Origin of the sequence: Acinetobacter sp. ANC 5045, assembly GCF_004331005.1 — a bacterium.
Taxonomy (GTDB): Bacteria; Pseudomonadota; Gammaproteobacteria; order Pseudomonadales; family Moraxellaceae; genus Acinetobacter; species Acinetobacter towneri.
The window spans coordinates 115,344-173,014 of record NZ_SJNS01000004.1 but is presented as its reverse complement, the minus strand read 5'-3'; the positions used below and the strand labels follow the sequence as shown (position 1 = coordinate 173,014).

Here is a 57,671-nt window from a genome sequence, read left to right as displayed (position 1 = left end):
AAATTCAAAAGCAGACTCACTCGCAAAGTTTTGTTCAATCAGTTTTACCAATTTATCGTGTTCGACCACAATGGCTTCAATATTCATTTTACTGTTGAAACGAATGGCATCCATTGCTTCGATATTGGTCGGGTTACTGGTTGCAACATAAAGCAGATGATTGCGTTTTAAAATAGGCAATATGCAATATTTGCTGAACAGTTTTTCATCAATGCCTTCACGCACGATGAGCGCAGAGTCATACACGCTTAAATCAAAAATAGGTTCGCCAAACTCATTAGAAATTTTTTCAGCAATGATTAAAGGCGCGATATTTAGGTTTTGAATGAGATAGGGAACAATATCAACATTATCTTTTTGTGCGGCTTTAATGGCAGTTTGCATATTTTCAGCAGAAACGAGCCCATCTTCGACCAAACGTCGAATAAAACCTGTAAATCTAGGTGTAGCTTGTTGTACTGACATTCCCCAACGTCCTCAAAATCAAGATTGTTTATAATTGGTATCTTAAAATTATACTTTTGTTGCACAAAAATACCATATCTGAAAGTGCTGTCACCACCTAAGTATCGCCTAAAAGCATGAACCAGTTACATTAATCTGCTAAAAAAATTGTAAGTCCTGCCATGAAAAGATACTTCATGCAGCAGTTTGATGCAAAGCTTGTACAAAAAACTCAGCAGAAATGTGATTTGCGTGTAGAATGTGCGCGATTAAATGAATTGTTTTTGCAGGTTATTCTATGTCGGCTACGACGATTAAGCCTTGGGTGGTTGGCAATTGGAAGATGAATCCGATACATGCCGATGCTCAGCAACTTATTTCTGAATTTAAAACATTATTACAAGACAGCCCTGTAGAGGCTGAAAAGTGTCATTTGGGGATTGCACCTGTCACTTTGGCTTTAACTCAAATTCAAGCTGCATTGAGCGAAGCAGTACGTCCTGTCTATACCGTTGCACAAGACCTTTCCCGTATTGCGGGTTTGGGTGCATATACAGGCGAAGTCAGTGCAGAATTGCTAAAAGACAGTCAAATTGATTATGTATTGGTTGGGCATTCAGAACGTCGTGAACTTTTTGCAGACACACCAAGCATTTTGAATGAAAAAGTTAAAAATGCCTTGCAGGCAGGTTTGACAGTTATTTATTGTGTGGGTGAAAGTCTGCAACAACGTGAAAGCGGTCAGGCAGAGCAAGTTGTTTTGCAACAAATTTGTGATATTGCTGCTGTGGTTGACGCTGAGCAATGGCAACAGATAGTGATTGCGTATGAACCTATTTGGGCAATTGGTACAGGCAAGACCGCATCACCTGAAGATGCGCAAACCATGCATGCAAAAATCCGTGAAGGTTTAAGCCAAATCACCGCTTATGCGGTGACTCTACCGATTTTATATGGTGGTAGTGTAAAACCAGAAAATGCCGTAGAGTTAGCAGCCTGCCCAGACATTAATGGTGCTTTGGTCGGTGGTGCATCCTTAAATGCGGCATCGTTCCATCAAATTGCGCAAGCCTTTGCAAATACACAATAATGAGGAGTTCAGCATGCAAACATTTGTGCTGGTAGTACATATTATCTTAGCCATTTTAATGATTGGACTAATTTTGGTTCAGCATGGTAAAGGTGCAGATGCAGGCGCTTCTTTTGGTGGCGGTGGTGCGGCAACCGTATTTGGTGCGTCAGGCTCAGGTAACTTTTTAACCCGTTTAACGGCAATTTTAACAGCATTGTTTTTTGCAACCAGTTTAACTTTAGCGGTGTTTGCCAAGAAACAAACCACAGGTGCATATAGTTTGCAGACTGTACAAACGACTGCACCTGCACAGCCAGTATCGCCTGAAACTTCACCAACTGTGTCTAAAAGCGCTGAATAATTTTATTTAGCACTTTCTTTTTTCGCATGATGCGACTAGAATGCGTCACAGCTGCGGTGGTGGTGGAATTGGTAGACACGCTACCTTGAGGTGGTAGTGCTTTCGGGCGTGGGGGTTCAAGTCCCCCCTTCCGCACCAACTTATAATCCAGAAAACATAAGTTGGTGTTAAGCAGCAAATCTGTTGATGCGGGATGGAGCAGTCTGGTAGCTCGTCGGGCTCATAACCCGAAGGTCGTTGGTTCAAATCCAGCTCCCGCTACCAATCAATCCTAAGCTTATCGTGAATTAAGCGTAGGCAACTTAAATTATTTTAGGTTGAGATAAGTATTTACATGTTGTTGCGGGATGGAGCAGTCTGGTAGCTCGTCGGGCTCATAACCCGAAGGTCGTTGGTTCAAATCCAGCTCCCGCTACCAATATTTTAAAAGTGTGATTATGCTCTAATATGAGTTTTACGCTTTATACTGACTAAGGTGCAACTTAAGTCAGGCAAAAATGCTAAGTTTGATTGAAAACTTATTCATATTTGTATATAATTTTTGCACGTTGATGCGGGATGGAGCAGTCTGGTAGCTCGTCGGGCTCATAACCCGAAGGTCGTTGGTTCAAATCCAGCTCCCGCTACCAAGTTTCTAATGGTGTGGTACGTTAGTTTTAGTTGATTGAATTCAGCATAATAAACTAGCAAAGATGGTTAGATTTAGTCTAATCCCCGCAACCAAGTTTCTAAAGAGGCTCACAACTAGGTGGGCCTTTTTGCACAGTGGATATTGGTTTTACTGTGCAAGAATAGGGGCGATTACGCCCTTTTTTATTGGCTATCGTGTAGTGTCGATACAAGCCGTGCGCGGCCTAAAGTCAAAGTGTCATGTTTCACTACTACTATAGTTTGTATGAATGTGTAGTGGTCAAATAAGACCATTGAACCGCAGCAGAATGACGAGAGTAAATGAAGCTATCAAATAAAACTCAAGCACTTCAGGACTTAATTGCGCCAGCAGTGCAAGCATGTGATGTGGATCTTTGGGGAATCGAGTTTATTCCACAAGGTAAGCGTTCTTTGTTACGTATTTATATCGACAAAGCTGTCGATGAAAATGCAGAACCTGTCTTAAATGAAGATGGCGAATTAGAGCAAGGTCGCGGTATTGGTGTACAAGATTGTGTACGTGTAACCCAGCAAGTTGGTGCAATGCTTGATGTGCATGATCCAATTTCAGGTGAATATGCGCTTGAAGTGTCATCACCGGGTTGGGATCGTCCATTTTTCCAATTAGAGCAATTGCCTGCATATATTGGGCAAACCATTGCGTTACGTTTAATCAGTGCTGTAGAAAACCGTCGTAAATTTCAAGCGAAATTGGTTGCTGTAGATCTGGAAAATGAAACCATTCAGGTCGAAGTGGAAAAACAGCAGGTATTGGAGATTGACAGTCACAATATTGATAAAGCAAACCTGATTTACCAAGATTAATCAAATTAATAAGAATCTGAACGAATAGGTGACTTATGGCACGTGAAATTCTTACCGTCGTTGAAACGGTTAGTAACGAAAAAGGTGTAAGTCGTGAGGCAATTTTTGAGGCGCTTGAACAGGCTCTTGTTGCTGCGACGAAAAAGAAATTCTACGAAGGCACAAACTCAGAAGAAGCACGTTTACGTGTGGAAATTGATCGTAAAACAGGTGACTACAGCACTTTCCGTCAGTGGGAAGTGGTGGCAGATGAAGATCATGAAATGCCTGCATGCCAAGATGCAATTTCTGATGTAGACCCTGCAAAGTGGTCAATTGGCGATATTCGCGAACTTGAAGTTGAGTCAATTGACTTCGGTCGTATTGCTGCGCAAATTGCCAAGCAAGTGATTGTGCAAAAAATTCGTGAAGCAGAACGCGCATTGGTTGCAGATGCTTATGAAGCCAAAGTAGGCGAGCTGATTTACGGTGAAGTGAAAAAGCAAACCAAAGATGGCTTTATTATTGATTTGGGCGACAATGCAGAAGCATATTTGGCGCGTGAAGAAATGATCGCCAAAGAAATTTTGCGTCCTAAGCAGCGTGTGAATGCAATTTTGTACAGCGTGAACCGTGAAGGTCGTGGTGCACAATTGTTGTTGTCACGTGCCAAGCCTGAAATGCTGATTGCATTGATGAAAAAAGAAATTCCAGAAATTTCTGAAGAAATCATCGAAATTAAAGCAGCAGCGCGTCAGCCGGGTGTACGTGCAAAAATTGCAGTAAAAACCAACGACCATCGTATTGACCCTGTAGGTGCATGTATTGGTATGCGTGGTACACGTATCCAAGCGGTACAGCAAGAGTTAAATGGTGAGCGTATTGATGTTGTGGTGTGGTCTGATGATCCAGCACAATATATCGCCAGTGCTTTAGAGCCAGCCGATGTATCGGGTATTGTGATTGATGAAGAAGAACGTACTGCCGACATTATTTTCGCAACCAGCGATCAGTTGGCACGTGCAATTGGTTCACAAGGTCAAAACGTACGTTTAGCCTCTGAACTCACAGGTTATAAGCTGAACATGATGCTTGAAGAAGAGTATCACGCACGTCAGCAAAATGAAGCGCAACAATACTTAGACTTGTTTGTTTCACGTCTAGACATTGCTGAAGATTTGGCGATGGCATTGGTAGAAATGGGCTTCACTTCATTAGAAGAAATTGCGTATGTTCCTGCGGAAACATTTGACGAAATTGATTTAGATGAAGAAATTGTTGAAATGTTACAAGGTCGTGCCAAAGAAGTGGCATTGGCAGACGCATTGCAACAGCAAGAAAATATCCAAGATCCGAGTGCAGAACTTCTAGCAATGGAAGGCATGACACAAGAGATCGCTTATGCGCTTGCCGCTCGTGGTGTCATCACAGTTGATGATTTAGCTGACCAAGCGACTGACGATATCGAAGATATTGAAGGTCTAGGTACAGATAAAGCGGGTCAATTGATTATGAAAGCGCGCGAATCATGGTTTAACTAGGAGGTAATATATGACGGACAAGTCGATTAAAGAGTTAGCGCTCAGTGTAGGTCGTCCAGTTGAGAAACTCCTGGAACAGGTTCGTGACGCAGGTTTACCACAGCGTAAGGCTGACGATATTATTTCCACTGAACAACAAAGTACCCTAGTGAACCATTTAAAAAAGGTTCACGGTCAAGAGGGTAATGCAGGACAAATCACGTTGAAACGTAAAACCACCAGTACCGCTAAAGTGGCAAGTACTTCGGGCAAAGCGAAAACGATTAATGTAGAAGTTCGTAAGAAGCATACATTTGTAAAGCCTGATCCTGAACAGATTAAAGCGGAAGCACTGGCAAAAGCACAGGCGGAAGCAGCTGAAAAAGCGCAAGCAGAACAGCAAGCACGTGACGTGGCAGAAAAGAGCAAAGCGAAAGCAGACGCGCCTCAAGCAGGTGCTGCAAAAGCGAAACAAGCTTTAGATGCAATGCGTGCAGCAGCGAAGCAAGAAACAGCCAAGCAAGAAGTTGCGAAAGCTGCGGTTGTGGTGAAACGTAAGTCAACCAACAAGCCAATTGTGAAGCAAGCAGTGAAGGTCACTGAAACGCCTGAGCAAAAGAAAGCACGTGAAGCGCAAGCAGCTCAGTTGAAAGCGACTGAAGAAGCAGCACGTCGTAAAGCGGCTGAAGAAGCGCAGCAACGTACGCTTGAGCAAATGCGTCAGATGGCATCTAAATACTCAAATGAAGATGCAACAGCTACTATTCGCGTGGTAGATGATTCTCCATTGGCGGCTGGTCTTGTGGGTCAGGCTTATGAAGATTCATTTGCCAAAGAAGACCGTGAAATCAAGCGTGGTACCAGCACCACCAATACACGTTCACCGAAAAAAGGTGGTCGTCGTGGTCAGGAAGAACAGTCTTTCAGCCAAAACTCACATAAACGCGGTTTGAAAACGAGCCAAGCCAACAAGCACGGCTTTGAAAAACCAGTTAAAAAACAAGTTTATGATGTTGAAATTGGTGCAACGATTGTGGTTGCGGACTTGGCTGCAAAAATGGCAGTTAAAGTACGCGAAGTTATTAAATCACTCATGAAAATGGGTGAGTTAGTTACGCAAAACCAAGCGATTGAGCAAGAAGTTGCAGCACTTGTAGTTGAGGAAATGGGCCACAACCCAGTTCTAGTATCTGATACGCAAGCTGAAGATAACTTACTTGAAGCTGCTGAAGAGGCACGTGGTGTTCAAACGACACGTCCACCAGTGGTGACCATCATGGGTCACGTTGACCATGGTAAGACATCATTACTTGACCGTATTCGTCGTGCCAAAGTGGCTGCAGGCGAAGCGGGTGGTATTACCCAGCACATTGGTGCATACCACGTACAAACCGATAAAGGCATTATCACCTTCTTAGATACACCAGGACACGCAGCGTTTACTGCAATGCGTTCACGTGGTGCGAAAGCGACAGATATCGTGGTATTGGTCGTTGCGGCAGATGATGGTGTGATGCCACAAACTGCAGAAGCCATTGACCATGCGCGTGCAGCGGGTACACCAATTATTGTTGCCATTAACAAAATGGACAAAGAATCGGCTGATCCAGACCGCGTATTGAATGAATTGACCACCAAAGAAATCGTACCTGAACAATGGGGCGGTGACGTACCTGTTGCAATGGTTTCGGCGCATTCAGGTCAAGGTATTGATGAACTTCTTGACTTAATTTCAATTCAAGCAGAAATGATGGAATTGAAAGCATCTGAAGAAGGTGCAGCGCAAGGTGTGGTGATTGAAGCGCGTGTAGATAAAGGTCGCGGTGCAGTGACTTCAATTCTGGTACAAAACGGTACTTTGAATGTAGGTGACTTGGTACTTGCAGGTTCATCTTATGGTCGCGTTCGTGCCATGACTGATGAAAACGGTAAGCGTATTAAGTCTGCAGGTCCTTCAATTCCAGTTGAAATTTTAGGTTTACCTGAAGCGCCAATGGCGGGTGACGAAGTTCTTGTTGTTAATGATGAGAAGAAAGCACGTGAAGTTGCCGATGCGCGTATGGATCGTGAGCGTCAAAAACGTCTTGAGCGTCAAAGTGCGATGCGTCTTGAAAACATCATGGCATCAATGGGCAAAAAAGACGTTCCATTTGTCAATGTGGTATTGAAGACCGATGTACGTGGTACTTTGGAAGCCTTGATTGTTGCCTTGGGCGAGTTATCTACCGATGAAGTACGTGTACGTGTGATTGGTTCAGGCGTAGGTGCGATCACCGAGTCTGACGTTACGCTTGCAGAATCTTCAGAAGCTGTATTACTGGGCTTTAACGTACGTGCCGATAATACTGCGCGTCAAAAAGCCGATGCTGATGGCATCGACATTCGTTACTACAGCATCATCTATCAATTAATTGATGATGTGAAAGATGCGATGAGCGGTAAGCTTGCACCTGAACACCGTGAAACTATTTTGGGTGTTGCAGAAGTGCGTGAAGTGTTCCACTCAAGTAAATTTGGTGCAGCTGCAGGTTGTATGGTACTTGAAGGCGTACTTCACCGTAACAAACCAATTCGCGTATTACGTGATGATGTGGTGGTGTTCCAAGGTGAGCTTGAGTCACTTCGTCGTTATAAAGATGTGGTCGAAGAAGTTCGCGCAGGTATGGAATGTGGTCTTGCAGTAAAAGGCTATAAAGACATCAAACCACTTGATAAGATTGAAGTGTACGATGTTCAATTGATTAAACGGAGTCTTTAATGGCGGGTAGTCAACGTCTGAAGCGTATGGCGGATACAGTACAGCGTGAGCTGTCAGAACTGATTCGCCAAGAGCTGAAAGATCCACGCTTAGGTGGTCTTGTGACCATCTCTGCGGTGAAGGTGAGCCCAGACTTAGGATATGCCGAAGTGTACGTGACCGTCATGGGACGTGAATTAGGCGATGAGCAAAGCGAAACGGCAAATAAAGAAACCTTGGATGTGTTGAATAAAGCATCAGGCTTCTTGCGCCATGAGTTAAGCCGTCGTATTAAGACACGTATTACCCCGCGTTTGCGTTTTCACTACGATAAAACCAATGCCTATGGTAACTATATGTTTGGTTTGATTGCAGAAGCGGTAAAAGATTTACCTCCTGCAGCACCTAAGCAAGATGAAGAATAAATCAGTGATGATAAAAAATGCCACCTTCGGGTGGCATTTTTTTTGTCTATCATGTTTGAGCTTTTGCAATGTAAGCAAGGTTATATCGGATACGATGCTTTTTTTAATGCCTGACTAATATTCTAGACCAAATCATCATGGGACTTTTTTTCATAACGACGTAAATTACGACGTTGGCGTTGCCACGGTAATGGACGGTCTAAGGTTTCAGGCACATTGCCACTCATCGAACGTAAACGTAAATGCAGTGCTGCCTGTGCCATTAAATTGGCAGAAACAGGCGCGGTAATAAACGCAAATAGGGTGATTAATACTTCTGCAAAGCCAAATCGTCCTTCAAATGCCGCATAAATAATGGCTGCAATTAAGAAACTGCCTAGTCCTAAAGTGCTGGATTTTGTAGGGGCATGCAGTCGCATAAATAAGTCGGGTAGGCGAACCATGCCAATGCCGCCCACCAACATGAAAAATGCGCCAATAATTAAAAAGAATGACACTAAAATTTCCATGAGTAATTGCATGTTCATTCTCCTTAATCAATCACATGACCACTGGTGAAGTAACGCGCCAGTGCTGCAGTAGACACAAAGCCTAGCATCGCCACCAATAACGCACCTTCAAATAATGAGGTACTGGTCCAATAGATACCCAGAACCACCACCAAGCAGGTCGCATTTAAAAACAAGGTATCCAAGGCCAACAGGCGGTCTACAATTGAAGGGCCAATAATCAGGCGATATAGGCACATAAACATGGACAGCGTAATCGCAACCATGCAGATTCCAAGTGCATAAGGCAGAATCATCATTGCTTTTCTCCTGACTGTGCACCAAAAATTTCAATCAGCGGTTTTTCATAACGATTTTTGATGTCTTGAATATCTACACTTTCATCTGCAGTGTTTAAGGCATGCACCAAAATATCGCCACGGTCTTGGTCAATACCTGCTGTAACCGTGCCTGGTGTGGTGGTAATGATCATCGCCAAAATACTGTTGACCTGTTCGTGTTGTGTTTCGAGAGGGACACGGAACCATTTTGGCTGCATACGGTCTGTTGGGCCAAGTACCAGTTTTGCGACACGAATATTACAAATCATAATATCCCAGACCACCACGAAGAATAAGCGAATGGCTGCAGTCCAGTTGATGTCTGGTGTACGCGCAATAAAGGGCTGGATCAGTTTGGGAATCAAGAGCGCCAAGACCAGTGCCATCAACAGATTCCCTGCAGAAACACTATGCGCCAACATCAGCCAACTCAGTGCCACCAAGACAGATACAAACGGGTGTGGCAGCAGGTTATCCCAAAACGAAGTTTTTGGTCTCGTTTTTTGCATGTTTAGGGCTCCGCAGGTTTGAGTTGAGTATCGCTAGGTTGCTGTGCTTCCTCACGATTTTGCTGTTGAATCTGACGTTGTTTATAGTCAGAAATATGCTCGCCTTCCAAGGTGTTTGGATCAATCACATAGGGAATTAAATGTGCATTGGTGTCAATTGCTTCGCCACCGTACTTGGTTTCAGGTAAGTACAATGGATCATAAGGTTGTACGCTAATCACATTTGCAGCACGGTCTTTTTTCAGAATCAGTGCTTCATAGGCCGCATTATGTTGAATCTGCTGTGCAGTCTTCAGCATATATTGTTGAATTGGATTGGCAAATACCACGTACAGCACTAAACCCGTTAGGAGAAAATAAATGACACGGTCATTACGGGGCGGTGCAATCGCAGGTAGTGCCTGATATTCATAATAGGCTTCAGTTTGCGCATCATCTTCAGGTTTGGTCGCGCGCCAAAATAAAATAAAGCCGACACGGGTGAATGCAATAATACTCAGCAAGCTGACCAAGAGAATAATGCCAATAATCCAGCCTTGATGTGCCATATTGGCGGTGGCTTGCAAAATAAAGACCTTGCCCAAAAAGCCACTAAACGGTGGCAAACCTGCCATCATTAAGGCAATCATGAAGTATGTGATTGCCAGTACTTTGTGTTGCTTCATTTGCGGGGCAATATTGAAGTGATCTTTAAATGCGCCACGTTGTGAGGTAATCCAGCCACACAGCAAATAGAAAGCCGCTGCAATTAAGGTACTGTGTACTAAGTAATACAGTGCGGCTGACCATGCCTGTGTGTTCAGCATCGAAATGGCGATCAGGATCGTACCAATCGAAGACAGCACCATAAAACCGACAAAACGACGTAAGCGCTCTGCACCAATTGCGCCAATGACCCCATACAGTGAGGTAATTAGACCAATCGGCAGCAACCAGTCTTGTAGGATTTTATGGCTCAGTGCATCATCAAATACGGTTCCATTGACCCGCAAAATGGCATACACACCCACTTTGGTCATGATGGTGAATAAGGCTGCCACAGGGGTTGTCGCCACGGCATAGGTTTTAGGAAGCCAGAAACCGACAGGAAGCATAGCAGCTTTAATACCAAATACCACAAATAGCAGTAAGCCACCTGCCACCGCAATTTTATGTGCATCAGCATCGAGTAGCGGAATAAGACGTGCCACATCGGTCATGTTTAAACTGCCGACACTGCCGTAAATCATCCCCAAACCAATTAGGAACAGGGCAGAGGCCAACAGGTTGATGGTGACGTAATGAATCCCGAGTTGAAAACGTGCTTTGCCTTGACCGTGCAATAACAACACATACGAGGCGAGCAACAAGATTTCAAAAAATACGAACAGGTTAAATAAGTCGCCTGTGAGGAATGCACCGCAAAGTCCCATGAGTAGGAAATGCACCATGGTATGAAAATAGCGACCACGTTCATCCCATTTTTTGCTGGAAAACCACAGTAATGGCAAGGCAAGTGAATAAGTCAGTACCAACATGAGGGCAGACAGTTGATCTAGCACTAAAATAATGCCAAACGGGGCGGCCCATTCGCTCAAATTATAAATAATAATTTGCCCACTGCTGACTTGAATTAAATAGCTAATTGCAGTGACTAAACCGAGTGTGGCAGAAAGATAGCTAATGCCACGACGCCATGGCTGACGCCAGTCATGTGAGAGTGAACCAAAGCCCGGATTGCCTAATAGCACTAAAATAAATGCGGTAAAGGTTGGAATCAGGATGCTAAAAATAGGTGAATGCTGTAGCCAAAATTGGAGGAAATCAGTCATTATGGCTCATCCTCACGTGGGTCAAGCAGTGGATGTTCTTCTTTGGCATCGACGTGGTCTGTCCCTGTTTCATAACGGCTACGCAGCGCCAATTGCACAATAAATGCGGTGGTGGCAAAACCAATCACAATTGCGGTTAATACCAAGGCTTGTGGTAATGGGTCGGTGACTTTTGAAGCTTCAGTCAAAATTGCAGGTGCATTGAGCTGAATACGCCCCATGCTGAATAAGAAAATATTGACGGCATAACCAATCATCGCCAAGCCCAAAACCACAGGAAAGGTACGGGCACGTAAAATTAAATAGATTCCTGTCGCGACTAACATTCCAATGGCAGACGCAATTAAAAACTCAATACTAATCATTGCATTACTCCTTTGGAAGTGGGCCAGACATGCCTGAGTGACGTGAGTCGCCCAAGACAGAAATCATCAACATTACCGCACCAACCACCGTGACATACACGCCTACATCAAATAAGGCAGCCGAAGCGAGGTGCATTTCACCAATAATCGGAGGATTGACATAAATATGTGCGCTGGTGAGGAATGGACGTCCCCAGAACCATGCGGCAAGTCCTGTCAGACCTGCAATACTTAAACCCACGCCAATCCAGATTTCGTATAAACGTCCAGATTTAGCTTTGAGCATTTGTTCGGTGTGGTCTTGACCAAGCGCAATGTATTGGATGATCAACGCCATTGCGGTAATTAAGCCCGCAATAAAGCCACCGCCTGGTAAGTTATGACCGCGCAAGAAAATATACAGGCTGACCACAAGGGCGATAGGTAAAATCCATGAGGCGGTAATCCGCAGCATCAACGGTGAAGGATTAAAGCGATAGGTTAAACCTTGGGTCATGATAGTGCCGTGCGCACGCATACCATCCATTAAACACAGCGTACCAATCGCAGCAATGCCCAAGACGGTAATTTCACCAAAGGTATCGAAACCACGGAAGTCCACCAAAATGACGTTGACCACGTTGGTTCCGCCACCGAGTGGAATGGATTGCTGATTAAAGAACCATGAAATTGAATTGTGGTCGCGAGTCATAACCAGCCACGCAATCCAGCCGATACCAATGCCGCCACCAATCGCAATGAAGGCATCTCGCCAACGACGTGAACGGCTAGATTCATACGGGGTCAATTGTGGGAGCAGCGATAGACTCATCAGCAATAAAACAGTGGTGACGACATCAACCGTGATTTGAGTTTGTGCCAAGTCGGGAGCAGACAGTCCGACAAACATCATGGTGACGACCAAGCCAACTGCACCGCTGATTAAGACAGCTTTGATGCGCTCATGGTGGAACCACAGCATCATCCAGCAGGCAGAGAACAGCAATAACCATAAAACAATGGCAATCATAGGCGCATGTGTGAGTTCACGTGTGCCAGTTGTTAATCCCTGATTGAATAATGGTAGCGCGACCATGAATACCGTAAAAGCAATGATCCACACCAAATAGCTTTGCAGTGAACCATTTTCGGTTTTACGTTTGATTTTGCGTGAAACTTGTAGCAAATGTTTTAAGAATAATTCAAACAGCAGTTTGCCTTGGAATTGACCTAAATGTGGGTCGAGGTCAATTTCACGGATTTTTCCACCTTTGGCGAGCGAGAAATAGAAAATGATCCCGCCAAGCAGTGCAATAACACTCATCAGCAGGGGAAGATTAAAGCCATGCCAAATTGCCAGATGTGTGCCTTCAAACTGCGACAGTTGGGTACTGGCACGAGTCGTGCTATTGACAATATGCTCGACCAATAAGGCAGGCATCAAGCCGACTAAAATACATAAAACAGCCAATAAAGTTGCGGGTGCACGCATGCCAAACGGAGGTTCGTGAGCTTCTTTGTTTGGGACATCTTTACCAATTGGACCATCAAAGAAAACGCCGTGTACCAAACGTATTGAATAGGCCACTGCAAAAATACCCGCCAGTGTCGCAACAATTGCAGAAACCAACAGTACAGGGCCAGATAAGTTTGCTACCAGTTCAGTGAAGAACATTTCTTTGGACAAAAAGCCGTTGGTCAACGGTACGCCAGCCATAGAGGCCGCGGTAATCATAGTGAGGGTGGCGGTAAAGGGTAATAGTTGCCATAAGCCACTAAGTTTGCGTAAATCACGTGTGCCTGATTCGTGGTCGATAATTCCTGCAATCATAAACAGGGCCGCTTTAAAGGTGGCGTGGTTGATGATGTGGAAAATTGCAGCAGCTACTGCTAACGGTGAACCAATGCCGAGTAAGCACATGATCAGACCTAAATGACTGATGGTGGAATACGCCAATAAGCCTTTTAAATCTTCTTTGAAAATGGCAAAGAATGCTGCCATACACAGGGTAAATAGACCAATAAAGGTGACTAGGTTGTGATATAACGCTGCGCCTGCAAAAATTGGCAATAAGCGCGCCAGCAAGAAAATCCCTGCTTTGACCATCGTTGCCGAATGTAGATAGGCAGAAACAGGCGTGGGTGCAGCCATGGCATTGGGTAGCCAGAAGTGAAACGGAAATTGCGCACTTTTGGTAAATGCACCCAATAAAATCAGCAATAAAGTTGGTACAAATAAATGATGACTTTGAATTTGTTCAGTCATCATTAAGATTTGGTCAATTTGATAGGTGCCTGTGATTTGCGCCAATAACACAAAACCACCGAGCATGGCGAGTCCGCCCATGCCTGTAATGGTCAGTGCCATACGTGAGCCGCGTTGTGCTGCCTCGTAATTGCTCCAATAACCCACCAATAAGAAAGAGGAAATACTGGTCAGTTCCCAAAAAGTCAGCAACAAAATCAGGTTATTGGAGAGCGAAATTCCCAACATGGCAGCCATAAACAGCATGAGGAGAACATAGAGTTTACTGAGCGAGTTTTGTGGACTTAAATAATAATAGGCATAAATAAAAATGAGTGTGCCGATCCCCGTGATCAGCAAGGAGAATAATAAACCAAGCGCATCTAGACGAAAGCTTAAATCAATCCCCAACTGTGGCAGCCAAGACCATGTTTGAATGATCGTTTCGCCATTAAAGACTGCTTTTGCTTGAGTCAGGAGCAGAATAAGACTGCTCAGACTGACGCCAATCGCCCCTAAAGCCGTTACCCCGCGTGAAAATTGTTTCAGCCACGAGACAAGGGTTGTGCCCAGTACTAACGGTAACAATATAATAATCGGTAGCACACTCATATCCATTGTCGTGAATAGGTTGAAAACCTAAAGGATGAATCTTATCTTCCAAGGATTACAGGACAGCAACACACCATCCAAAAGATTCAATCTTGAAAGCCAATCAGTCGTGTCAGTAAACACGTAGTCTATTGTTTTGATGAGCGTATTGTCGCAACTTAAACTCAAAACAAGATCATGCAAAAATAATTTTACATGGCTAGGCGGCTCAAGCAGCAAAAAATATGCTGATCTTTCGCTGACGATGCAGCGAATAAGGTTGTGCTTGGTTTGGTTAAAGCTGTGTTAAAAATATTTAGATGCGTCAATCTACAACCTAGTTGAACTATGGATGAAGTTGATCTGCATCTGCTGCATTTTTACAGCATTCACCGTGTTTGAAAGGTCAATAGACACTATTCAAGGTATAAAAAAAGTTGTATTGCGCAACTTTAAAAACTACAGCAAAATCGGATTTTACTATAAAAGTTCAAAATTAATCTGATTTTATTACATGAATAAAACAACATCAATTTTTTTTGCATACAGCAAAGTCATTATATACCGTCTGTTATATGCGGGATAAAGTATTTCCTTGCTTTTTGGCCAAGTATGCCTTGAAAGACTTCGGCAATTAAGATTCAGGCAATTGATCAGGTGTTGGCTCACTATCCAATTGCTGTAAGCGTTGCAGCAATTCCTGTTTTTGTTCGGCAGTTAAATGGTTTTGAATCTGCTGCAAAATTTCAGCCGTGCCTAATTGTGTTGGGTTTTGTTCTTGTAGGCTGACGTCTTCTGTCGTGTGAGTGGTTTCTAGCACATCAGCATAAATTTCTGCAAACTGCGGTTGTAAACTTTGCCATGCGATGGGATGCAGCTGTTGATGTTCCAGTTTTAAACATTGAAAGCGTTCCGCTTGTTCCAAAAGTTCGCTGCGGTTGCCTGTGGCAATAATTTGTAAGCGCGGAAAAGCTTGATGTAAACGGGTCAGTATTTGTGCGGCCTGTTGTTGATCGAGCTGATGATCAATCTGGTCAATCAACAAAATACCATCTCCCTCGCGACACGGATACAAACTGTTTGGGTTTAGCAAACAGAGGCGACGTACAATATCGCCTACCAGAGCAATCCAGTTGCGCTGACTGTTCGACAATTGCTGATACAGCATATCTTTGCCCTGACAGCGCACCATGAGTTGTAATTTAGGCAGATGTTGTAGATATAGGTCTTCAATTTCAGGCAGCACGATTTGTAAGGCATCTTTCAGTGCTTGTAAACTCGGTGCATGCATTTGGGTATAGGCATGCAATAAGGACTGATTCAGGGTTTGTGCGAGTTCGCTTTGTTGTTGCTGATATAGCTTGTGTAAAAGCTGCGCACTTTGGGCATTTTCAATATCGGAAATTTCCCGCAACCATTCAAAAAAACGAGTAAATGTCGTGAATGGAATCGCAGCAATTTCGTAGGCATGTCCAGGTTGTAAAATCAGCGGATTATTTTTATTGAGTAAATTAACTTCATTCACGAAGCGTTCTGCAGGGTAGTAGGCAATCAGCGGTAGACCTTGCATCGGGTCATGTTTAATGGCGTGTTGATAGAGCTGCACCATTTTTTCAAGCTTGGCGGTTTCTGCTTTGCTTACTCCTACGCCGCTACTATTCAGGGTTTTATATAATTGCCAGTCACAATGTTGGGTGCTTTCAATTTGCGTGTTGCTTGATTCTGCCAAACTGCCTATTTCTGCTGGAATCTCCACACACACATCAATTTTTGCTTGTAAGCGCGTTTGCATAATATCTTGATCTTGCATGACCAAGCCCGCAGTGCGTAAATCTTTATAACGTGCAGCAAACCAGGTTAGTGCCTGATAACTAAAGCGTAATAGCGAAGTCTTCCCCGCACTTTGGTCTCCTAAAATAAGGGTGATGGGAAGATCGTGATAATTGAGTTCGAGTTTTAGGTCTGCAAAATGGGTGATGTGTCTGAAATGAACCGATGTAATTTTCATAGCGCACCTGCTGCAATTACCCCACCGCTTTGCGTAACGATGTCGGCATTTTTATTTTCAGTTGTTGTACCAAATCGTAAATATGATGAATATTTAAACTGACTTTAGCACGTGTGCATGCCACATACAGTAATCTTAATTCTTCATCGCTAATTTTATGCTCTTTGTCGTTCAGTTTAAATTGGTAGTCGTCTTCAATATGTACCCGATTCCATTCTAAACCTTTGGCTTTATGCGCTGTCGAAATAATATAGTCGGCTTGGTCAATTGGGGTGATTTTTGCCAACGCCCGTTTGAGTGGATTAGTACCATGATCATCCACCAGTTTGACCAAAGGTTTAATGTCGCTGCCATCGTTGGTTTCACAATATTCATGTACATCATGCCAAGAGTTAAACCATGCCAGTTCCGGAACGTCGGTCACACGTTTGCCTTGTTTGAGCATCGCGGCAGCATCCACAAAACGGTTTAAGCGCACATGGTCGGCTTGCAGACTGACTTTATCGCCATGCACTAAACCTGCCAGTAGCAGTTCCATGGCACGGGCGTTGGTACGGCATAAAATCGCATCACGCATTTTGGTATGCGGTTTGTTGACCACTTTGGAATGTAATTCTGGATTGCCCAAGAGTGGCACGGTTTCATTCAGCCCACCTAAAATGGCATTGGCGGTCAGGGCAATTTCTTCACCAAAACGGAACGATGTGGTCAGTCGTGATTCAGGCAAAGGTAATTGCTGCATGGCATTGATTGCACCACGCCAAGCATAGATTTGCTGATGCGCATCGCCCACATAAATCACTTGAGTATTACGTTGCTTGAGTAAAATGCCCAGCATGAGCGGGTCGGCATCTTGAGCTTCGTCAAACAGCACATAATCGGCAGGAATGTTGGGTTCAGACAAGGCCCAAAGTTTCAGATAAATATCGTGTCCAATGCCTGCCTGATGATTCGGGTCAATTGACTCCAACCAGCGTCGTTCTACCGCAGGATAAAGATGCTTTTGTAAGGTGTCGATGTCATCTGGATGCAACCAACTGGGTGCTTGTAAATGTCGTGGGGCAGGGTATTGCGAACTGGTCGAGCAGAAATGACTCACGGCATTGGCCACCAAACTGGCTAAACGACTTGGCATCAACACATATTTTTCATAGCGTCCGCCCATCATACGTCTAAGGGTAATCGGTTCTAAACGATACTCTTTGGCAATAAAACTTGGACTTAAACGGGGTAGGCGTAATTTGTCGGTGACTCCACGTGGAACGCTGCGATATGCAAGCGAGTGAAATGTACGACAATCGACCTGACGATGAAATTTACTTTGTGCTTCTGCGGCAATGGCTTTGTTAAATGCCAAGTACATGCCACGCCGTTCTGGCATGGCATCACTGATCATTTGTAAGGTCGTGGTTTTACCTGTACCTGCATAGGCAATCACTTTAAAAGATTTGCCCAGACGTGCATTATCTATAGCAGTGGCTTGCTCATAGGTCGGGCGAGGCTTGGTGATTACAGACACAGATCAGGGTTGGCTTTTCGCGTTAATGGCTACGGTTGGCTTTTTCAACCAAGCCTGATAAACCTTGACGACGAGCCAATTCATTCAGTACCACTTGCGGTTCAATATCGAAATAACCCAACATGACAATGCTGTGGAACCATAAATCGGCCACTTCATAAATCAGGTCATTTTTGTTGTTGGCATTGGCTTCGGTGTTGAAATCTTTGGCGGCAATAATTGCTTCCACGGTTTCTTCACCGACTTTTTCCAAAATTTTATTCAAGCCTTTATGGTATAGCTTGGCTACATAAGATGAGTCAGGATTAGCGGTTTTGCGCTCGCTCATCATTTGCCCTAAATAAGCCAAAACTTCAACCTGTTCAGCTTGTGCCTTTGATTGGCTCATGGCTAAGGTGTGAGCATTGGCGGCTTGTTCACCATAAATTTGATTCGGGTCTTTCAGCTGTGCATCTACAATTTCCCAACCATTGGCGGTGAGTTTGCGATAGAAACAAGATTCACGCCCTGTGTGGCAAGCAATTCCACCATGTTGTTCAATTTGCAGGATAATCACATCGGCATCGCAGTCCAGACGAATCTCGTGCACAGTTTGAAAGTGTCCAGATTCTTCACCCTTGTGCCACAATTTATTGCGTGAACGTGAAAAATACACCGCCTGATTTTTTTCGGCAGTCAGTGCCAAGGCTTCACGGTTCATCCACGCCACCATCAACACACGTCCTGTTTGATGATGCTGTGCAATGGCAGGCACTAATCCTTGTTCGTTAAATTTTACTTCATCGAGCCATTGCAAGTTATTCATGAGTTGTTCACCAAAATTAATTTAAATTGTATGGACGCTATTTTCTGAGCGCACGATTTTGCATCGTCCCTATAGTGTACGTGATTCAAGACAATTTACCTAAATTATCTTGCCAGATTTGTACTGTCAAAGCGTTTGCATAAATTGAGGGAAGTTTTGTTTTTCCACCATTTCCAGAAATTCATCGCCCAAACGCTGACTTTCTGCCACCGATTGTTTCCATAAGCGAATGCGCTGTGCCTGATCTAAACCTTTTAAGGTGAAGTCTTTACGATCGGGCAAACGGCCTAAAGGCAAGCTGCTTAAATATTCTGCCGAAGGTGATAGCAAGAGTGTCCGGGCCTGATTTTCAGGATTGGCTTTACGATGCTTCAACATTTTATCAAACCAGCCAGGGGTAATGCTGTCGGTAAAGTGTGGGTACAGCACAATGCCCTGACTTTGGTAAGGTAAATCTAGATGGTAGTCAATTAAGCCACCATCCCGATAACTGCCCACGGGCGCATCAGGAATGTCACGAATAGCAGACATCACCCCGGGAATAGACGCTGAGGCGAGCAGCCACGGTGCGACATTCTGCTCATTCAGGGCTTGGTAATGGGTGACAAAATCATCCTCTACCATAAACTGCTGACCTTGCGCAGGTTGGCTGATGACGCGTTGCATAAATAAGCGGTTATGTTTGCGCGCAATGGCATTGCTACCAATAATTCCAGCCACAGATGCTAGCAAAGGCAAGGCTTGGTCACTTTGGAAAATATGTTGAGCTTTGACGGAAATGACCGTGAGGTGATAGTCAGGATGCTGAATCAGTTGTTGTTGCTGTCCCTGAATCAGTTCAAACAGCATATTTTGACAAATCTCAGCGACTTCTTGGCGCGACATTTTTTTATGAAAATACAAGTTGGTATATAAATCGGACAGGCGTTCAGTGCCTTGTTTTGCGCCCCACGCCAAAATACTGGCAAAGCGCCAACTGCCAATTGAAGAACCGACCACAGTACGACGCTTTGGGGCTTGGGCAAAAAACTCGCCAAAAATAGCTTGGTCTAAGCCTTGAATGCCAATACCTTTGGGGCCGCCTGCTGCACCTGGAATAATATCGACGTGTTGGGCATGTAAGCCTTCTTGTTCAATCAGTTGGCGTGCCAGATGTCCTGCGCGAATACTGAGTGCAGGGGCACGTTTATGCAAAAGCTGAGTCATGCTTGATCTATAACGCTACAAATGTGCATTAATTGTAGGCGTGGTGATTTTTGCAACAATGGCGAGAGGCATCATTTGGTGACTGATGAGTCATGCGGTAGTTTTTAGGATGAGTTAGAGAAAATCAGCGTGATAAAAAAGCCTGCTTTAAAACAGGCTTTCTAATTTTTTTATCGTCTAATCAGTTTGTTATCAAGCAATGTGGCTTTATTTAGCTATACGCCAAATCGCCAAGAAACTTGCCAACGCGATTAAAACAATAGAGACATACCACGGTGCAATAATCGCAATGGAGAGGAAAATGGCCATAATGCTGCCAAAAATCCAGCTGCGTTTTTGCTGATGTTCCATTTGTAGACGCATGCTTTGTAATTCATGCAATTGTTTGGAATGCCAAGCCGATTGGTTTTTTAAACCATTTAAACTGTCAATCATTAAACTTGGTAAGTCTTGCGCACCCAGTAACAGGTCGGGAATTTGCTGCCCAATTTCTTTGACATTTTTGACTGGATTCATATTGGCTTTAATCCAATCCGTTAAAATTGGTTTTGCCAGTTTCCAGATATCCAGTTCTGGATATAAGTCTGTGCCCAAGCCTTCAACATGCACCAATGTTTTCAGGAGTAGCATCAATTGCGGTGGAATTTCCAAATGGAAACGACGTGCAATATCCATGACCTGAATCAGAATGCCTGCAAAGTCCAATTCGTGCATCGGTTTAGACACCATTGGCCCGACAGTACGGCGCATTTCACGGGCGAGAGCATCTTGATCTGTGCCCGGTGGAATCCAGCCAGCTTGGTGTACCACTTGAATCAGCTGCATAAAGTTGCTGTTCATCACCGCCAGCAACATACGTGCTACGGTCATTTGGTCATGCTTGGACAGCTCGCCCATAATCGCACAATCTAGCGCAATAAAACGCGGATTATTCGGATTGATGGTTTCCACAAAGACGTTGCCAGGATGCATATCGGCATGGAAAAAGTTGTCACGGAACACTTGGGTAAAGAAAATCGTGAGGCCTTTTTCTGCCAAATCGGCACGATTCATCCCCAAACGATCAAAGGTTGCCGTGTCGGAAATTGGCACACCTGTAATGCGCTCTGCCACCATCACATCTTTACTGTCCATATAGACTTCAGGCACGTACATCATGCTTGAGCCTGTAAAGTAGTGACGCATGCGGCGGGTGTTATCCGCTTCTAAGGTCAAATCCAGTTCGTTGAGAATAATTTGACGATAGTCCTGAATAATTTCAGATAAATGTAGAGCGCGTGCCGCTTCCAGACGTTTTTCCAGTGCTGCACCGAGCCATTCCAGAATTTCAAAATCTTGTAGAATTTGCTGGCGAATATCGGGACGGGTGACTTTAACGACGACTTCACGACCATCATGCAAGGCAGCGGTATGGACTTGCGCAATGGAGGCTGCTGCTAAAGGTTGCTCATCAAAACGGGCAAACAGGGTGTTGATGTCTGCCTTGAGCGATTGCTGAATTCGCATTTGTGCCACGTCAGAACCGAATGGTTTGACACGGTCTTGTAGCAACACCAATTGCTGTAAAACTTCAGGCGGAATCAGGTCACGACGCGTAGACAGCAATTGCCCAAGTTTAATTGCCAATGGTCCCATTTCTTCTAAAGCTTCTTTGAGCTTCAGCGGGTTTTTACGTTCTTTACTAGACCAAGCCGCAGGGTGCATGCGAATAAAACTGAGCGCATGACGTGCCTTTTCTGGTAGTTCTTCCGCAGGAAACAACGTGTCGAGTCTATAGTGCGCGGCAATGCGCCAAAGTTCGAGTAAACGTGAAACGTGCGGAATCATAAAGACTTATTCCCTAGGGTTGAGTGGAGTTTAAGGTGTCAGAAGCGGTATCTGGCTGTGCATCAAGCTGCGCTTGTAGCTGTTGAATTTTGGCTTCGGCGCGGTCTAAATTTTGTTGAAAAATGCGCGTGTCTTGTTGTAAGTCATCCATTTGCCAGCGTGGGGCAAATAGACCACTGTCTTCTTTTAGGGCATCTTCAGCAAAGAACAAATGGCTGTGTAGACTGCGTTTTAAATGCTTGGGTGCAAGCTGAATTTTGCCAACTTCATGAGCCAAAGCAGGACCAATCCAAGGGCTTAAATGTGCGGCCAAGTCTAGTTCAGCCTGCTGCATAATGCGCTGAATATCTTGTAAAAGATGATAGTCACCTTGTAGGGGAATATTGCCCACTTCATCGGATAGCAACAGTTTGAGCAATTGCACCACATTTTTAACATGCAAAGTGGTCGTTGCGGGGCTGATATTTTGCGCTTGATCAAACGGGCGTTGCTCAAAAATAGAAGGCTGCTCGCTGTGACCTGTTGCAGTAGGTTCTAAACGAACTTTGTTGTCATCAAAAAAGACATCTACAGAAAGCTGTGGCGAATCGAGCACCACACGCAACATTTTGCCGTGTAGTTGGTTGAGCTGGATGCGAGTAATCGCATCCAAATCAATAACATGATGAATCAGTTTCTCAACTGCACCAAGGGCGAGAATTGACCACATTGCGGTACGCCTTAGAGTTTAAAACCACGGTGAACGGCAACAATACCACCAGTCAGGTTGTGGTAATCACAGTTTTGGAAGCCTGCCTGTTCCATCATGCCTTTTAAAGTGCGTTGATCTGGGTGCATACGAATAGATTCAGCCAAGTATTTGTAGCTTTCTGAGTCGTTTGCGACAATTTTACCCATCAATGGCAATGCTGTGAATGAATATAAATCGTAGAGTTTTGAGAACGGTTCAAATACTGGTTTTGAAAATTCTAAAATCAATAAACGACCACCCGGCTTGAGTACGCGGTACATCGCTGCCAAAGCTGCATCTTTATCGGTCACGTTACGTAAACCAAATGAAATAGTCAGTAAGTCAAAGCTGTTGTCTTCAAATGGTTCTAAAGTTTCGGCATTCGCCAACACGAAATCGACATTGGTACAGCCTGCATCAATTAGACGGTCACGGCCAACATTCAGCATAGATTCGTTAATATCTGACAGTACCACATGACCTGTAGGGCCAACTTCACGGCTAAAGACTTTGGCTAAGTCACCCGTACCGCCTGCAATGTCCAGTACGCGCTGACCACGACGTACACCTGACATATTAATCGCAAAGCGTTTCCATAAGCGGTGAATACCAAATGACATTAAGTCGTTCATAATGTCGTATTTGCTTGCAACCGAGTGGAAGACTTCTGCGACTTTCTGGGCTTTATCTTCACTGCTGACGGTTTGGTAGCCGAAGTGTGTGGTTGCACCGACATTGCCTGTGTTGGCACCGCGCGGCAAATTATATTTTGGCACTGAACCCGTAACAGGTGTATTCGTTAATTTTTGTTCTAAAGATTGTTGCTGACCTTGTGGAGCGCCTTGCGGTAGAGGTTCGGTTAAGAATGGACTCACTTTGTCTGTTGGTTGTGCCGACTCGGGAGTAGCGGTAGGCGTTTGATTTTCATTCGACATTGGAGTCACTCCTCAGGATAAAAAGGCTTAAGGCTGCAGTGTATGCATGATGACAGATTCTAAGCACTTGTACAGTAATCATCATGCAATTGTTATGAATAATATACAGAAAAAACCAAAGATAGCGTAAGTGTGCTGAATAAGTGTTGGTTATTTCACACATTGGGATTATGAAAATGGATGTAAATCACCTGCATGTACTTTGGCAATAATTTCCCGTTCTGTGGTAGTAAATTGCTTCACAAATTTCTCTGCGGACTTTAATGGTTTCATGGCTAAAAAGCCATCTTGCATAAACTCATACATAATTTGAAAACTGTATTTTTGCGCCGCGCCTTTACACATTTTAAAAGCGGTATAGACCACAAAAGAGCGCATATATTTATCTAGGTTTTTACCCAGTTCATCCAACATATTTAATTGTTTTAAGCGTGCTTCGCCCTGATCGAGCTTTAAATAAGTCAGACGCATCATCTCATCATTTAAAGGCATATTTTCAGGATAGTCCTGTAGCAATTGTATCGCGACTTGTTCATCTAACTGCACTGCCAAAATCGCCAGACTTACCCCAGAAGTCCCTGTTTTTATTGCATTTTCAGGGATGATTTTTTCAGCTTTGTGTGCATATTTCAGTAGGCGAGCAATTTGACCTGCCAAAGCGTCAAAATCTGGACCGCCATATAAGCGGTTTAAAAAATATTCAGCCATCAAGACATTGTGCTTTTCGGCAAACTGTGTGGCATGGGTGCGTTGCATACGCTGTTTTTGCCATGCTTGAACATCTTGTAAGCGTTGAAAAAGCATAGGATTTTTATGATATTTAAATTGATAATACAGTTCTAACAGCTCATCTAAAGCAGCAAGTTTAGACATAGGGTGTCTCATTATTGAGTTGAATGGGCAAATCTTAATGTGAGTTTGATCTCGTCGCTATGACAAATTACACAGAATTCCAAACGGCAAAGGTCAGTGTGTGAGATTAATCTACAAAAATACGCGAAAAGTTGTTAAAAAATGGGTCGATATTCGTATACTGATCAAAGTCTGTCGCTCATTCTAATATCGTAAATATAGACGAATGATCAGCAGAGCTTAAATAACACAACAATAGGGTAGATGATGTCACAAGCACATACTGAATTTAAACTCATGGAAGAAGAACAACTTTCAGTCGAGCTAATTGAAGCCCAATATGCTTTAAAAAATACCAAAGGTGAAAAAAATGCCAAAAGTTTGCTGATTTTAGTGAGCGGCATTGAATTGGCGGGGAAAGGAGAGTCGGTCAAACAACTTAGGGAATGGGTCGATCCGCGTTATTTAAGGGTAAAAGCCGATGCGCCACACCCGTTTAATCCCAAACAGACACTTTGGCAGCCTTATGCACGTTTTATTCCTGCCGAAGGTCAAATTATGGTGATGTTTGGCAATTGGTATAGTGACTTATTAAGCACAGCCATGCATGTGTCTAAAAAAATTGATGACACCATGTTTGATAACTATGTCGAAAAAATGCGTGCCTATGAAGAAGACTTAAAAAATAACCATGTGGATGTCATTAAAATCTGGTTCGATTTATCGTGGAAATCACTACAAAAACGACTAGATGATATGGAACCGAGCGAAGTGCATTGGCATAAATTGCACGGCTTGGATTGGCGCAATAAAAAGCAATATGACAGCTTGCAAAAGCTGCGCCAACGCTTTACCGATGACTGGATTATGATTGATTGCGAAGATGAAACCATCCGCGATCAACAATTTGCACAGCATATTTTACGTGCTTTAGAGCATTGTCCTGTGCATCCGACCAGTTCGGGCATCACTTGGCAAGCTGCAGAAATTCCAGAAGTTTTGCTTAATCCTGTATCTGAATCGGTCAATGAGGATGACTATAAAGCAGAGTTAAAGAAACTCACGAAAAAAGTGGCAGATGCACTGCGTTTAGATAACCGTAATGTCAGCATTGTTTTTGAAGGAATGGACGCAGCAGGCAAAGGCGGCGCGATTAAACGGATTGTAAAAAAACTGGATCCGCGTGAATACGAAATTTACACCATTAGTGCACCTGAAGCCTTTGAAATCAGTCGTCCTTATTTGTGGCGTTTTTGGACGAAAATTCTGCCTGAAGAAAAAATCAATATTTTTGACCGTTCTTGGTATGGGCGGGTATTGGTAGAACGTGTAGAAGGTTTGATTAGCCCACTGGAATGGCAGCGTTCTTATGACGAAATCAACCGTTTTGAAAAAGACTTAAATGATCATCAAACTGTCGTCATCAAATTTTGGTTAGCCATTAGTAAAGATGAGCAGGAGCTGCGTTTTAAAGCACGTCAGGAAACCGCACATAAGCGTTTTAAAATTACAGATGAAGACTGGCGCAACCGTAGCCGTTGGGATGATTATTTGGTGGCAGCGGCAGATATGCTGCAACGTACCAGTACCGAATATGCACCGTGGCACATCATTCCGAGTAATGACAAAAATGCAGCACGTTTGGAAATTTTAAGAACCATCTTGAAACAACTCAAGGCAGAATAATCTGCCTCGAGGATGCAAAGACTGCGTGTTAAGTTAGCTGAATTTGAGCCTGTTTAGTTTAAAAATTAAGCATTCACAACTTTGGCTTGTTTAAGCTGAATGCTTTTTGCCAGTTTATAGCTTTCTTCAACATGCGTTTCGGCAATTTTTTTCATAATAAAATAACCCAAACCTGCTGCCACCATTTGTCCACCCAATGGAATAAACTTGGTGACTTGTTTGGTGATGTACTTGGCTGCGACATTATTCAGGGATTTTTTTACTGCAGTACGCGCCACGACTAAGCCTGAAAATTCCACACCGCGTTTACGCAATTCGCTCCAGTGGACTTTTCGGGTTTCAGGATCATACACGCTGACTTGCTCAGGAGATAAGCCAAAACGTGCATTAATTTCTGGAATCAGTTGCGACAAGATGCCCACATCAATGACAACGTCTAAGAACGGCACAGGAATGATGGCTGCACCTGCAGAAAAATAGGCACGTTTTTTGACCAGTTCTAGGCATTCTGCACGAATCATTTCCAAGTCTAGGCTTGGATCAATACTGTCTGGAATTGTCTCTCTTTTTATCATAAGTACAACCTTAAAATGGCGGATAATCGTATGCTGTTTGGTAAATTAAACCACTTTATTCAAAGCACTTTTTGAATAAAGTAGGCAATAAAAGTATGCTTGTAAAGTGTCATACACCGTTGTAAGTGTATAGCCAATAATCTTTATTCTTTTGTTGTGCTTGAGGCAAATGATAGATCAACGGCCTTCTAGTACATTTAATACATTCTTATTCAAAATAAATTAAAGGATACCTTATGGCGATTCATGTCATACAAAGCCAACGTATAGAAGTTTTAGTCAATGAAATGCTGAAAACCATACGTCAACCGACATCGAATCCGCTTCAGGTGCTACAAACCCAGCATTTTATTGTGCCTTCAGTGGCAGTAGAAAAGTGGCTGACGGAAAAAATAGCCGAGCAAAAAGGCATTAGTGCCAATACTGAATTTCATCATCGTATTCGTGCCTTTCAATGGGCCGCTTATCAGGCAGTTTTAGACGATAAAGATCGGGTGCGTCAGGCAAATATTCCGCGTATTGTGATGCAATGGCGTGTGTTTTATGACTTACAACCGTGGATACAACACGAACAAAACCCACTTCCTGCCGAGCATGCTTTACATCGTTTGATTCAGCGAATTTATGACAGCGCAGAGCAATTGTCACAGGGTTTAGAAAAGCAGCTCAAAAAGCAAAACATGCTGTATTGGGTGGCAGATAAAGTTTCACGTTTATTTAGCAATTACATGGTTTATCGTGGTTTTTGCCAAAAAGGCTGCGAGGGTGTCTGCCAATGTCAAAGCAATTGGTTAGCGGTTTGGGGACAGCAGAAACGCCTGAACTTAAAGCAGCAAATTTATATCCCTAAAAACTTTGAGAGCGAAGAAGAAAAACAAGCGGCATTGGAAATAGCCGCATTTACTCAAGCGCAAGCCGAAGAATTAGAGCAATGGCAAAGTTGGTTGTGGTTGCATATTTTTCATGCAGATTTTGAAAAAATGCAGGAGATTGATCTGCAATTTTGGCAAGCTTTGGGCGAGCCTGAAAATCCAAATTCGTGTATTAACAAATTACCCAAACAGTTGGTGATTTTTACCTTATTGGATTTGCCGCCAAGTCAGTTGCTGTTTATCCGCCGTTTGGCGCAGTATATGGATATTTTTATTCTGCATTACAACCCATCGCAAGAATATTGGGCAGACATGGTCGATCCTAAGTGGAAATTAAACATGGATGCGCGAATCAAAAGTCGTTTTATTCGTGAGATGGAAAGTCAAAATAAAACCGTAAGTGATGATGATATTGCTGCATATATCAAAAAATATAATGGCGAATTTAATGCCGATATGCGCGAGTCACATCATCCTTTGCTGACACGCTTTGGTAAACAGGCACGTGATCACTTTTCTTTATTGGCGGCGTTGTCAAGTGGTGATGAAGGCGAGTGGTATGATCTTTTCCCTGAAGAAGAGCCGCAGCATTTACTGGGTAAAATTCAATCGGATGTATTGAATTTGGTTGAGCCAGTCGCGCAGGCGTATGACTTAGATCCTGCCGATGAGTCATTGCAAATTCATGTGTGTCATTCAAGTTTACGTCAGCTTGAGGTACTTAAAGATCGTTTAATTGCATGGCTAGGGCAAGATGACAGCCGCCAAGCCAGTGATATTTTGGTATTGAGTCCGAAACTCAAAGAACAAGAATCTTTAATTCGCAGCGTATTTGCTGCACCGCCAAGTGAACGTGATCTCTATCAGAAAGGACAACAAAAATCACAGCAGAATCAAGCCGCTTTAGGGCATCAACTCAGTCAAGATAGTGTGTATTTGCCTATTCAAATTGCAGGCATCAGCTCTTTAGACATTCATAATGCTTGGCGTGCGGTGGTTGGGCGTATAGCGCTAGTACAAGGACGTTTTAGCTTTGAGGAGTTTGGCGACTGGTTGAGTTTGGCTGCCACACAACAGCGTTATGCCTTGAATTTAAACAATATTGAGCGCATGAATGAGTTGTTGGCCAATGCAGGTTTTAAACGTGGTTTAGATGCCGAGCATTTAAAACGCAGCCTGAGTGCAGATGATCAAGATTATCGGTTCAGCTTAAAGTTTGCTTTAGATCGTTTGGCTTTGGGCGTTGCAGTGCCAGAGCATTGCGTGGTTCAGCACACTTTAAGTTATGCCGATGTGCAAAGTAGCGATTTTGAATTGATTTTTAAACTGGTTCAAATTTATCAGGATTTTGCACAGCGCCGTGATTGGCTAATTCAGCATGAATTGGGGCAAGCCAAAACGGTGGAATATTGGCTTAAACAACTGATGCAAGACCTGAGTGAGTTTCAGGATGCAGGGGTAGATGTGTTGGCATCGGTGTTTAGTTTGGTGCAAAAACATGACCGTATGCTGACCTTAGCCAGTTATTTTGATGTGCAGTCGGGTCAAGATTTGCGTCATTTAAGCTTACCGCTGGATTATATTCTGCAAGAAATTTCAGCCCAGCTCGAAACCCAACTCGAACAAGCCAGTCCATCGGGCGCCATTACCTTTAGCCAAATTGGTGCAATTCGTCCACTGCCGTATAAGCTGATTGTGATGCTGAATTTGGACAATGGCGTGTTCCCAAGTCGTGACCAGCAATTGGCTTTTGATTTGATGCAATTATTAAAACCACAACTGGGAGATCGTTCACGCATTGAGGATGATCAAGGGGCATTTTTAGATAGTTTATTGTTGGCGCAAGACAGTGTTTGGTTATTTTATAACGGTTTTGATGTCAGTGATGGCGAGGTGCGCGATCCATCCGTGGTGGTGCAGGAATTTGTGCAGCATTTGGAGTTGATTGTGAAACATCCCGATGAAGCTAGCGATTCACGCTTAAATTTGAATGGTGTCGAGATTCCCGCACAATTGAAATCTCTTTATCACTTACATAGTTTGCAACCTTTTGATCAACTGCGTTTTGCCGAAAGCCGTGAAGTTCGCTTTAAAGATCAATGGTATCGGGTTGCCAAACAAATGCAGCAAGAAACCACACCACGCGAAGCATGGTTTGGTGAATATCCATTATTGCCACAAGACGTGGTGGTACTCGACAGTATGCAATGGATTCGAGATGTATGTTTCCCTGCACGTGCCTATTTAAAAGCGATTGGAGTCGAAAATTTACAATCCGACACTGCTGCAATGAACCACGAGCCGCTGATTTTAAATGGCTTGGAAAAATATAGTGTGCGTGATTTTTTACTGCAACATGGCGAGCAAGATGCAGAAAGCTTGTTGCAAGATACCTTGCCTGTGGGTAAAACCTTAAATGCCACGTTTCAAACGGGACTGCAAGAACAGCAATATTTACGTGACACACTCCAGCAATTTGCAGACGAGGCAACCACAACAACGCAACAGCTTTGGAAAATGAATCCGCATCTGCATATCCGTATTCAAGTGCCTGAACAGCCGACAAAGCTTTGGTGTAGCGTGGTGGCAGCGAGTGCCAGACCAAGAAAATATGCCGAAGTGTGGTTGGAATATTTGTTTTGGGTGGCCTATCAGAACACAGAACATCAAGATTTAGAGCGGATTGTGGTGTGTAAAGATGCGGTGATTCATTTTGCCAATATCAATGCACAGCAAGCACACGAGTATTTAGCCCAGTGGTTTGAGTTCTGGAAACACGCACAGCAATATCCTGTGTTATTGCCTGCGGCTTTGGTTTTAAAAATGAAAGATAAAAAAGAATTTGAAATCCAATGGGATGAAGCTCAGTCCGATCAGGTTTTGAACATGGAAAGCTTCGTAAAACATTGGCATGACGGTGCTAGGAGGAGCTTTATTGATGAAAGTGAGAAAAATCACCCAGACTGGTCATTTATTTTTCAAGACAGTGAAACTGAACCGTTGTTGATTGAGGCATTTCAGCAATATAGCCATCGACTGTATCAGCCCATCATTGAAAATTATGAATCTGCGAAAAATCTTCAAAAACAAGGGGAATCTGCGTGAACTCATCTAGCCCATTCCCAATTTGTTATGACCCAATTCATGAGATGCAATTTAAAGGCTTGCATTGGATTGAAGCATCGGCAGGTACAGGAAAAACCTATACTTTATCTAGTTTGATGGTGCGGATTTTCCTGAAAGATTATTTGCCTAATCAAGTGATTGCGACCACATTTACCCGTGCCGCCGCAGCCGAGCTAAAAAGTCGTATTCGTGCACGCTTGCTTGAAACCCAACAATATATCGACCAGTGTTTAAATCAGTCTTTAGATCAACGCGCCCTTGCAGAGAAAATTGCACAACTACAAGATCCTTTACTCAAAAATGTTCTGCAGGAATATCGCTTAAAACTGGACTATGCCAGTTCACGTTTGAACTTGGTGATTGCACAACTCGATGAATTATTTGTCGGAACGCTGGATAGCTTTAGCCAAAAATTATTGCGTGAATTTTCCTTTGAAAGCGGCAAAATTGAGCGCGCCAATATTACCGACCAAGCATCGGTCTATACTGAACAATTGCTGCATGATGTGCTGCGTGAATGGATTCAAGCACAGCCTCAGCATGTTGTGGACTATATGCTGTTATGTGGGCGGTTGAAATCTGCAGCAGACTATGAGGGGTTGGTCAATACCAGTTTGAATTTTGCATCGGCAGAGATTCAGGGCATAGATCAGGGACAATTGGATGTACAAGATTTAGCAGAGGCGTTGCAGAATTTAGCCAGTATCACCATCCCGCAAATTGAAGAATTAAAAGAATATTATGATGGTGAATATAGTTTTAATTTTTCCCATTATGTCGCGGGGAGTGACAAGAAGGGGTTGCAGCCACTATTTACAGAAGCTTTGCCAAAACTGATTGAAAAAATTAAGCATAATCCTTTAGAACATTATTTTAATTCACACCTTGCTGAATTGTTTAATGCGGTCTTTGCACTATATTTGAATCAAGACGGTAAGCTCAGAAAATCTATTTTTAACAAAGCGAAAGCGCCATGTACGCAAGAGGTGCAAGATGCTTTTTTTGATCATCCTGTAATCCGAAAAATTAAAGCAGTTGTGGATGCCAAACTTAATTTTGAGCGTCAAATTGAATTGGTGGAGACCAATTTAAAATTCTATTTGGTACAACACGTCAAACAGCGTTTACCGCAACTTTTACAGCAAAAAGGGGAAACCACTTTTTCCCAACAAATTCGCAGTTTAGCTGAAGCTTTGCAGGGAGAACGTGGGCAGCGTTTTGCACAGTTTGTGCATACGCGTTATCCACTGATTTTGGTGGATGAATTTCAGGATACCAACCAAGATCAAGATGACATGCTGGCACAAATTTGGCGCAATCCAAAGTGGTATGCGCGTGGTTGTATGATTATGGTGGGCGATCCTAAGCAGGCGATTTATGGTTTCCGCGGTGGTGATATGCTGACCTATAACAATGCCCGCGATGATGTGCTGAAAAAACAAGGTCGCATTTACTCGCTCAGACAAAATCATCGTTCAGTGAAAGAGCTGGTCAGTGTGGTGGATGAGTTATTTCAACGCCAACCCGCTTTTGGTGAAAAAGTGATTTATGATCCTGTCATTGCAGGTTCACGTCCTCATCCTGCCTTAATGGATCGGCAACAGGTCAATCCCGCACCGCTGCGTTGGGTAACGGTGGAACATGATCAGGATGAGTCCATTCAAATTGCACGAAAAATTCGCGAGTTATTAAATCAAGGCATTGCAGGCGATTTATATTTTGATCACTCTTCAGGCAAAGTCGCTTTACAAGCCGATGATATTGCCATTTTATCGACCAGTCATCAAAAGCTTGATCAAGCCCAATACGAGCTTGAACGGATTGGAATTCAGGTCAATAGAAGTAGCCAGCGCAGTGTTTTTACAGGCTTTTTGGCCAAAGATGTGGCAGCAATTTTAACTGCAATTTTACATCCTTATGATGAAGCCAAGGTCAAGCGCGCCTTACTGACACGTTTATTGGGTTATAACCTGCAACAGTTGATTGAACTTGAGCAACAAGGTTTAGGTCAGTTTATTTATGACTTCGACTGCATTCGTGAAATGTGGGTCAATAAAGGCTTTTTAACCGCATGGAATTACTGCCTAAACTTATTTAAAGTTTGGGAAAATTTGGTGGCGAAACGCAGTTTTGACAATGAACGGCATGTGGTGAATTTACGTCATTTGACTGAATTGCTGAGTCGTCAAAGTGAACGCCATCAAGGGGCTTACATGCTGTATTACTGGTATTTACAGCAAGTTGAATCACCTGCCAAACGCGATTGGGAAATTGAGAGGAAACTTTCTAATGCGGCAGGGGTGAAACTGATGACCATTCACCAGTCCAAAGGCTTAGAGTTTAAAGTGGTCTTTTTGATGTCGGCAGATCAGCCGCCCAAATCTGACAAGTCTGCTTTGGTGTTTGCAACGCAGGAAGCGCAAGGCATTGAGCAACGTGTCATTGCTATTAAACATAAAGACATAGATGCCACAGCAACGCAGCAGCACAGTGAGCGCCGTTTGGCAGAGTTGAATCGGCTTTGGTATGTGGCACTCACCCGCGCCAGTTATCGGGTCTATGCGATGCTAAAACAGCCTACGCCTGCAAAAGAAGGTAAAAAAGAGGCTGCACCAAAATCTGCTGGTTTAAATGTTTGGCGTTTACAAGCGCCAAGTTCAGCAGAAATTGCAGCAGCGTGGAGCTGTGATGAAGCACCTCTGACACAATTGGCGGCAGCATTACAACTCGAACAAGTGCAAGAAATTAAGATTGAAGCCGCAGATTTTCCGCAGCGTCGTTTTTATCCACGGACCAAAACCAGTTTTAGTGGCTTGGCACAACATTTACCTGCCGCCATGCGTAGCGATACTTTGGCATTGGCAAGCGAGGAGCAGGCTGCCGCTGCCGATGAAATCAATCAGGAACCTGTCGAAGCGGAACAGGAAATTGTACAGGTGGCTCAACCGATTGCATGGATCAAAGCTAATTTTCAGCGTGGTACTCAAGCGGGGAGTTTTTTACATAAACTCTTTGAATACATCGACTTTAAAGCCAGTTATAACGACATTTTAGAAGAAGTCAAACGTCGTTTTCATAACGACAAAGAGTTTAATTCCGATGTGTTATTGGCAGACTTGATGGCAAAACTCGACACTGCCAAAGGCAGCGCGACTGTGCAGGAAGCAGATATTTTTGCGCACATGACCGAGTGGCTGAAGGATGTGTTGAATACTCCTTTGCACGATACTTTCCAGCTTTCCGCCTTATCTACTGCACATTATTTATCAGAGTTTCCATTCTATTTGGCGTTGGCAGATCAGCGCTTATTTATTCAAGCAATTCAGCAATTGTTTGAAGATGCGGGACATCCTATTCAAGATTTAAATGAAGCCGCTACTGCGCGTTATCTGACAGGCTCAATTGACTTGGTTTATTTTGATGGGCAGTGTTATCACATTGCCGACTATAAGAGTAATTATTTGGGTGCCGATCAGCGCGATTATGAAAAAACCAACCTTGAACACAACATGACCCAATCGAGTTATTGGTTACAAGCGGCCTTGTATTTGGTGGCGTTGCACCGTTATTTGGGCAGTCGTTTGCAAGATTATGATATTCGGCAACATTTGGGTGGAGCCAGTTATTTGTATTTGCGTGGTATGCAGGGGCAAGCAGGGCAAGGGGTTTGTCATTGGCGGCCAGATGCGGAATTTATTCTGCAACTAGATCAAATATTGGGTTACTTTGAACTTAAAAAATAACGCTAAGTCAGCTTATCGACTTAATAAAACAATTGCTTATCCTGTGGATAACTTTGAGGATAACTGTGTGGAAAACAAGCATATTCACTTAAATTCAGCTCAAACGCCAATGCAGGCGTGGATGGATTACCTATGTCAGCCGCCATTTAGCAATGTCACTTTTGATGCTTCAGCGCAAATTTTGATGCAACAGGTACTCGATGCTATTCAGCAAGGGGATAGCTGTATTCCTGCAACCGCAGAACAAGTGGCGGCATTGCAACATTTGCACATGAACTTGCAGCGTAGCGCTTTAAATCCTGATCCACAAATTGCACCGTTTGTATTTGATGGGCAGCGTTTGTATTTGTATCGCTACTGGAAACTGGAACATCAGGTTGCTAGCGATATTTTACGGATTCAGGCGCAGCCGCCTTTGTCCTTTGAATTACAAGCCGAACAGCTTAATTTATTGCAAGATCCACAGCAGCAAAAAGCGTTACAGACTGCGGCAACTCAAAGTTTAAGTATTATCACTGGTGGGCCAGGTACAGGAAAAACCTATACTTTGGCGCATATTGTTGCGGTGCTTAATCAAGCTTTGCCAAATATTCGGATTGCGATGGCTGCACCAACAGGCAAAGCGGCACAGCGGATGGATGAAGCTTTGCAAAATGCCTTGAATAGTCAAGCTTTACAAATGTTTAATGTCGATGCTTTACGTCAATTACGACCCGTGACTTTGCATCGTTTATTGGGCTTAGGCAATACAGGCAAGCCACGTTTTCACGCTAAACAACCTCTACCTTATGACGTGATTGTGGTCGATGAAGCGTCGATGCTGGATTTAAGCCTGTCACAGATGTTATTGGCTGCCATTCCTGCGCAGGCACGTTTAATTCTGTTGGGCGATGCCAATCAATTGGCTTCAGTCGATGTCGGTACAGTATTGGCCGATTTACAGCAAGTGCCTGAACTCGCAAATAACCGTGTCAATTTAGTGACCACACGTCGTTTTGCTGAAGGTGCAAAAATTGGCGCAATGGCGAAGTTTATTCAGCAAGAACATTCTCCTGCACAGGTTTTGGCTGAGTTTGAACAGCAAGTCGTGGCAGCAGGTGAATTAAAGCCAATTCAATTTAAGCAAGTCGAAATAGATGCCCTACAACTGCAATATTTACCTCAGCAAAATGGGCAAATTTCAGCGGAAAATTTAGCGCATTATTATGATCAGCTGATGTATGGTTATCAGGCTTATGTAGCGGTATTAAAAGCACATACTTTGGGCTTGGAACAATCAAGTACAGCATTTCAAGCGCATGTTGAGAATGTGGTGAATGTATTTGATGATTACCGTATTTTAACCGCAATTCGTCATGGTCATTTGGGTTTACAACAACTGAATTTGCAGATTGAAAAACGCTTGTTGCAACAGTTAAAACAAACCAAACATGGCGATTGGTATGCAGGACGCCCCGTCATGATGACCTATAACGATTATCAACTGGGGTTGTCGAATGGTGATATTGGCATCTGTTTTATGCGAGAGCAGAATGATCAGCGCCAGTTTGAAGTATATTTTCCAAGTTTAAATAAGTGGGTGCCTGCAACACGCTTACCTAAAAATATTGAAACCGCATTTGTACTTACTATTCATAAATCGCAAGGTTCTGAATTTACTCATACAGCTGTGGTGTTAGATGCTGCGGCAAAAAACTTGCTGAGTAAGGAGCTGATCTACACTGCCATTACCCGTGCTAAAAAAGTCGTAAGTTTGTTGGTTGATGCGCAAGCTTTGCAGCAAGCTTTGATGATTCGTACCCGTCGCAGCAGTGGTTTATTAGCCAGAATTAATGACGCTTTGGATTGTTAAGTAAAACTGAATAAGAGATGGTTTTGTACGAAATGGCTTACATTGATTCGAGAAATTTGCGCATAGAGATTTCAAGATCTTTTTGAGAAGATGACTTCACATAAAAAGCTCAATAGGGATAGTTGAGCATAATCGCAGAATAATAACGATAAGTGTTGAAAGACAGCGAACTGACAGGACGTGAGTGAGAAGAGGAAACTTACAGCCGCTAAGCCTTGTAGTTTTGGGAGAGACTACAGGGCTTTTTTATGCCTGTAAGTTTGGGTGATTTGCAAAATGCTGACAATGCTTACCTGTTGTAAGAAAAAGCTTACAAACAGATACGAGAAATACGACTTCTTTCACTTTAGTATTGTGGCAAAATCTACCACACAAGGACGTGAAAGCAAGAACAGGAATGTTCAGAGAATAAGACGCGAAAACGCGCAAATAACCACAATAAACAAGACAATAAGAATAATAAGACAAGAAACTACAGCGCAAAAAACAGCCCGAGCTATGCTCGGGCTGTTTTATTTTAACGGCAAAATATTCCAGTGGATGAAAAGCAGTTGGCAAAATATTACATATTATCAATCATATACAATTGTATATTTATTTTCCTTAGACACTTTATACCTAACATGATGTGTATACCCTTAGCATAAATCATACTTTTATTGGTACATCTCAAAATTAAAAGCGCTTGTTTGTCGTTCTGTTTTGCAATCGGCACGTTTTTGCCTTAAAATATTGTCCTTGCTGTAGTGATGCACGGCAGTCAGTTGAGCAATCAATTGATCGGTATCAAATCTTTTTATTAAGCATCTCGGAGAAATCGAATGGCTTTAACAAACGCAGATCGCGCAGAGATCATTGCTAAATTTGCTCGTGCTGAAAACGACACTGGTTCACCAGAAGTTCAAGTAGCGCTTTTAACTGCTCAAATCAATGACTTACAAGGTCACTTCAAAGAGCACAAACACGACCACCATAGCCGTCGCGGTCTAATCCGTATGGTTAACCAACGTCGTAAGTTACTTGACTACCTTAAAGGCAAAGATGTGACTCGTTACAGCGCATTGATTGCTGCTTTAGGTTTACGTCGTTAATTCGATTTAAGCTTTTATTTTCGGGCTATTGCATGTTGAATGCTGTATTACTGAAAACTAAAGTATATCTAGCCTTGGCTAGATCAGTGGAAGGGGCGAATGATTCGCTCCTTCTTTGTGTTTAAAAATCGTGTTTCATTCGAGTGAGGTCGGCTTCTAAGCTTTGTCATTTACCTAAATAATTGTATTGTGAATGCCAAACCTTAGGGGTCTCCACGAGAATAATTGTTCACAAGAACTAGGAAAAAATAAAACATGTCGATGTTTAATATTATTCGTAAAGAATTTCAATTTGGTCAGCACCAAGTTGTACTTGAAACTGGTCGTGTAGCGCGTCAAGCCAACACGGTAATGATTACTATGGGTGGCGTGACTGTACTGGTTGCAGTGGTTGCTCAACCAACAGCAAAAGCGGGTCAAGATTTCTTCCCACTGACTGTTAACTATCAAGAAAAACAATATGCTGCAGGTCGTATCCCTGGTGGTTATGGTAAGCGTGAAGGCCGTGCTTCTGAAGCAGAAACTTTAATTTCACGTTTAATTGACCGTCCAATTCGTCCGTTGTTCCCAGAAGGTTACTACAACGAAATTCAAGTTACTGCGACTGTTGTATCTTCTGACAAAACCATGGAAGCTGACATTGCTGCAATGTTAGGTACGTCTGCTGCACTTGCAATTGCAGGTACACCGTTCCGTGGCCCAATTGGTGCGGCGCGTGTGGGTTTAATCAACGGCGAATACGTGCTTAACCCGAACTTTGAACAAATGGCGCAATCTGACCTTGACCTTGTGGTTGCAGGTACAGAATCTGCTGTATTGATGGTTGAATCTGAAGCAAAAGAACTTTCAGAAGACCAAATGTTAGGCGCAGTGCTTTACGGTCATGACGAAATGCAAATCGCGATTCAAGCGATCAAAGAATTTGCTGCGGCTGCAGGTGCAACTGAGTCAACTTGGACTGCTCCAGAGAAAAACGAAGACCTTCGTGCAAAACTAAAAGAAGCGTTTGAAGCAAAAATTTCTGAAGCGTACACCATTGCGATCAAACAAGACCGTTATGCTGCATTAGATGCACTTCAAGCAGAAGCAGTTGCGCAATTCGTTCCTGAAAATGACGAAACTGGCATTGCAGATGACTTGAACGAACTCTTTGAAGATCTTAAATACCGTACCGTACGTGACAACATCTTGTCTGGTAAACCACGTATTGATGGTCGTGACACCAAAACCGTTCGTGCGCTTGACGTACAGGTTGGCGTTCTAGACCGTGCGCACGGTTCTGCATTGTTTACCCGTGGTGAAACTCAGGCTTTGGTTACCACCACTTTAGGTAATACACGTGATGCCTTAATGGTTGATACCTTATCGGGTACTAAAACTGACAACTTCATGTTGCACTACAACTTCCCTGCATACTCTGTAGGTGAAACAGGTCGTGAGTCTGGCCCTAAACGTCGTGAAATTGGCCATGGTCGTTTGGCACGTCGTGGTGTGCAAGCTGTTCTTCCTGCAGCAGATCGCTTCCCGTATGTAATTCGTATCGTATCTGACATTACTGAATCAAACGGTTCATCTTCTATGGCGTCTGTTTGTGGTGCATCGTTATCACTTATGGATGCAGGTGTTCCATTGAAAGCACCAGTTGCGGGTATCGCAATGGGCTTAGTGAAAGAAGGCGAGCGTTTCGCGGTACTTTCTGACATTTTGGGTGATGAAGACCACCTTGGCGACATGGACTTTAAAGTTGCAGGTTCTGCCAACGGTATTACTGCACTGCAAATGGACATCAAGATTGAAGGCATCACCGAAGAAATTATGGAAGTTGCATTAAACCAAGCTTATGCGGGTCGTATGCATATCTTAAATGCAATGAACCAAGTGATTTCACGTGCGCGTCCAGAAATTTCAATGCATGCGCCAACTTTCCAAGTGATTAACATCAACCCAGACAAAATTCGTGATGTAATTGGTAAAGGTGGTGCTACCATCCGCCAAATTACTGAAGAAACTAAAGCGGCAATTGATATTGAAGACAACGGTACAGTGCGCGTATTTGGTGAAACCAAAGCTGCTGCACAAGCTGCTGTTGCAAAAATTCAGGCTTTAACTGCTGAAATCGAGCCGGGTACAATTTACACAGGTAAAGTAATCCGTATTGTTGAATTCGGTGCGTTCGTAAATATCCTTCCGGGTACTGACGGTTTACTTCACATTTCTCAAATTTCAAATGAGCGTATTGCCAACGTTGCAGACGTGTTGAAAGAAGGTCAGGAAGTGAAAGTACAGGTTGCTGATGTAGACAACCGTGGTCGTATCAAATTAACTATGAAAGATATCGAACAAGTGTAATGCTGTGTTGATGATCTGAAATGGTCAAAAAACCCGTATTCAATCTGAATGCGGGTTTTTTTATGCTAAAAATTTTGTTGCATCGTACAAACCATCTTTGTTGTATGAAAAGCGGCATAAATTACAGCATGTATTTGAAAAGAAGCCTGATCCATGCTTAAACTGAGTACATCTTAAAATCTCAAAAAACCGTACAAGAAAACTGAAATAGAGTGCCCGTTCTATGCAAAGTTATTATTTTTATCTGCATACCAATCATAAAACCAATATTTATGTGCAAAAACAGCCAATTGAAGGGCTTGAGCCTGAATTTATCTGGATTGATTGCACCCGTGATGATGTGCTTAACCGTGCAGAACAGTGGCAACAAGAGATTTTTCAGTACAGTCAATTATCGCTCAATGAATATCATGTGCGCGATATTTTAAATATAGAGCATCCATGTGCGTTTGATACTTTAGATGATTATGACTTATTGATTTTCCGTAAACTGATCACACCCGAAGACCGTATTGCAACAGGGCAACAAGTCGGGGAGAAACATGAACGGATTTTTGGACTGGCCACTACGCCGATGAGCTTTATTATGACACCGCAGATTTTGATTAGTGTGCGGGAACAGGGCAATAAAGTCATGGAAAGCTATTTGTCACGTGTGGAAGCAGCGGTACAACGCCCGATTGAAGAACAGAATAAAGCACGCAAACTGGCAGCAACACCATTAGATTTAACGTTGCGTTTACTGAATTTGGTAGCGGATGATTACTTGGATATTCGCATGCCGCTAACCCGCCGTGTGGAATATTGGCAACAAGAGTTGTTGCAGGGACATCGTCGTTTTACCCGTTGGCATCAATTGCTGCAAGAAAATATGGCGTTTCAGCAAGTTGAAAATTTATGTGAAGAGCAAATAGAAGCCTTGCAGGAATTGCGTGATGAAATTGTCGATAACTACCCACATTTACGTGGCAAAAAACGTAGTGAACGGCAGGATATTATTTTGGTACGTTTGGATGATTTGACCAGTCACATTGAACGAATTCAAAAGCATACCATTCGCTTACGCTCTGCAGTGCAAACCGCAATTGATCTGCATTTTTCTGCTATTGCCAACCAGACCAATGAAAACATGCGGATTTTAGCCATCATTACCGCAGTTTTTGCACCTTTGACTTTATTTACAGGGGTGTATGGTATGAACTTTGAGTTTATGCCGGGGCTGAAACACGCACAGGCCTTTTGGATCATGCTTGGGGTAATGGTGATGACTACTTTGTTGTTGCTGTATTATTTTTATCGTAGGCACCTTGTCGGTCTGGGTGAAAAAAGTGTGATTGATATGTTGGCACAGCAACATAATGACCAACCCATGAATTTATTTTGGTTTTTAGACTATGAACCCATTAAGCAAACCGTGAAAGGCACCATTAAAGAAGTCGAAAAACTGACTAAAATTAAATAATCCAGAAGATAGACTTGCAGATGTGGTGATAAATTGAGTTCCACATCCAATATATGTCACAAGATAATTCGTTGATAAAAGTTGTCCACAGACCTCAAAAGTTATCCATAGGACTGATAAGCTTATCCACAGATTGAACCAGATAGGCAGACACTTAGCTCAAGATGGCAGTTTTTTGAATGCTGTTTTCAGACTTGAATACGCCATCTTGTTTTGCTTTTTGCCTTTTCTTGCTGTGTCCTGCATATCATTGCATTTAGATGTACGGTTTAGACTTGTATGAGCTTTTAAGCTAATTGATCATTTTGCGCTTTAAGCAGCAAGTGATACATTTCATCTTTCAGTCTTAATTTTTTGCGTTTCAGCGCTTCAATGTCATCATTAATCTGATGCACAGGATCAAGCTCTAACTGGCTAATTTCACGGTCTAGCTGTTCGTGATCTTCAAAAATTTTTGAAAAATGTGGATTGCTGTCGCGTAATCCCTGAATTAAATCACGAAACTCAGGAAACATATTTTTAATCTTCTTGTTGCAGTCTTTAGTTTTCATTGTGTAGATCATTCTCATCAAAAAAATTTACGGGCATAGAAAGAAAAACGCTCTAGCAAGGTGATGAATCACACAACTAGAGCGTGAGGATTAACTATGTTGAAAATTCAGATGTTTAACTTCTTTACGTAATTTTTGCACTTCATCAATCAGGTCAAGCATCATGGCGACAGCTGAAAAACTGGCATCAAAATCACGTTGCAGCCGATAGGCTTGGCGTGCACGGTTGATATCTTCACCAAAAAACTGGTGGATACGTTCGGCAGGGCGGGAAGGCAGGATGTCATATTCTAAAAGTTGTAAGACCCATTCAGGGCTTTGCCCACACGCTTCGGCAAATTTTTTTAAATCTAACTGGGTAAATTCTTCAATAATTTCTGTGTGCTGTCCGTCTGAAGTGATTTCACGATATAAAATAGTGGTCATGGCATACTCCTTCTGATCGAATTCAAACGAGTTGGCTCGCCTGAAATGAGGGATTGCTTTACATCAATAATTGGTGGATATCCAATAAGTGATTCTCTTTAATTTAGCCTGTGTACGCTGTAATAGAATCTTTTATTTGTATTCCTTTGGTGAAATTCAGCCAACCCTTTGCTGTGCTCACGCCTGTTATATTGATGTGTCAATTTGGCTTGTGCGTATAGATGTCTTATAGATATTAGTCTATTTTTTATTCAATGCCATCCTTTATTTCAATATTTTGGATTGAACGGTCGTACGGTGTTTAAAAGGATTGTTTCAAAATTTGGTAATAAAAAGGGCTCTTTAAAAAGAACCCTGTAAATCAATATCTTAGTTTTTGGAATTAGTATTTTACCCAAGTCACGCTGCGACCAATCACTGAAACACCTACATAGCCACGTAAGGTGAGGCGCTTACCGTTAGCGCTTAAACGAGCTTTGCCTTTATAAACTTTACCGCCAATTGGGTCTAAAACATGACCTTGGTTAAATTCACGTGGGTTTTTAGCATCTTGTTTAAAGCCCCAAATAAATGGCAAGCCAATAAAAGGTTTATTCTTTAAGTTACCTGGGCAATTGCTACAAATCACCATTTTTTCTGCACCCGGAATATTACGGGTTTCCACGATAATGCCTTCATAAGTGCCATCTGGCTTTTTGCGAATTTCGACATCGGCACGTGAATAACCTGTGCGATCATCAATGGTTTTCCATTTACCGACCAGTAGATCGCTTTCTGCAAAGCCAACACTTGAGAGGGTTGTTAAAACGAAACCCGCAAAAATCCCTCTGAAATTTATTTTCATGAACAGCATCCCCAAAATTGTTATTTTAAAAAATAGAGTAAAAATTCTATTTCGGGTTTTATAGCAAGAATGTAATAAACAAGCAAATTGAGCAGTGTGAGATGTCAGGCAGGAAAAGATATAAGTGTTATGGAGTTGGTAATTTAAATCTAATCATTCCGATAAAAGTGTGCAGAACACAGCTTTTATCGCATTGGTGAGGAATAAAATCAGTATTTCACCCACGTCATTTTGCGGCTGGCATTGGTGGCAAGGTCTACATTATAAAGGGTTAAATGTTTGCCATTGCTGCTTAAACGTGCACGAGTTTTATATTGTTTACCTGTGCGCGGGTCTAAATAGTCACCTTCATAAAATTCAATTTGATTGCTTGGCGTAGCTTTTAAGTGACTTAATGGCACAAAACCTAACAGTGGCTTATCTTTATTTTTACCCGTACAGAGTGTGCAATTTTCCAAACGCGGTGCGCCAGGAACCGCACGTAGTTCTATAATCGTAGCGGCATACGCACCTTGTTTATCTTTACTCATGACTACGTCAGACAATGAAAAACCTGTGCGGTAGTCTAATGTTTTCCATTTGCCCAAAAGTGGGTCTGCATTGGCTGCATAAGCTAAACTTGAACAGCAAATCGCGCTGATGAATGCTAAACGAGAAAAGAACAGGGTGTTCATAAAATCAATATCCCAGAGAAGAAGCAGCCTAAAATATATAAAGGCATAAAAAAAATATGGGATTATTTATACCCAATTTACGCGGTATTTTCTAGTAATTGCATGAAAGTTTTGTGAAATTAATCACATGAAAAGTAATAAAATAATAGGTTTTGACGATGGTCATCACGTAAATAAAAAATGAGCAGAATGTACTGCTCATTTTTGATGAATTTTCAGCATTGCATCACATATTAATCATGGTATTCACCATGCCATTTAACTGAGATGTTCTCCAAATAAACCTAAGGCTTCTTCGGCACTAAAGCTATATTGTGTGCTGCAGAATTGACAATCCATAGTAATAGGGTTCTGATGTTCCAAAGTTTCACGTACCGCAGCAACACCAATTTGCATTAAGGCATTGGCACAGCGCTCTTTGGAGCAAGTGCAACCAAAACGTAAGGCTTCCACTTCAGGCAAACGCACTTGTTCTTCATTGTATAAACGGTACAAAATTTCATTGACGTCTAAATCAGTCAATTCTTCCGCTTTTAAGGTTTCAGTCAGCATGGTCACACGCGGCCATAAATCTTCATCGACCCGTTGTTGTTCTTCTTCACTGTTACGCGGCAACAATTGAATCAGCAAACCGCCCGCACGTTCGGCATTGCTTGCCAACACAATACGAGTTGGAATTTGTGCCGATAAGTCGTAATACTGCATTAAACATTCAGCTAAATTGGCTTTGTCCAAAGGCACAATACCTTGATAACGCTCACCAAATTCAGGCTCGATATTAATAAACAGTACAGGACTGACCAAACTTTTCAGGACGGTACTGCTGTCTTCAGCGCTTAAAAAGCGCGGGTCTTGTTCGTAGTCTGCCAACGCACGCACTTCACCCAAGTGGTTACATTCCGCCATGGCCCATTTAAATGTGCCAGATGCCTGAATTTGTAAGCTAATACGCCCTTTAATTTTTAGGGTACTGGCCAGTAGGGCAGTGGCGCAAAGCATTTCTCCCAACAACACTTGTACCGCAGGCACATAATCACGTTGTTTCAAAATGGTTTGCAAAGCTTCTTCGAGATGAACTACTTCACCACGAACAGGGCTATCTTCAATAAAAAAGCGTTGGCGTAAATCAGACATAAAATTCTCCATAACCCTGTTTTAATGGTGGCAATATTGTAAAACACAAGTCAGTTTGCTGCATCACGTGTTACATCAATATGACTGCTATGCAAGCCGCGTTTTAAATCGACACCCAAGGGCATTTCACGGTTTTGTGCATCACTTTCAAACAGGTGTTCCAGTTCTGCCAAAGCGTTACGATGGGTTTCATATACTTTTTGTTCATCGGTATAAATGTGCTGCTGTTGTGCCAAGAGTTGTTCATCATAATCACGGAACAACTCAATGCTTTTATAGGCATCTTTTTCATTAATGCCCAAATCGCGCAAAGCCTGATAGGCCATGCCTAAAGAGGATAAATACGTTTCACGCCAAATATAGGTAACGCCTAAATCGCGCAATAAGTGCACATGATGACGATCACGAGCGCGTACCAGTAATTTTAGCGCTGGATAATTCAGGCGAATATGCCGTGCCACGTTCATTGAGTCTTCAATATCATCAATGGCTAGAATAAAGATTTTGGCATGCTCGATGCCTGCGGCACGTAAAATTTCAGGTTGAGTGGCATCGCCATAATAGACTTTACCGCCGTAATTCCGCACAAAATCAATTTTATCCATATTGCTGTCGATGGCAGTAAAGTGCAGATGCTGCAAGTACGCCACACGGGCAATAATTTGTCCAAAACGACCAAAACCCGCAATAATCATGGGGTGATGTGTATCGGGAATTTCGTCATATTCAGGCGATTTTTCACGTTCTAAGCGAGGAATAATTTGACTGCTCATCAACCAATATAAAATTGGGGTCAACACCATCGACAAAGTCACAATTAAGGTCAGTGGTTGCAGCATGGCCTGGCTGAGCACACTTTCACTTTGTGCGACACTGAGCACCACAAAGGCAAACTCACCGCCTTGTGCCAAGCAAGTCGCCAACAACAAACTATTGCGCCAAGAATATTGGAAATAACGGGCAATGGCCGTGAGGCTAATCAGTTTGATGAGCAGGAGCAGCAATGCACCGCCTACAATCAGCCAAGGGGTATTCATTAAGATTGCCAGTTCGGTGCTCATCCCGACGGTCATAAAAAATAAGCCTAGCAATAAGCCTTTGAATGGGGCAATACTGGCTTCTAACTCATGTCTAAATTCGGAATCTGCCAACAATACGCCTGTTAAAAATGCACCTAAGGTGGTGCTAATGCCCAGCACATCCATAATGCTGACCACGCCAAGTACAATGAATAAACCGACAGCAGTGATCAGTTCATGTGCGCCACTTTTAGCCACAAAACGAAAAAATGGACGCATGAGATAACGGCTAAATAAGAACAAACCGCTAAAGGTCGCCATGATTGCAGCAAAATAAGCAATGCCATGATGAGTCGATTCTGCACCTGCTAACATGGGAATGATGGCAATTAAAGGAATGGCGGCAATATCTTGAAACAGCAGAATGGAAAAGGATTGTTGTCCATAACTGCTGTTGAGTTGCTGCTTTTCTTGCAACATTTGTAGCACAAAGGCTGTAGAGGAAAGTGCCAGTGCAAAACCTATCACCACACTTGAGGCAATGCCTTGCTGTAAGACAAAAAAAGCCAAGATTGCAAGTAGAATACCCGTGATGCCGACCTGTAAACTACCCAAAACAAAAATGGGCTTGCGCATTTCCCACAGCCGTTGTGGACGCAGTTCTAAGCCAATAATAAACATCAGGAACACCACACCATATTCTGCCAGTTCCTGAATATCATCGGGGTCGCTGGCAATATTGAATACGCTAGGCCCTAGCAAAATGCCTGTAAACAAATAGCCCAATACGGTCGCAATACCAAAGCGTTTTAGTAAGGGAACCAAAACCAATGAAGCGCCTAGAAAAATGGTTATTTGTAACAATAAGGACATGTGGTCATCCAAAGTTTAAAGCGGTGGATTATTGAAATAAGTGCTGATACAGCTAAGTTTCAATTTACAGTATTAGCTAAATTCTTGCGGATCTATATCTAAACTTAGTTTCATGCTGGATGGCTTTTCATGCAACATATTTTGCCACCAGTTCCTGATATAAAAATGTAAGCGTGCCCGATCTTTAGACAACAACACCATGTGTGCATGGAAACGTCCTGCTTTACGTTCCATTGGCGCAGGAATCGGCCCCCAAATTTCAATTAATTGTTCTGAATGTTCTCTAAGCCATTGTGCATGTTGTTGTAAAAATTGCTGGTTTAATTCCTGACTTTTAGATTCACAGCGAATCAAAGCACTGTAACGATAAGGCGGTAATTGTGCAGCTTTGCGTTCTTTTAAACTTTGTTTGGCGAACTTGCGGTAATCTCCCTCGACCAATGTGGTGAGAAGTGGATGATCAGGACGCACACTTTGCAAATAAACATCACCTTTATGCTCACCACGCCCTGCACGTCCCGCCACTTGCACAATCAGTTGAGCCGTGCGTTCAGGTGCGCGAATATCCACACTAAGTAAGCCTGAATCAATATCTAAAATTGCCACCAATGTCACATACGGAAAATGATGCCCTTTGGCCAGCATTTGCGTGCCCAATAAAATCAGTGGTTCGCTGCGTTGAATACGGTCATAAATTTTTTGCCAACTGCCAACACGACTGGTTGAGTCACGATCTACCCGAATCACATCTACATTGGGAAACAGCTCGTTTAAACTGTCTTCGACTTTGGCAGTGCCCATGCCAATTGGTTTGAGTTCTGCATGGTTGCAGGCAGGGCATTGCTCAGGTTTACGATGAATCGTACCGCAGTGGTGGCAATGCAAATGTGTATAAGGTTGATGATGCAAGGTAAAGTTGGCATCACAATTTGGGCATTTGGCTTGCCATGCACAGCTCTCACAAATCAATACAGGTGCATAGCCGCGTCGGTTTAAAAACACCAAAACTTGTTCTTTTTTAGCCAAACGTTTTTTGATTTCATCAATCAATTGTTGGCTAATACCGTGCTGTTTTTTGGCAATTTTTAAATCAATCAGGTGGATTTTGGGCATGAGTGCCGTGCCCGCGCGTTGATTTAATTCCAGACATTGCATTTTGCCTTGATCGACTAGTGCATAGCTGTCAATGCTTGGAGTTGCCGAACCTAAAATAACAGGGCAATTTTCCAGATGGGCACGATAGAGCGCAACATCACGGGCATGGTAGCGAAAACCTTCCTGCTGTTTAAAAGACAGGTCGTGTTCTTCATCTAAAATAATCAAGCCTAAATTTGGCAATGGGGTATAAATCGCAGAACGTGTACCTAAAATAATCGAGGCTTTGCCCGTTTGTGCGGCTTGCCACGCCTGCAAACGCTTGGAATCATTTAAACCTGAATGTAAGAGGGCGATGTGGCAGTGAAAACGCGATTGGAAACGGCTAATGGTTTGTGGCGTTAGACCAATTTCAGGTACTAACACCAACACTTGTTTGCCCTGTTTTAGTACCTCATGCATGATGTGTAAGTACACTTCAGTTTTACCGCTACCCGTTAAACCATCCAGTAAAAATGCCTTATATTGCTGCCGTACTTTAAGTACGCTGTCGATGGCTTTTTTCTGATCTGGATTAGGGGTTAAAGGCATTTGCGCCAAAGTCACTGGCATTGGGCTAAAATCTTGGGCTTCCAAAACACATGCGCAAATTTCTTTATTCGCCAAGGCTTTTAGGGTTGCGGTTTCAATGCCTGCTAAATTTAAAATATTTTCAGAAGTTCCCGAAGGATGCAGCTTTAAAATTTTATAGGCTTCTTGTTGTTTTTCTGAGCGTGTAATTTTAGCTTCGGCATGTGCATCCAACAATTTCCAAGTACGTGCCAATAAATTATAGGGTTTGGCTTGGCGCAATAAGCTAGGTAAGGCACTTTGCATCACTTCACCAATCGGGAATTGATAATATTGTGCCGACCATGTCAACAAAGTTAAAACTTTAGGGTCTAAAATCGCTTGCTCATCTAACAGTTCGCTAATGGCTTTGAGTTTAAAACGTGGATCAATTGGGGTGTCGAGTGCCAGTTTTTCGACAATAATTCCGACCAAGTTTTGCCGACCAAAAGAAACCAAGACCCGCGCGCCCACTTCTGCTTGCTGATATTGTGCTGCACTGAGCATATAATCGAAGCAGTCGTAAAGATATACGGGTACAGCCACTCGAATACGATAAACAGGCTGTGGGTCTAAAGTGGAATCTGGCATAGAAAAAGTCGTATCGTCCTGTGAAAAATGGCTTCGTGCTCGACTTTGGCATGTGTTAGAGTGAGCACAGAATTTATATCTAAGAATATGAATGATTTTAGTGGTCAGACGCAACTGCGTTGCAAGAAATTTTGGAAAATTAGAGCATTACAATGCCAGCATATCAATTTACTGCCATTGACGCTTCAGGGAAGCAGCAAAAAGGTGTTTTAGAGGGTGATTCTGCACGACAAATCCGTCAGCAATTACGTGACAAAGAATGGATTCCTGTCAGTGTCGATACCGTTGAACAAAAAGATAAACACAGTGGCAAACAATGGTTTCAGAAAAAAATCACCGCCTATGATTTGGCTTTGCTGACCCGTCAGTTATCGGTTTTGGTGGCTGCTGCGATTCCTTTGGAAGAAGCCGTTCGCGCTGTGGGTAAACAAAGTGAAAAAGCCCATGTGCAAAATTTGCTGATGTCGGTGCGTTCCAAAGTTTTGGAAGGTTATTCACTGGCCAATGCTTTACAACAATCGGGGCGTTTTCCAGACTTATATATTGCCACCATTGCCGCAGGCGAGCGTTCGGGGCATTTGGATTTAATTCTGGAACAATTGGCAGATTACACCGAAAACCGCTTTGCCATGCAGAAAAAAATTCAAGGGGCGATGATTTATCCCATCATTTTAATGCTGATGTCTTTTGCGATTGTGATGGGTTTAATGACTTATGTCGTACCCGATATTGTTAAAACCTTTGATCAGAGCAAAGATGCCTTGCCGTGGATCACCGTGGCATTAATGAAAGCCAGTGATTTTATTCGTGTTGCATGGCCGTTTTTACTGGTGGCTTCTGTGGTGGGGGTATTGTTGTTGGTGCGTTTTTTACGCACCACCGCAGGGCATTATGCCTTTGACCGTTTAACCTTAAAGTTGCCGTTATTTGCAAAATTATCACGTGGGATTAATGCCGCGCGTTTTGCCAGTACCTTGTCTATTTTGACTCAGTCGGGTGTGCCTTTGGTGGATGCGCTAAATATTGGTGCTGCGGTCAGTAACAACTGGGTCATTCGTGATGCGGTCAATTTGGCGGCAGAAAAAGTCACTGAAGGTGGTAACTTGGCGACGCAATTAGAGCGCAGTGGTTATTTCCCACCGATGATGGTACAAATGATCAAAAGTGGTGAAGCCTCGGGCGAGTTAGACCGTATGCTGTCACGTGCTTCAGACATGCAAGACCGTGAAGTGACCACACTGATTTCTACCCTGTTGGCATTATTAGAACCGTTGATGTTGGTACTGATGGCGAGTATTGTACTGGTGATTGTGATTGCGGTAATGCTGCCAATTGTGAATATGAACAATATGATTTAAATCGTTTTGAAGCATCGTTCTTCAAACAGAATCTAAAATAAATGTCGAATTGATATAAATAAATGAGAGAGATTGAATGAAACAGAAGCAACCGAGTAAACAGTCTGGTTTTACCCTGATTGAAGTCATGGTGGTGATTGTAATTTTAGGTGTGTTGGCGGCTTTAATCGTACCGAACGTAATGGGACGTGGTGAAAAAGCCAAAGTAGATACTACGGTTATTACTTTAAAAGGTGTGGCTGGCGCACTCGATCAATACAAACTCGATAATCAAAAATATCCTTCAATGCAAGACGGTGGTTTAGATGCCTTGGTGAATCAGCCTGCTTCGGCTAAAAACTGGTTGCCAGGCGGTTATGTGAAAGGGGGCTATCCGAAAGACAGTTGGGATAATGACATCCAATATGTGATTCCGGGTTCAGAAGGTCGTCCATTTGATTTATATTCTTTTGGTGCAGATGGTCAGCAGGGTGGTGAAGGTACCGATGCCGACATTTATTATCAGCCTTAATAGAAGATGAGTTGAGTCTATATATTGATTCAGTGAACTCCAAAAAAAACCGAGCGCTTAATGCTCGGTTTTTTTATGAATGGTTATTTCTAGCCGCTATTGAACAGTACTATTAACGACGTGATTTAAACGACACATCCACCTGACGTGGTCGATAAATCCACCCCATAATTAACAACAGCAATGAGAAAATCAGCACAGGCCAATCGCTGAGTTGGGTATACAGTGTTTGACCTTGCATGGCAGGCAGATCACCACGCAGCACAAATTCCTGATCCATTGGCGCTTGTTTGACAATATGCCCATGATGGTCAATAAATGCGGTCACACCTGTATTGGTGGCACGAACAAACCAGCGTCCATTTTCTTTGGCGCGCATTTGTACCATTTGTAAATGTTGCAATGGCCCTGCAGTACCCGTAAACCAAGCATCATTGGATACTGTTACCAAAAAGTCACTTTGGCTAGCATTGCGGCGGGTCAGGTTCGGATAAGCCACCTCATAACAAATGGCTGCCCCCAAATGATGCTGTTTAATTGCAAGCGGTTTTTGCTCAGACGCTCCACGTGAAAAACCACTCATGGATGGGTCATTTTGCATCGCAGGTAGTACCCAACTCAGTAAGCCTGAAAGCGGAATATATTCACCAAAAGGCACCAGACGCTGCTTTTTATACAAGCCTTCAGCCGCATCTCCCGTTGCCATAATGCTGTTGTAATACATTGGATGTTGCTGCACTTGTGATTCAGGCAAGTCCCAATACGGAATACCTGTCACCCACGAACTGCCCGTTTTTTCAGCCTGTGTTTTCATGGCATCCAAAAACGGTTCAATATCGGTCTGGAACATTGGAATGGATGATTCAGGCCAGACAATAATGTCGCGTCCCCATTCAGTTCGGGTCAAGCGGGTATAAATTTCCAAGGTCTTAATTTGGTATTCGGTTAGCCACTTTAAGTCTTGAGGAATGTTGCCTTGAATCAGAGAAACCGAGAGTGGCTTTTCAGATTTTGCAGTTACAAAACTGAGTTGTGCTGCACCCCATGCACCCAAAAGTAAAATTGCCGATGGAATCAGCCAGAAGATACGCTTTTTAAGGACTTCAACCAACGCACAGGCCAGCAAGATGACCACAAAAGACACCCCGAAAATACCAAACAACGGTGCATAGCTATCCAAAAAGCGTTCGGTGAAGGCATAACCTGCAAACAGCCATGGAAAACCTGTAAAGACCCAAGTTTTCGCCCATTCAAAAAATACCCATAGCGGTGCAAAAGTCAGTGGTGTTTCAGGGAAAAACCGACGATATAACCACGTTTGTACGGCAGTAAACAAACCCATCAACAGCGCCATAATGACAATCATCAGCACGCTTAAAAAGGCATTGGTGTCGCCATAGACGTGAATGGATGTATAGAGCCAAAATGCTCCGACAAACCACAACCCAATCCCGTAAGACCAACCAATCAAAAAGGCCTGTTTCGGGGTGCGTTTGCTTAAAGTCGCATACAGCAAAGCAGGTGAAAGTAAGGCAATCCACCAGTAATGATAGGGAGCAAGTGCCAAACTAAACACTGCACCTGCCAATAGGGCAATGATTAATGGATAAATTAAGGGCAGTTGTTGATGTTCTGCAGGATTAGACAGCTTGGAAAAAAAAGTCCTCATTGACGTACGGCTCGAATCAGATGAATAGTGCGGGCATCTGCTTCAAGAATGGTAAACTCCCAGTTGCCAATCACAATCACTTGTCCTTGCAAATCACTCACCAAACCAATTTCCTGAAGCAATAAACCGCCCACAGTTTCTACTTCATCGTCAGAAAAATCTGCATCTAAAACATTATTAAAATGTTCGATTGGTGTAAGTGCTTGTACTAACCAAGTATTTGCCGTTTTTGGGTCGTGATCGGGGATGATGTATTCTGCTTCTTCGTCAATATTGTCGTGTTCATCTTCAATTTCACCGACAATTTCTTCTAAAATATCTTCTAAAGTAACCAAGCCCGAAGTGGTGCCATACTCATCAATCACCACTGCAATATGGGTTTGGGTGTTTTTGAGCATACGCAATACTTGGTCTGAACGAGCACTTTCAGGCACAAATAACGGCTGACGCATTAAGGCGCGAATATCGACTTTGGTTCTTTGTTCGGTCAGTAAAGGCAATAAATCTTTTGCCAATAAAATCCCCACTACGTTGTCGGGTTGGTCAGATGAGAACACAGGAAAACGTGAATGTGCCGATTCGACCAGTACATGCAAAATGTCGAGTAGCTCATCATCTTCTTGTAAGCTAATCATGGCGGTACGTGGGGTCATGACTTCACGGATTTTGGTGGCAGGTAAATCCAGAACACCTTCGAGCATTGCCACCGTATCGGGTTCTAAAAAACGACGTGAATCTTGTACTAATTTTAGCAATTCATCGCGGGTTTCTGGTGCAGTGCCTAACCATTTTCTTAGGCCACGCATACCCCACGATGGGCCTGATTCCTCGTGCATGATCTTTCCTAAAGACTCTTTATATCTAAAAAACTTAGCTTAATCATACCTTAGAAAATACAGTTGTCTATTGCTAATCTTGGGAGAAAATGACGGCAATTACGTCACGAGATGTGTTGCTGTGCGTAGCGGGAACACATAAAACAAGGCTGCGCTTTATGCTAAACTAGCCCGATGTTTTAATATCGAGTCTGTGCATGTCTGAACTTCCTGTCACACCTAGTATTCAACTGAATACCCGCGGTTTGCGTTGCCCTGAACCTGTGATGATGCTGCATCAAGCCATTCGCAAATCTAAGTCTGGCGATGTGGTTGAAGTGTTTGCAACTGACAATTCGACGTCTTGGGATATTCCAAAATTTTGCATGCATTTGGGGCATGAGTTGTTATTGCAAGAAGAACGCTTAGATGAGCAAGGCAATAAAGAATTTCATTATTTGGTGAAAAAAGGCTAATAGGCAAAAATTAGCCTCAGCACTTTTAGAATACTATAATTTAAACACGATAAAATAGTCATGTGATCCATATAGGCATATTTCATTTGCAATTCATGCAAGTTGAAATATGCCTTTTGTGTTTTTAGCCATGACGTTCAACTTTATTTTTAATTTTTCATCAATTTTGCATCAATCCCACCTGCTTCACAGTTTGAGTTAAAAAATGGCGAAACGATCCACGAGTTGCGTTATCTGCTACACATTTTTTAAGGGACTTTTCAACTTTTCTGCATTTATAGGGCAAGTTGTGTGCTTGTGCAAAATCTAACAAAGCTCTGTGTGTTGTATAAGAAATAATTTTTAGAGTGTGAGTTTATTCTATTGTTTAGTTATTGATTTTTAACAAAATTATTTTAAATATTTTTTAATATATGGAAAAATTAGCCTATAATGCGATCAGTTTATTGAGTTCGATTGCAGAACATTTGGGGATAAAATTAAGCAGATTTGGGGTTTTGCTTGGTTTGAATGTTATATGGCAGTGTTTATGTTTTATAAGGCTGAAAAAGCTGATTAAGCTGTCGCATTAAAGTAGTCAAGTTAAGAAAAATAATTTTGGGGGGCTTAACTGATTGTCTTTATCTTAAAAAAATATGCCATTTAGACTGAGCAAAATCTGCTTAATTTTTTACGTGATCAATCATCAATAAATCTTGCGTTATCATCATTTTGATTGAGTACGGTATGATTTTAGATAAAAAGCAAAACTTTTCTTTAAAGCCACTGAGTGTGGCGTGTTTATTGACCATGAGTATCTCAGGCTGTTCATCGGGTTCAGGCTCTCAGTCAAGCACGGTTCAAGTCACTGATGTGTTGGGGGCAGAAAATGTCAGCCAAGAAGATCAACCGACTACAAATGAAGGCATTGGCAGCGGAGTAGAGCAACCTGTCGCACCATCTGCACCCATTACCGATCAACCTCCTGTGAATTTAGAGCTAGATCATGGCGATGTATCATCCAATGGTGGTGGTTTGAGTGGTGGCAGTACAGATCATGGCAATACATCACCAACTGAAGATTCACTTTTAGACAGCAATGATGCTGTACCTAGCGATGATGCTACCGTTTTAGAAAATAATGATGTCAATCAGCCTGATACGATACCTACACTTGAATCACCTCCGTCAGAAGCAGAGCAACCTGTCGATGTGGTAGCTCCACCTGCAGTAGAGCCTGCTTTAACCGACACCGTTTTGGTCGATAGTGCAATTCAAGATATTGAAGTACCACAAGATACATCTGAAGTTGAGATGGGTAGTACGATTCAAGAACTTGAACCCTCACAAAACACTTTAGAAGTCGAAACAGGCAGTGCATTTCTTGAAAGGAAGGCAATTTAACCATCACAGGCAACTATTCGATGCAGATTGCTGCAGATCAGCAGCAACATGCGGGTTTTAAAGCACGTTTTGGCAATTTGCTGACGGTAACGGGAACCGCCAATTTGGCAGGGACTTTGAACCTGTTTGATGAAGTGCCACTTGATCAGCCACTTATTACTGCACAAGGTTCACAAACTACCGTATTACGTGCGCAACAAGGCGTACAGCGTGAGTTCGATGCTTATCGCTCAAGCAATCCATTATTTGAGTTGACACAAGTTAGTTATCGTCCTGAACTGAATGCAACGGGCGAGCCTGTACGTGCGGCAGATACAATCAATACCGATGTGGTGATTACGGCAAAGCGTAAATCGACTGAAACGGTGGCGGCTCTTGCTGCTGAACTTGAAGGACGTACTCAGGTTGCCCGTAATTTAGATGTAGTTTTAGCAAGTCTTGATCAGAAACAACAGTTAGAAACGCTGGAAGATGCTGAAAAAGTTTTTGCCAATCGCTTATTTAACAATTTTGCTCAAACTATACGTTATAGCAATGCTGCTGAAAGTACAGTTTCTACGCAGGCATTGAATCAACTGTTTCATCAACTTGATCCAAGTTTTTATGCCAATACCGTTTTAAATGTCGCAGAAGAAAGCAGCAAGCAAGAACGTCAGTTTGCACAGCGTTTGGCAACCGCACAACCCAAACAGCTTTGGTTTTCGGGTGATTACCAAAGTTATGATATGGATTATGTCGGCTTAAATAGTGAGCGCCGTAGTCATCATCAAGGTGTTGGTGTGGCAACAAAACTGGCAGGGATGACCTTGGCAGCGCAGGCCGATTTCAGTCAACTGAACTTAGATGATGCCGTACAAACAGGCTCAAAAAATAGCAGTCAGAGCAAAGCCTATGCACTAACTATGGGGACAGCACAGCAGCTTAATCGTGATTTAAGTGTCGCGGCATGGTTAAAAGGCATGCAGGTGGATGTTGACGCGCAGCGTGGTCATGCTCAAGCACAAAAAATACAGTTTGATGGACAAATGTATGCCGCAGGTTTGCGTCTAGATTATAGCTATCCACTCAGTCAAAAAATGCAGATTCAACCGTATTTAGACGCTTCGTTCCAACATTATGTTCATGCCGAACAAACTCAGCAGGATGGTGTCAACAGCTTAGATGATTTGGTGATGCAGCGCTGGAATTTTGGTGCAGGTTTGCAAGCCAATTACCAGTTGAATCCAGCATGGCAATTGCAAGGCAGCTTGTATTACAGCCAACCGATTCAGGAAAAAGCATATTTAGATACCCATTATGTAGGCACAGCGGAGAAACTGAAGTTTGATGCATGGCATGCCGATCAAGGTCAATATCATGCTGCCTTAGGTTCACAACTTCACTTTGGACAACATAGTTTTCTCAATTTGAATTATGAATATAGCGGGCGATCACATAGCGACAGTCATCGGGTACAGTTGGCGGTAACGACTCGATTCTAATTGATCGTTTTATTCATGAGAAAGTCATGCGAAAGCGTAGATTTGCGTATGAATGAGAAGTTTGAATCTTGATTGAAACAGCCATGTAGATAAATCTGCATGGCTGTTTTTTAGATCACAGTCAAATGGACTGAGTTTTAGACCGCATAGCGACTCATTAAAGTCAGTGGTGCTTTGGACTGTAAATAATCGGCAGGAATAAATACGATATTGGCAGCGTGTTGCTGTGCTGCATCAATAATATGGTTGATCACATCGTCTGTGGCTTGTGCGCTGTCAGGTGCGTGCGCTTGATCTAGATAAATTCGTTGCTGGTCGGTATCGACCCAACCTGTCTGCATGTAGCCTTGTTGAACATATAAAGTATCGACATTATTTTGCAACACTGCCTGATAAATTTGCTGCAGATCGGTCACAACACGGTCACTGGCATAGAGTTCATCCAGTTGCTGCGCATGTTGCTGATGCAATTGTTGTTGATGGCTTTTTAGCTCGGTCTGAATACTGTCAATAATGTGTTGTGCGCTGCCTTGTTCTAGCTGAGTGACGTTATCTACACTGAAAATAATGGCATTGGGTTGGTCGCAAATAGATTCATAAAAACTGATATTGCGTCGATCACCCACAATGACCAAGCCCAATGGCTCACTGGCACGTACAGTTTGCACATTTTTATCGACACGGTTTAAAAACTCTTTGAGTAAACGGTCTTCATTGGCGGCTGTGGCACGTTCTGCACCGCTGGTGCTATATAAGTTATCATTTTGAACAGGAAATGCACCATGTGGCAGTCGTTCATTCAAGTCGCTGTCATCTACAGAAAACTCATGGATTACACGATCATTGGAGGCCTTAATCAGACGTCCAACTTCACGACTGATCACTACCACATAGTATTGCACTGCATAAGATAGCTCACGAATAAAATCACGCACTGAAAATTGTTGATCAATCACAATACGTTCTTGGGTAGGGAATGGCAGACGCAGTACTTGTGCACTGTCGGCTGTGGCAAAAATAGCCAGACTGTCTAAATGGTAGTTGGGATTCAAATCTTTGGTTTGATGATGAATCTGTTCTAAAATTTGTGCCACCAGACGTTTGTCATAGTCTGCCAACAGGCGTTCTTCGAGTTGTTTAAGTTGGTTTTTAAGAGCAATCACATCTTGCTGATTGTCTGG

At 42.9% G+C, this 57,671-nt stretch carries 44 protein-coding genes and 4 tRNA genes (2 of these 48 cut by a window edge); 22 read left to right on the top strand and 26 right to left on the bottom strand.

The genetic code is table 11. The annotated features are described in order from the left end of the window. Nucleotides 1-465, bottom strand: the 5' portion of a protein-coding gene (pilB, locus tag E0H79_RS05640) for a type IV-A pilus assembly ATPase PilB (RefSeq protein ID WP_131261100.1). It extends 1,248 nt beyond the left edge of the window; the window shows 465 of its 1,713 coding nt (coding positions 1-465); it begins with the start codon at nucleotides 463-465; the stop codon falls past the left edge of the window. Between the two features lie 277 nt (nucleotides 466-742). On the opposite strand from pilB, the gene tpiA reads away from it, so the two are divergent. The 10 genes from tpiA to E0H79_RS05590 all read left to right on the top strand — a co-directional run bounded on the left by tpiA (nucleotide 743) and on the right by E0H79_RS05590 (nucleotide 8,014). After that, a complete protein-coding gene (gene tpiA / locus E0H79_RS05635) occupies nucleotides 743-1,534 on the top strand; it encodes a triose-phosphate isomerase (RefSeq protein WP_019836081.1) in 792 nt (263 codons plus the stop codon). Between the two features lie 13 nt (nucleotides 1,535-1,547). Beyond that, nucleotides 1,548-1,877: a preprotein translocase subunit SecG gene (gene secG, locus E0H79_RS05630; RefSeq protein WP_131261099.1), complete on the top strand. Its 330-nt coding sequence runs from the start codon at nucleotides 1,548-1,550 to the stop codon at nucleotides 1,875-1,877. 53 nt (nucleotides 1,878-1,930) lie between these two features. Continuing rightward, nucleotides 1,931-2,015: transfer RNA gene (locus tag E0H79_RS05625), tRNA-Leu, on the top strand. Between the two features lie 49 nt (nucleotides 2,016-2,064). Further along, nucleotides 2,065-2,141, top strand: a tRNA-Met gene (locus tag E0H79_RS05620). A 77-nt stretch (nucleotides 2,142-2,218) separates the two neighbouring features. Next, a tRNA-Met gene (locus tag E0H79_RS05615) sits at nucleotides 2,219-2,295 on the top strand. 134 nt (nucleotides 2,296-2,429) lie between these two features. After that, nucleotides 2,430-2,506: transfer RNA gene (locus tag E0H79_RS05610), tRNA-Met, on the top strand. A gap of 322 nt (nucleotides 2,507-2,828) precedes the next feature. After that, nucleotides 2,829-3,353: a ribosome maturation factor RimP gene (gene rimP / locus E0H79_RS05605; protein WP_004975871.1), complete on the top strand. Its 525-nt coding sequence runs from the start codon at nucleotides 2,829-2,831 to the stop codon at nucleotides 3,351-3,353. A 35-nt stretch (nucleotides 3,354-3,388) separates the two neighbouring features. After that, nucleotides 3,389-4,873: a transcription termination factor NusA gene (gene nusA / locus E0H79_RS05600; RefSeq protein WP_131261098.1), complete on the top strand. Its 1,485-nt coding sequence runs from the start codon at nucleotides 3,389-3,391 to the stop codon at nucleotides 4,871-4,873. A gap of 10 nt (nucleotides 4,874-4,883) precedes the next feature. Then, the gene (gene infB / locus E0H79_RS05595; RefSeq protein WP_004975874.1) at nucleotides 4,884-7,610 is read left to right on the top strand and encodes a translation initiation factor IF-2; all 2,727 of its coding nucleotides are present in this window, start codon (nucleotides 4,884-4,886) and stop codon (nucleotides 7,608-7,610) included. Beyond that, a complete protein-coding gene (locus E0H79_RS05590; RefSeq protein ID WP_004975876.1) occupies nucleotides 7,610-8,014 on the top strand; it encodes a ribosome-binding factor A in 405 nt (134 codons plus the stop codon). The genes infB and E0H79_RS05590 overlap by 1 nt, the downstream gene beginning before the upstream one ends. Before the next feature lie 122 nt (nucleotides 8,015-8,136). Here the strand turns inward: E0H79_RS05590 and E0H79_RS05585 are convergent, their stop codons facing one another. The 14 genes from E0H79_RS05585 to E0H79_RS05520 all read right to left on the bottom strand — a co-directional run bounded on the left by E0H79_RS05585 (nucleotide 8,137) and on the right by E0H79_RS05520 (nucleotide 24,246). Next, on the bottom strand, nucleotides 8,137-8,535 hold the full coding sequence (locus tag E0H79_RS05585) for a Na+/H+ antiporter subunit G (protein WP_004975877.1): 399 nt from the start codon (nucleotides 8,533-8,535) through the stop codon (nucleotides 8,137-8,139). Nucleotides 8,536-8,546: 11 nt separating this feature from the next. After that, nucleotides 8,547-8,822 (bottom strand): monovalent cation/H+ antiporter subunit F, encoded by a 276-nt coding sequence (locus E0H79_RS05580; protein WP_004975880.1) that lies wholly within the window; start codon nucleotides 8,820-8,822, stop codon nucleotides 8,547-8,549. After that, nucleotides 8,819-9,352, bottom strand: a complete 534-nt coding sequence (locus tag E0H79_RS05575; protein ID WP_004975882.1) for a Na+/H+ antiporter subunit E — start codon at nucleotides 9,350-9,352, stop codon at nucleotides 8,819-8,821. The genes E0H79_RS05580 and E0H79_RS05575 overlap by 4 nt, the downstream gene beginning before the upstream one ends. A 2-nt stretch (nucleotides 9,353-9,354) precedes the next feature. Continuing rightward, nucleotides 9,355-11,163, bottom strand: coding sequence for a monovalent cation/H+ antiporter subunit D (locus E0H79_RS05570; protein ID WP_096901339.1), 1,809 nt, complete (start codon nucleotides 11,161-11,163; stop codon nucleotides 9,355-9,357). Then, nucleotides 11,163-11,528, bottom strand: coding sequence for a Na+/H+ antiporter subunit C (locus tag E0H79_RS05565; RefSeq protein WP_004975886.1), 366 nt, complete (start codon nucleotides 11,526-11,528; stop codon nucleotides 11,163-11,165). The genes E0H79_RS05570 and E0H79_RS05565 overlap by 1 nt, the downstream gene beginning before the upstream one ends. Nucleotides 11,529-11,532: 4 nt before the next feature. Continuing rightward, nucleotides 11,533-14,370 (bottom strand): monovalent cation/H+ antiporter subunit A, encoded by a 2,838-nt coding sequence (locus tag E0H79_RS05560; RefSeq protein WP_096901338.1) that lies wholly within the window; start codon nucleotides 14,368-14,370, stop codon nucleotides 11,533-11,535. A 607-nt stretch (nucleotides 14,371-14,977) separates the two neighbouring features. After that, a complete protein-coding gene (locus tag E0H79_RS05555; RefSeq protein ID WP_131261097.1) occupies nucleotides 14,978-16,351 on the bottom strand; it encodes an AAA family ATPase in 1,374 nt (457 codons plus the stop codon). Between the two features lie 16 nt (nucleotides 16,352-16,367). Continuing rightward, the gene (locus E0H79_RS05550; protein ID WP_004975892.1) at nucleotides 16,368-17,870 is read right to left on the bottom strand and encodes a UvrD-helicase domain-containing protein; all 1,503 of its coding nucleotides are present in this window, start codon (nucleotides 17,868-17,870) and stop codon (nucleotides 16,368-16,370) included. 22 nt (nucleotides 17,871-17,892) lie between these two features. Continuing rightward, the gene (gene hisIE / locus E0H79_RS05545) at nucleotides 17,893-18,675 is read right to left on the bottom strand and encodes a bifunctional phosphoribosyl-AMP cyclohydrolase/phosphoribosyl-ATP diphosphatase HisIE (protein WP_004975893.1); all 783 of its coding nucleotides are present in this window, start codon (nucleotides 18,673-18,675) and stop codon (nucleotides 17,893-17,895) included. A gap of 126 nt (nucleotides 18,676-18,801) precedes the next feature. Next, nucleotides 18,802-19,881: a patatin-like phospholipase family protein gene (locus tag E0H79_RS05540; protein ID WP_131261096.1), complete on the bottom strand. Its 1,080-nt coding sequence runs from the start codon at nucleotides 19,879-19,881 to the stop codon at nucleotides 18,802-18,804. A 207-nt stretch (nucleotides 19,882-20,088) separates the two neighbouring features. After that, nucleotides 20,089-21,708 carry an ABC1 kinase family protein gene (locus E0H79_RS05535; RefSeq protein ID WP_096901336.1) on the bottom strand — a complete coding sequence of 540 codons (1,620 nt, stop codon included), beginning with the start codon at nucleotides 21,706-21,708 and terminating at the stop codon, nucleotides 20,089-20,091. 13 nt (nucleotides 21,709-21,721) lie between these two features. Further along, nucleotides 21,722-22,417 carry a ubiquinone biosynthesis accessory factor UbiJ gene (locus tag E0H79_RS05530; RefSeq protein ID WP_004975904.1) on the bottom strand — a complete coding sequence of 232 codons (696 nt, stop codon included), beginning with the start codon at nucleotides 22,415-22,417 and terminating at the stop codon, nucleotides 21,722-21,724. Nucleotides 22,418-22,428: 11 nt separating this feature from the next. Further along, the gene (ubiE, locus tag E0H79_RS05525; protein WP_131261095.1) at nucleotides 22,429-23,373 is read right to left on the bottom strand and encodes a bifunctional demethylmenaquinone methyltransferase/2-methoxy-6-polyprenyl-1,4-benzoquinol methylase UbiE; all 945 of its coding nucleotides are present in this window, start codon (nucleotides 23,371-23,373) and stop codon (nucleotides 22,429-22,431) included. Between the two features lie 168 nt (nucleotides 23,374-23,541). Then, on the bottom strand, nucleotides 23,542-24,246 hold the full coding sequence (locus E0H79_RS05520; RefSeq protein ID WP_004975910.1) for an FFLEELY motif protein: 705 nt from the start codon (nucleotides 24,244-24,246) through the stop codon (nucleotides 23,542-23,544). A 246-nt stretch (nucleotides 24,247-24,492) separates the two neighbouring features. Here E0H79_RS05520 and E0H79_RS05515 point away from each other — a divergent pair, with 246 nt between their 5' ends. Continuing rightward, nucleotides 24,493-25,911, top strand: coding sequence for a phosphate--AMP phosphotransferase (locus E0H79_RS05515; RefSeq protein WP_131261094.1), 1,419 nt, complete (start codon nucleotides 24,493-24,495; stop codon nucleotides 25,909-25,911). Between the two features lie 65 nt (nucleotides 25,912-25,976). Here E0H79_RS05515 and E0H79_RS05510 read toward each other — a convergent pair whose 3' ends face one another. Further along, nucleotides 25,977-26,486: a hypothetical protein gene (locus E0H79_RS05510; RefSeq protein WP_218944916.1), complete on the bottom strand. Its 510-nt coding sequence runs from the start codon at nucleotides 26,484-26,486 to the stop codon at nucleotides 25,977-25,979. Nucleotides 26,487-26,722: 236 nt separating this feature from the next. Between E0H79_RS05510 and E0H79_RS05505 the strand changes: the two genes are divergently transcribed. The 6 genes from E0H79_RS05505 to E0H79_RS05480 all read left to right on the top strand — a co-directional run bounded on the left by E0H79_RS05505 (nucleotide 26,723) and on the right by E0H79_RS05480 (nucleotide 40,981). After that, nucleotides 26,723-30,463, top strand: a complete 3,741-nt coding sequence (locus tag E0H79_RS05505; RefSeq protein WP_131261093.1) for an exodeoxyribonuclease V subunit gamma — start codon at nucleotides 26,723-26,725, stop codon at nucleotides 30,461-30,463. A gap of 44 nt (nucleotides 30,464-30,507) precedes the next feature. After that, the gene (locus E0H79_RS05500; RefSeq protein WP_131261104.1) at nucleotides 30,508-34,227 is read left to right on the top strand and encodes a UvrD-helicase domain-containing protein; all 3,720 of its coding nucleotides are present in this window, start codon (nucleotides 30,508-30,510) and stop codon (nucleotides 34,225-34,227) included. Between the two features lie 109 nt (nucleotides 34,228-34,336). Further along, nucleotides 34,337-36,079, top strand: a complete 1,743-nt coding sequence (gene recD, locus E0H79_RS05495) for an exodeoxyribonuclease V subunit alpha (protein ID WP_218945015.1) — start codon at nucleotides 34,337-34,339, stop codon at nucleotides 36,077-36,079. Nucleotides 36,080-36,900: 821 nt separating this feature from the next. Continuing rightward, complete coding sequence (rpsO, locus tag E0H79_RS05490; RefSeq protein ID WP_004975922.1) at nucleotides 36,901-37,170, top strand: 30S ribosomal protein S15; 270 nt, start codon at nucleotides 36,901-36,903, stop codon at nucleotides 37,168-37,170. A 261-nt stretch (nucleotides 37,171-37,431) separates the two neighbouring features. Next, the gene (gene pnp / locus E0H79_RS05485; protein ID WP_171458210.1) at nucleotides 37,432-39,519 is read left to right on the top strand and encodes a polyribonucleotide nucleotidyltransferase; all 2,088 of its coding nucleotides are present in this window, start codon (nucleotides 37,432-37,434) and stop codon (nucleotides 39,517-39,519) included. Nucleotides 39,520-39,742: 223 nt separating this feature from the next. Further along, nucleotides 39,743-40,981: a magnesium transporter CorA family protein gene (locus tag E0H79_RS05480; protein ID WP_004975927.1), complete on the top strand. Its 1,239-nt coding sequence runs from the start codon at nucleotides 39,743-39,745 to the stop codon at nucleotides 40,979-40,981. 287 nt (nucleotides 40,982-41,268) lie between these two features. Here the strand turns inward: E0H79_RS05480 and E0H79_RS05475 are convergent, their stop codons facing one another. From E0H79_RS05475 to E0H79_RS05445, 7 genes are all read right to left on the bottom strand, one after another. Next, a complete protein-coding gene (locus E0H79_RS05475; protein WP_131261090.1) occupies nucleotides 41,269-41,532 on the bottom strand; it encodes a YdcH family protein in 264 nt (87 codons plus the stop codon). A 90-nt stretch (nucleotides 41,533-41,622) separates the two neighbouring features. Further along, nucleotides 41,623-41,958, bottom strand: coding sequence for a chaperone modulator CbpM (locus E0H79_RS05470; protein ID WP_096901332.1), 336 nt, complete (start codon nucleotides 41,956-41,958; stop codon nucleotides 41,623-41,625). A gap of 382 nt (nucleotides 41,959-42,340) precedes the next feature. After that, a complete protein-coding gene (locus E0H79_RS05465) occupies nucleotides 42,341-42,802 on the bottom strand; it encodes a DUF2147 domain-containing protein (protein ID WP_004975935.1) in 462 nt (153 codons plus the stop codon). Nucleotides 42,803-43,011: 209 nt separating this feature from the next. Further along, nucleotides 43,012-43,476, bottom strand: a complete 465-nt coding sequence (locus tag E0H79_RS05460) for a DUF2147 domain-containing protein (RefSeq protein ID WP_004975938.1) — start codon at nucleotides 43,474-43,476, stop codon at nucleotides 43,012-43,014. A 258-nt stretch (nucleotides 43,477-43,734) separates the two neighbouring features. Then, complete coding sequence (hslO, locus tag E0H79_RS05455; RefSeq protein ID WP_004975941.1) at nucleotides 43,735-44,610, bottom strand: Hsp33 family molecular chaperone HslO; 876 nt, start codon at nucleotides 44,608-44,610, stop codon at nucleotides 43,735-43,737. 50 nt (nucleotides 44,611-44,660) lie between these two features. Next, nucleotides 44,661-46,502, bottom strand: a complete 1,842-nt coding sequence (locus E0H79_RS05450; RefSeq protein ID WP_131261089.1) for a monovalent cation:proton antiporter-2 (CPA2) family protein — start codon at nucleotides 46,500-46,502, stop codon at nucleotides 44,661-44,663. A 72-nt stretch (nucleotides 46,503-46,574) separates the two neighbouring features. After that, nucleotides 46,575-48,797, bottom strand: coding sequence for a primosomal protein N' (locus E0H79_RS05445; protein WP_004975947.1), 2,223 nt, complete (start codon nucleotides 48,795-48,797; stop codon nucleotides 46,575-46,577). 152 nt (nucleotides 48,798-48,949) lie between these two features. Here E0H79_RS05445 and gspF point away from each other — a divergent pair, with 152 nt between their 5' ends. Together gspF and gspG are read left to right on the top strand one after the other, a co-directional pair. Next, nucleotides 48,950-50,155 carry a type II secretion system inner membrane protein GspF gene (gene gspF / locus E0H79_RS05440; protein WP_004975948.1) on the top strand — a complete coding sequence of 402 codons (1,206 nt, stop codon included), beginning with the start codon at nucleotides 48,950-48,952 and terminating at the stop codon, nucleotides 50,153-50,155. A gap of 76 nt (nucleotides 50,156-50,231) precedes the next feature. Beyond that, nucleotides 50,232-50,666 carry a type II secretion system major pseudopilin GspG gene (gspG, locus tag E0H79_RS05435; RefSeq protein ID WP_004975950.1) on the top strand — a complete coding sequence of 145 codons (435 nt, stop codon included), beginning with the start codon at nucleotides 50,232-50,234 and terminating at the stop codon, nucleotides 50,664-50,666. 112 nt (nucleotides 50,667-50,778) lie between these two features. On the opposite strand, the gene lnt is transcribed toward gspG, so the two are convergent. Both lnt and E0H79_RS05425 read right to left on the bottom strand, forming a co-directional pair. After that, complete coding sequence (lnt, locus tag E0H79_RS05430; RefSeq protein ID WP_004975952.1) at nucleotides 50,779-52,335, bottom strand: apolipoprotein N-acyltransferase; 1,557 nt, start codon at nucleotides 52,333-52,335, stop codon at nucleotides 50,779-50,781. Beyond that, a complete protein-coding gene (locus E0H79_RS05425; RefSeq protein WP_004975954.1) occupies nucleotides 52,332-53,171 on the bottom strand; it encodes a CBS domain-containing protein in 840 nt (279 codons plus the stop codon). The genes lnt and E0H79_RS05425 overlap by 4 nt, the downstream gene beginning before the upstream one ends. A 197-nt stretch (nucleotides 53,172-53,368) precedes the next feature. Here E0H79_RS05425 and tusA point away from each other — a divergent pair, with 197 nt between their 5' ends. The 3 genes from tusA to E0H79_RS05410 all read left to right on the top strand — a co-directional run bounded on the left by tusA (nucleotide 53,369) and on the right by E0H79_RS05410 (nucleotide 56,490). Next, entirely contained in the window at nucleotides 53,369-53,626 is a 258-nt protein-coding gene (tusA, locus tag E0H79_RS05420; protein WP_004975955.1) for a sulfurtransferase TusA, read from the top strand. A gap of 726 nt (nucleotides 53,627-54,352) precedes the next feature. Next, nucleotides 54,353-55,009 carry a hypothetical protein gene (locus E0H79_RS05415; RefSeq protein WP_131261088.1) on the top strand — a complete coding sequence of 219 codons (657 nt, stop codon included), beginning with the start codon at nucleotides 54,353-54,355 and terminating at the stop codon, nucleotides 55,007-55,009. Between the two features lie 20 nt (nucleotides 55,010-55,029). Beyond that, nucleotides 55,030-56,490 (top strand): autotransporter outer membrane beta-barrel domain-containing protein, encoded by a 1,461-nt coding sequence (locus E0H79_RS05410; RefSeq protein WP_131261087.1) that lies wholly within the window; start codon nucleotides 55,030-55,032, stop codon nucleotides 56,488-56,490. A 137-nt stretch (nucleotides 56,491-56,627) separates the two neighbouring features. On the opposite strand, the gene E0H79_RS05405 is transcribed toward E0H79_RS05410, so the two are convergent. Continuing rightward, nucleotides 56,628-57,671: the 3' portion of a hypothetical protein gene (locus E0H79_RS05405; RefSeq protein WP_104852982.1), read on the bottom strand. Its footprint extends 90 nt past the window's final position; 1,044 of the gene's 1,134 nt are visible here — the last part of the coding sequence; the start codon falls outside the window, past its right edge — the gene reads right to left on this strand; it ends in the stop codon at nucleotides 56,628-56,630.

Excerpts from the sequence above, each read along its gene's own strand:
- E0H79_RS05460 (WP_004975938.1), bottom strand. The coding sequence starts at position 43,476 with ATGAACACCCTGTTCTTTTCTCGTTTAGCATTCATCAGCGCGATTTGC.
- ubiE (WP_131261095.1), bottom strand. The coding sequence starts at position 23,373 with ATGTCGAATGAAAATCAAACGCCTACCGCTACTCCCGAGTCGGCACAA.
- E0H79_RS05575 (WP_004975882.1), bottom strand. The coding sequence starts at position 9,352 with ATGCAAAAAACGAGACCAAAAACTTCGTTTTGGGATAACCTGCTGCCA.
- hslO (WP_004975941.1), bottom strand. The coding sequence starts at position 44,610 with ATGTCTGATTTACGCCAACGCTTTTTTATTGAAGATAGCCCTGTTCGT.
- hisIE (WP_004975893.1), bottom strand. The coding sequence starts at position 18,675 with ATGAATAACTTGCAATGGCTCGATGAAGTAAAATTTAACGAACAAGGA.
- E0H79_RS05450 (WP_131261089.1), bottom strand. The coding sequence starts at position 46,502 with ATGTCCTTATTGTTACAAATAACCATTTTTCTAGGCGCTTCATTGGTT.
- E0H79_RS05570 (WP_096901339.1), bottom strand. The coding sequence starts at position 11,163 with ATGACTGATTTCCTCCAATTTTGGCTACAGCATTCACCTATTTTTAGC.
- E0H79_RS05520 (WP_004975910.1), bottom strand. The coding sequence starts at position 24,246 with ATGTCTAAACTTGCTGCTTTAGATGAGCTGTTAGAACTGTATTATCAA.
- E0H79_RS05500 (WP_131261104.1), top strand. The coding sequence starts at position 30,508 with ATGCAATTTAAAGGCTTGCATTGGATTGAAGCATCGGCAGGTACAGGA.
- E0H79_RS05590 (WP_004975876.1), top strand. The coding sequence starts at position 7,610 with ATGGCGGGTAGTCAACGTCTGAAGCGTATGGCGGATACAGTACAGCGT.
- E0H79_RS05410 (WP_131261087.1), top strand. The coding sequence starts at position 55,030 with ATGCAGATTGCTGCAGATCAGCAGCAACATGCGGGTTTTAAAGCACGT.
- E0H79_RS05505 (WP_131261093.1), top strand. The coding sequence starts at position 26,723 with ATGGCGATTCATGTCATACAAAGCCAACGTATAGAAGTTTTAGTCAAT.
- E0H79_RS05510 (WP_218944916.1), bottom strand. The coding sequence starts at position 26,486 with ATGATAAAAAGAGAGACAATTCCAGACAGTATTGATCCAAGCCTAGAC.
- E0H79_RS05560 (WP_096901338.1), bottom strand. The coding sequence starts at position 14,370 with ATGGATATGAGTGTGCTACCGATTATTATATTGTTACCGTTAGTACTG.
- E0H79_RS05425 (WP_004975954.1), bottom strand. The coding sequence starts at position 53,171 with ATGCACGAGGAATCAGGCCCATCGTGGGGTATGCGTGGCCTAAGAAAA.
- E0H79_RS05535 (WP_096901336.1), bottom strand. The coding sequence starts at position 21,708 with ATGATTCCGCACGTTTCACGTTTACTCGAACTTTGGCGCATTGCCGCG.
- E0H79_RS05530 (WP_004975904.1), bottom strand. The coding sequence starts at position 22,417 with ATGTGGTCAATTCTCGCCCTTGGTGCAGTTGAGAAACTGATTCATCAT.
- E0H79_RS05580 (WP_004975880.1), bottom strand. The coding sequence starts at position 8,822 with ATGATGATTCTGCCTTATGCACTTGGAATCTGCATGGTTGCGATTACG.
- rimP (WP_004975871.1), top strand. The coding sequence starts at position 2,829 with ATGAAGCTATCAAATAAAACTCAAGCACTTCAGGACTTAATTGCGCCA.
- secG (WP_131261099.1), top strand. The coding sequence starts at position 1,548 with ATGCAAACATTTGTGCTGGTAGTACATATTATCTTAGCCATTTTAATG.
- gspG (WP_004975950.1), top strand. The coding sequence starts at position 50,232 with ATGAAACAGAAGCAACCGAGTAAACAGTCTGGTTTTACCCTGATTGAA.
- E0H79_RS05415 (WP_131261088.1), top strand. The coding sequence starts at position 54,353 with ATGATTTTAGATAAAAAGCAAAACTTTTCTTTAAAGCCACTGAGTGTG.
- E0H79_RS05515 (WP_131261094.1), top strand. The coding sequence starts at position 24,493 with ATGTCACAAGCACATACTGAATTTAAACTCATGGAAGAAGAACAACTT.
- E0H79_RS05475 (WP_131261090.1), bottom strand. The coding sequence starts at position 41,532 with ATGAAAACTAAAGACTGCAACAAGAAGATTAAAAATATGTTTCCTGAG.
- lnt (WP_004975952.1), bottom strand. The coding sequence starts at position 52,335 with ATGAGGACTTTTTTTTCCAAGCTGTCTAATCCTGCAGAACATCAACAA.
- infB (WP_004975874.1), top strand. The coding sequence starts at position 4,884 with ATGACGGACAAGTCGATTAAAGAGTTAGCGCTCAGTGTAGGTCGTCCA.
- E0H79_RS05555 (WP_131261097.1), bottom strand. The coding sequence starts at position 16,351 with ATGAAAATTACATCGGTTCATTTCAGACACATCACCCATTTTGCAGAC.
- E0H79_RS05445 (WP_004975947.1), bottom strand. The coding sequence starts at position 48,797 with ATGCCAGATTCCACTTTAGACCCACAGCCTGTTTATCGTATTCGAGTG.
- tpiA (WP_019836081.1), top strand. The coding sequence starts at position 743 with ATGTCGGCTACGACGATTAAGCCTTGGGTGGTTGGCAATTGGAAGATG.
- rpsO (WP_004975922.1), top strand. The coding sequence starts at position 36,901 with ATGGCTTTAACAAACGCAGATCGCGCAGAGATCATTGCTAAATTTGCT.
- tusA (WP_004975955.1), top strand. The coding sequence starts at position 53,369 with ATGTCTGAACTTCCTGTCACACCTAGTATTCAACTGAATACCCGCGGT.
- E0H79_RS05565 (WP_004975886.1), bottom strand. The coding sequence starts at position 11,528 with ATGATTAGTATTGAGTTTTTAATTGCGTCTGCCATTGGAATGTTAGTC.
- pnp (WP_171458210.1), top strand. The coding sequence starts at position 37,432 with ATGTTTAATATTATTCGTAAAGAATTTCAATTTGGTCAGCACCAAGTT.
- E0H79_RS05585 (WP_004975877.1), bottom strand. The coding sequence starts at position 8,535 with ATGCAATTACTCATGGAAATTTTAGTGTCATTCTTTTTAATTATTGGC.
- E0H79_RS05540 (WP_131261096.1), bottom strand. The coding sequence starts at position 19,881 with ATGACTCAGCTTTTGCATAAACGTGCCCCTGCACTCAGTATTCGCGCA.
- nusA (WP_131261098.1), top strand. The coding sequence starts at position 3,389 with ATGGCACGTGAAATTCTTACCGTCGTTGAAACGGTTAGTAACGAAAAA.
- recD (WP_218945015.1), top strand. The coding sequence starts at position 34,337 with ATGCAGGCGTGGATGGATTACCTATGTCAGCCGCCATTTAGCAATGTC.
- E0H79_RS05470 (WP_096901332.1), bottom strand. The coding sequence starts at position 41,958 with ATGACCACTATTTTATATCGTGAAATCACTTCAGACGGACAGCACACA.
- E0H79_RS05480 (WP_004975927.1), top strand. The coding sequence starts at position 39,743 with ATGCAAAGTTATTATTTTTATCTGCATACCAATCATAAAACCAATATT.
- gspF (WP_004975948.1), top strand. The coding sequence starts at position 48,950 with ATGCCAGCATATCAATTTACTGCCATTGACGCTTCAGGGAAGCAGCAA.
- E0H79_RS05465 (WP_004975935.1), bottom strand. The coding sequence starts at position 42,802 with ATGAAAATAAATTTCAGAGGGATTTTTGCGGGTTTCGTTTTAACAACC.